Raw genomic sequence first — 56,076 nt, forward strand, 5'->3', positions numbered from 1 at the left:
GCTATCAAGCCAATAAACCGTCAATAGCACCATATGGTGCCCCGTCGCCTTATTGTTCGACGGTAGCATGCGAAGTGCGTGCCGGAAATTCGTGAAATTGGCGGCCTGTGCGGCAAGATCAAGCGCATAGGCGTGCTTGACTCCCCGCTCTTTCTTGATCTGGGTCGCGAGACGCTTGACCCCATCGAGAGTCGAGGGACGCAGGTTATCTTTCAACATAGCCGTTCTCCTGGCTTGATCTCATAGCGTCACTCGCCAACCACTACTCAAGCCCGAACGCTTGTTGAAAGGATCTCCTTAAATACAAGGCAGCGCTGTCAACAGCTTTGGAATGGCGAGTGCCAAGCTCCTGCCAAAAGCACCGTTATCATAAGGCGCATCAGAGAAAAGTTCAATCGAAAAACGAGACCTTATTCGAATAGATTGTGCGCACCCTCCCCTCGTTCGACCAAACGTGATACGCGCTATGCCTCAATTTCGTCCCCCGCCTCAATCTGCGTCAGCAGATCCCCGACCACCCGGCACAGCCGCGCCAGGTCCTGAGGTTCGGACAGTCGGTGATCGCCGTCCTTGACCAGCAACAGTTCCACATCGGTCGAGCGGATTTGTTCGGCGATGCGCAACGAGGTGGACCAGGGCACGTCGGGGTCCCGCTGACCATGGATCAGGCGCACCGGACAGGTCAACTCGATATCGTCGCGCAACAGCAGCATGTCGCGCCCGTCCTCCACCAGCTTGCGGGTGATCGGCGTTGGCTCGTCGGAATAGGGGCTGGGCAGATCGACCCGTCCGTCGCGCATCAATCTGGCCCATTGGTTGTCGGACAGCTCATCGGGCAAAAGGTCCTCGGTGAAATCCGGTGCCGCCGCCAGTCCGACCAGTCCGGCCACCCGTTCCGGGCGGGCCAGGGCGACCAACAGCATGATCCAGCCGCCCATGCTTGATCCGACCAGAATCTGAGGCCCCTCGGTCAGCGAATCGAGCACCGAAACGGCATCCCAGGCCCAGTCGCCGATACAACCGTCGACGAATTCGCCGGAGGATTGCCCATGACCGGTATAGTCGAAACGCACAAAGGCCTGCCCGCGCCGACGGCAAAAATCCTCCAATGCCAAGGCCTTGCTGCCCTGCATGTCGGACTTGAAGCCGGTCAGAAACACAACACCAGGTGTGTTGCCTGCCGTTCTGTGGTAGGCGATGGACGCGCCGTTGTCCCGTGATAGACTCTGCGGCGTGTCCCCCTGTGTGGGGGAGTCATCGTTCATAGCATTCCTCGTTCCGACCGGATCATGACCCAGAGTTTCGAAGATAACATTACCGATGTCGAGGTGGAACCGGTGGACCTGTCCATTGTTCACGCCGGACGCGGGGCGACCGTGTTGCAGGTTCTCCCCGCCATGGGACCGCAGGGCGGGGTCGAACGGGGCACTGTCGACGTGGCCGCCGCCATCGTCGAAGCCGGGGGGCGGGCCATTGTCGCCGCCGAGGAAGGGGTGCTGGCCTTCGAGCTGAAGCGCCATAACGCCGAATTCGTGCCGTTGCCCCTGGCCAGCAAGAATCCCTTGGTCATGTGGAAGAACATCACCCGGCTGGCCGACCTGATCCGGCAGGAGCAGGTGGATCTGGTCCATGCCCGCTCCCGCGCCCCGGCCTGGAGTGCCTATCGGGCGTGCCAAATCACCGGGACGCCTTTCGTCACCACCTTCCATGGCACCTACGGCCATACCAACTTTTTCAAGCGTTGGTACAATTCGGTGATGACTCGCGGCGAGCCGATCATCGCCATTTCCAAGTTCATCGCCGCCCATATCCATCGCATTTACGGCGTGCCGTCGCATCGGGTACGGGTGATCCACCGGGGCATCGACACCCGGCATTTCGATCCGGAAAATGTCAGCGCCGAGCGGGTCATCCAGTTGGCGCGCAAGTGGCGGCTGCCCGATGGCGCGCCGGTGATCACCCTGCCCGGACGTTTGACCCGCTGGAAGGGCCAGATGCAACTGGTCGAGGCCATTGCCCAATTGGGACGCAAAGATATCCACTGCCTGTTGATCGGCTCCGACCAGGGACGCAGCGCCTATCGTGCCGAACTGGAGGCCCACATCGTCGCCCAGGGGGTCGCCGGTCTGGTGCAGATCATCGACGATTGCCGCGACATGCCTGCCGCCTACAAACTCTCCGATGTGGTGGTTTCGGCCTCCATCGAGCCCGAGGCCTTCGGGCGCGTTGCCGCCGAGGCCCAGGCCATGCGTCGTCCGGTGATCGCCACCAATCACGGCGGGGCGCGGGAAACGGTGATCGAGGGCGAAACCGGCTGGCTGGTGCCGCCCAATGACCCGGCGGCCCTGGCCCGTGCCCTCGACAAGGCCCTCTCGCTTACCCCGCAGGCCCGTCAGGAACTGGCGCTGCGGGCCCGTGACCATGTGTGCCGCCATTTTTCTAAGGAAAGCATGACCGCCGCCACCCTGGCCGTCTACGACGAGGTGCTGCATCCGCAGCAGCGCGCAGGCCGATGACCGAGGCAACGGCGGCGCGGGTGCTGATCATCAAGCTTGGGGCGCTGGGCGACTTCGTCCAGGCGTTGGGGCCGATACAGGCAATTCGTGCCCATCACCCCACGGCCCATATCACCTTGCTGACCACCCGCCCTTATGTTGCCCTGGCCGAGGCCAGCGGTTGGGTCGATGAAGTCTGGATCGACCGCAAGCCGAAACTGTGGCAGATCGGCCCGTTGTGGGATCTCCGGCGACGACTGCGCGGGGGGAAATTCGACAGGGTTTATGACCTGCAAACCTCCGACCGCAGCGGTTCCTATTTCCGACTGATGGGCCGCCCCGAATGGTCGGGCATCGCCGCCGGTTGTGCCCTGCCCCATGCCAACCCCCGGCGCGATTTCATGCATACCCTCGACCGGCAGGCGGAACAGCTCCGTATGGCCGGGATTGAGCGGGTCCCCTTTCCCGATCTGTCCTGGGCCGGTATCGACGTCGATCCCGCGTCCTTCGGTCTGAAAGGCCCCTATGCCCTGCTGGTGCCCGGCGGGGCGGCTCATCGTCCGGCCAAACGCTGGCCCGCCGAACGCTATGGGGCCCTGGCTCAGGCGCTCCAGGAACGCGGCCTTACCCCCGTTGTGCTTGGCACCGAGGCCGAAAGGCAGGCGGAACAACAAATGCTGGCCCTGTGCCCGCAGGCCGTCTCGCTGCTCGGGCGCACCAATTTTTTGCAGCTCGCCGGACTGGCCCGCCGCGCCGCCCTTGCGGTGGGCAACGATTCCGGCCCCATGCATTTGATCGCCCTTGTGGGCACCCCGTCGTTGGTGCTCTATTCCCACGAGTCCGACCCGGAATTATGTGCCCAGCGCGGACCAAGGGTTGCGATCCTGCGCCGACCGGCGCTGACGGACTTGACTGTCGAAGACGTCCTGGAGGCCCTGCCATGACCTGTGAAATCTATATCTGCAAACCCGGCCAGGCGCTCAAGGAAGGGCGCATGGAAATGAACGCGGATATCTCCAGCAAGGAAGAAGCCATTTCCGACGCCGAGCGGCGGGTCAAGATGAGCCCCGGCATCGCCAAGATCGCCTATTACCTGCTTTCCGACTCCGGCTCCTTTCGCTGCATCTACACCCACACCAACGACGCCCCGGCCACCTCGAAACCGCCCCGGCGACACGGTGGCGGCGGCCCCTCCGGCCCGGTCAAGGTGGCGGCCAAGAAGAAAAAGCCCAAGGGGCTGATCGGCAAATTGAAAGATTGGGTGAACAGTTAGTGGAGACGCCCCATGAAAAAGCTGAACATCGCTCTCGCCCTTGGTCTCGCTCTTAGCCTGATCGCCAACGGTCTTCTTGTCTGGCGGGACAGGCAGGCCCCGACATTGACCGACAATACCCTTGCAGCTTTTACCGGCAACATTCTTCCCGCCGGTCAGATGTTGCAGATGCCGATATCGGCCTACTCCGACCGGGCGTCGTTCGAGGCCGACGTCTATGGCTCGCCCATTGCCTGGACTCCCTACGTGGAATATCCGGTTGTCGGGCGGGTCATCCCTTTGACCAGCGATACCGCCCGCGAGCTTATGGCTTCGGCTCCCGCTGTCCCGGCGACGGTGGAGGGAATCGTTCGTCTGCTCGACTGGTATGCCGCCTGCCAATGGAACAAGTGCCTGCAGGCGGTGCCCGGGATCGACACGCCGGAGGCCCGGCAATCGGTGAAGCTGTTCTGCAATGGTCTGGTCTCGGTTTTCCGTACCCTTCTGCTGTCCCAGGGCATTGTCTCCCGTCCCGTGGTCTTCGAGTTCAAGGACGTCTATGGCGGGGCCTCCCATACTTTCTTGGAGGTTTGGGCCACCGACCTGAAAAAATGGATCTATGTGGACCCCTTTTACAAAACCTATGCCCCCTTGAGCGTCGGCGAACTGGTCGCCGCTGGAAATACCGAGCGGATCGTTTTCCGGAATCTGGCTCCCGATGAACGGGCGGTGACCGATGATCAAAGCCGCCGCCGCGAAATCGCCCAGACCTTCCGCGAGGGCTGGCACCTTTGGAGCGTCTACAACGGACTCACAGGTACCCGTAGCGCCTATTTCTATCCCGAGACCTACGGTCCCGACGTCTCCAATCACCGTCCCGATAATTTCGGCCCATTTGACCAGGACATGCCCTATTGAGACCTCATCGGGAATCGCGGGTGATTCCTTGACAGATTCCCATATCCCCGTACAGTGCCGCCCCTCATTGTTGTGCTTTCAAGGACCCCGAAATGGTTGCCATTACCCTGCCCGACGGCAGCGTCCGTTCGTTCGATCATCCCGTTAGCGGTGCTGAGATCGCCGCTGATATCGGCCCCGGTCTGGCCAAGGCGGCGCTTGCCGTGACCGTCGATGGCAAGATGGTGGATCTGTCCACCGTCATCAAGACCGATGCCCATGTGGCGCTGATCACCGCCAAGGACGAACAGGCTTTGGAATTGCTGCGCCATGACGCGGCCCATGTGATGGCGCAGGCGGTGCAGGAATTATGGCCCGGCACCCAGGTGACCATCGGTCCGGCCATCGAGAACGGTTTCTATTACGATTTCGCCAAGGCCGAGCCTTTCGTGCCCGAGGACCTGGAGACCATCGAGCAGCGCATGAAGGAGATCGTCAAGCGCGACCTGCCATTCAGCCGCGAGGTCTGGGACCGGGACCGGGCCATGCAGACGTTTGCCGAGATCGGTGAAAAGTACAAGGTCGAGATCATTCGCGACATCATCCCCGAAGGCGAAGAGGTCTCCATCTACCATCAGGGCGACTGGTTCGACGTCTGTCGCGGGCCGCACCTGCCCTCCACCGGCAAGCTGGGCACCCATTTCAAGCTGATGAAACTGGCCGGGGCCTATTGGCGCGGCGATTCCCGCAATGCCATGCTGCAACGGATCTATGGCACCTGCTGGGCGACCAAGGAGCAATTGCGCGACCACTTGCATATGCTCGAAGAGGCGGAAAAGCGCGACCATCGCCGCCTGGGCCGCGAGATGGATCTGTTCCATCTTCAGGAAGAGGCCGCCGGATCGGTGTTCTGGCATCCGCACGGCTGGTCCATCTACCGCAATCTGCAAAACTACATGCGCGGCCGTCTGGAGGCCGAGGGCTATGTGGAGGTCAACACGCCGCAACTGGTCGACCGCAGCCTATGGGAACGCTCTGGTCATTGGGAAAAATTCGGCGACAACATGTTCACCTCGGAAGTCGAGGAAAAGACCCTCGCCATCAAGCCGATGAACTGCCCCTGCCATGTGCAGATTTTCAATCAGGGCATGAAGAGCTATCGCGACCTGCCGTTGCGCATGGCCGAGTTCGGGTCCTGTCACCGCAACGAGCCGTCGGGGGCCTTGCACGGCCTGATGCGGGTCCGGGCCTTCACCCAGGACGACGCCCATATTTTCTGCACCGAGGACCAGATCACCAGCGAAACGAAGATCTTTTGCGACCTGTTGCTGTCGATCTACAAGGACCTTGGGTTCGAGGACGTGATGGTAAAATTTTCCGACCGGCCGCCGGTGCGCGCCGGATCGGATGAAACCTGGGACAAGGCCGAGCACGCCCTGAAGGAAGCCACCGAGGCGGCGGGCCTCGACTGGACGCTGAATCCGGGCGAGGGGGCCTTCTATGGGCCGAAGCTGGAATTCGTGCTGCGCGATGCCATCGGCCGCGACTGGCAGTGCGGCACCTTGCAGGTGGACTTCGTGCTGCCCGAGCGTTTGGGCGCGGAATATGTGGGCGAGGACGGCGAAAAACACCGTCCGGTCATGCTGCACCGGGCGATTCTCGGATCGTTCGAGCGTTTCATCGGCATTCTGATCGAAAATTATACCGGCAAGTTTCCGTTGTGGCTGGCCCCGCTCCAGGTGGTGGTCGCGCCGATCACCAACGACATAGACGGCTATGCGACGGAGGTCACCGAGACCCTCAAACAGGCCGGTTTGCGCGCCAAAGCTGACCTGCGGCATGAAAAAATCAACTACAAGATTCGCGAACACAGCCATGCCAAGGTGCCGGTGATCCTGGTTGTTGGCGGTCGGGAGCGGGATCAGAAACAGGTCGCCTTGCGGCGTCTCGGCGGCAAGGATCAAGAAATCCTTGCGTTGGATGAGGCAGTCGCTAGACTTACCGACGAGGCTGCCAGCCCGCTTCACAAAAAGTGACGCGGGTGGTTGCGTTCAACGGAAACATCAACGGGGGCCCTGTTTTGCGGGAATCGGTCTTGGGGACAGATTGGCGAGCGGATGCCTCCACAGAAAATGGAGATTATTCATAGCCAGGTCGCCCAGCCAGACGCCGCCGTCCAAGGATGGTCCGCGCATCAACGAAGATATCAGTGTCCCGTCCGTTCGCCTTGTGGGTGCTGACGGTGAAATGTTAGGCGTCGTTTCCGTTCGGGAGGCCCTTGAAGTGGCTGCCGACGCGGGACTCGATCTGGTTGAGGTTTCTCCCAATGCCGACCCACCGGTCTGCAAGATTCTGGATTACGGAAAATTCAAGTACGAGAACCAGAAGAAAAAAGCCGAGGCGCGCAAAAAGCAGAAGGTCATTGAGGTCAAGGAAATCAAGATGCGTCCCGGCATCGACCAGCACGACTACGATGTCAAAATGCGCAAGGTCCGCGAATTCCTGGAAAACGGCGACAAGGTCAAGATGACCATGCGTTTCCGGGGTCGCGAGATGGCTCACCAGGAATTGGGCATGAAAGTGCTCATCAAGGCCCGCGAGGAAGTGACCGAGCAGGCCAAGGTGGAGATGGAGCCGCGCATGGAAGGTCGTCAGATGACCATGGTCCTGTCGCCGCGCTGAACTCCGTCGTCAAAAATCCGAGCGATTGCTGACCGCCGCTTCGTGGAAGGTCGCCATGCCGGTGTGGCATTCAACGGCGGCCCGGGCCAGGCCGACGGCGAGCACCGCGCCGGAGGCCTCGCCCAGGCGCATGCCCAGATCGAGCAGCGGTTTCTTGTCAATATGCTGCACCAGCCTCTGGTGACCCGGTTCGGCGGAGACATGGGCCACCGCGCAATGATCCAGCGTGCCGGGCTGGAAGACCTGCAACACGGCGGCGGCGGCGGTGCAGACGTAGCCGTCGAGCAGCACCGGAATACGCAGCAGACGGGCCGCCAGAATGGCTCCGACGATCGCCGCCAATTCCCGCCCGCCAAGACAGCGCAACACTTCCAGAGCATCGGTCATCAGCGGCGCATGGAGGGCCACCGATTGTTCGATGATTTCGGTTTTATGGGCCAGCGCCTCCCCCTCGACCCCGGTCCCCGGCCCGACCCAATGGGCCGCATGGCCGCCGAACATCGCCTGACAGAGAGCGGCGGCGGAAGAGGTGTTGCCGATTCCCATTTCACCCAGACACAACAGGTCGGCCTTGCGGTCGATGGCCTGCATGCCGAAACTCAGGGCATGGACCACTTCCTCCTCGTTCATGGCGGGCTGCTGGGAAAAATCGGCGGTGGGCCGGTCGAGCGCCATTTCATCGACCACCAGGGAGACATCGAAACAGCGGCACAACTGGTTGATGGCGGCTCCGCCAGCCAGGAAATTGGCCACCATCTGGCCGGTAACCTCGGGTGGAAAGGCCGACACGCCCTGTGCCGTGATGCCATGATTTCCAGCGAAAACGTGAGCGCAAACGTTATCCAGACGCGGCGGATGACGTCCCTGCCAGGCGGACAGCCATTTGCTCAAATCCTCCAATCGGCCGAGGGACCCTGCCGGTTTGGTCAATTGCGGCTCCAGGGAGACGGCCCGCTTGGCCGTATCGTCGTCGGGGCCGGGCAGATGACGCAGCAGCTCGCGGAGCTGATCGAGACTGTCAATTTCGGGCAACTGGGTCATGGTGCGCTTCCCCCTGGCGAATGACTACCTTTCTGACCTATAACCCATCCCAGTCTTGCTGCAAAAGGAAACCCCATGGAATCTCGGGATCATTCGACACCGACGGGGCGCGATCTACTGATTGCGGTCGGTTTTCTGACCCGGCTTCCGGTCCCGTTGCCTGATGACCGGACGCCGCAGGCGCTGGCACGCGCGGTCTGGGCCTTTCCCATTGTTGGGATGATCGTCGGCGGATTTGCGTCTCTGGTCTGGGTGCTGGCCGATCTGTCACGCCTGCCGCCCGAACTTTCCGCTTTGCTGGCATTGCTGACAACAGTGGTCTTGACCGGCGGCCTGCATGAGGATGGGCTGGCCGATCTGATGGACGGCCTGGGCGGCGGCTGGACAGCTCCGCAACGGCTGGAGATCATGCGCGATTCCAGGGTCGGGACGTTCGGCGTGCTGGCGATGATCTTTTCCATCGCCTTGCGGGTGGCCGTTTTGGCGGCGCTGGACGGCGCGGCGCCGGTGGTGACGCTGCTGCTGGCCAGCGAAACCCTGTCGCGGGGGATCGTGCCGCAGGTCATGCTGCGACTGCCCCCGGCGCGGGCCGATGGCCTGGGTCAAGGTGCTGGACGACCGGCGGAGGGGGTGGCCAATCTGGCGCTGCTGATCGCCGGGGGACTGGTCTTGCTGCTGCTCGGTTTCCAGGTTGGTGGCGGGGCCTTGCTGGCCGCCGGAGTGGCCGCCTGGGGCATGGCCGAACTGGCGCGGGCCAAACTCGGCGGACAGACCGGCGATGTGCTGGGCGCGGTCCAGCAGGCGGCGTCGATCGCTGCCCTGATTGGCGCCCTGGGCAGCGCCCGTTGGGGAGGCTGGGGATGAGCCACACGACCCGTTGGTGGTGGGTGCGTCATGCACCGGTCCCCTTCACCCTGCACGGCGGACGCATCTATGGCAGTCAGGACTTGTCCTGCGATTGTTCCAACCGGACCGCCTTCGAGGGATTGGCGCGGCAACTGCCGACCGGGGCGGTGCTGGTGACCAGTCCGCTCAAACGGACCTGGGAGACCGCAGCGGCGATCGCCGAGGCCGGACTTGCCCTGCCCGAAGCGGAACGGGAAACCGCCTTCATCGAACAGGATTTCGGCGCCTGGCACGGCACCACCTGGGATGCCCTGCGCGACGCCGATGATGGGGCCATGGCGGCTTTCTGGAAGGTTCCGGCGCTGACCCGGACCCCGGACGGCGAGAGTTTCGCCGATGTGATGATCCGCGTCGCTCCGGCCATGGAACGGTTGACCGAAATTCATGCCGGTCGGGATATCATCGTCGTCGCCCATGGCGGGTCGATCCGCGCCGCCCTGGGCCATGCCCTGGGACTGGCCCCCGGGCAGGCGCTGAGTTTTCGCATCGACAATCTGTCAATCACCCGCATTGATCATATTCCCACCGGCCATCTGGGCGGCTACGGTGGGGTCTGGCGGGTGGCGGCGGTCAACCGCTCCCCCGTTCCCGAAGCCACCGGAGACCCCGTTTGATGACCGAAGCCTTGTCCCTGCCCCCCCTGACCCTGATCCTCGGCGGCATTCGCTCGGGCAAGAGCGCCTATGGGGAAAGCCTGATCGAGGCGGCGGGCGGCGGGATTTATCTGGCCACCGCCGAGGCCCGCGACACGGAAATGCGGGCGCGTATTCAAAAACACCGGGAACGGCGCGGATCGCAATGGCAGACCATCGAGGCCCCGCTGGACCTGTTGTCGGCGATCCAGGCGGCCCGTCGTCCGGTGCTGGTGGACTGTCTGACCCTCTGGCTGTCCAATTTGGTCGAAGCCAAGGCCGATGTCACCTCCCAGGTGCGCCAGTTGAGTTCGGCCCTGCTCGCGCCGCCGGTGCCGGTGGTGCTGATCAGCAACGAGGTCGGTCTCGGAGGCATCGCCGCCCATCCCATGGCCCGCGGCTTCGCCGACCTGCAAGGGGCCACCAACCAGATTTTCGCCGAAGTGGCGCGGCGGGTGGTTCTCATCACCGCCGGACTTCCCCTGACCCTGAAGGACGCAACATCGCCATGACACCTCGTATTCCCGCCACCGTCATCACCGGCTTTCTCGGGGCCGGCAAAACCACCCTGATCCGCCATCTGATCGAGACCGCCAACGGGCGGCGTCTCGCCCTGATCATCAATGAATTCGGCGATCTGGGTGTGGACCGCGAGCTGCTCACAGGCTGCGGGATTGAGGGATGTCGCGACGAGGACGTAATCGAACTGTCCAACGGCTGTCTATGCTGCACGGTGGCCGATGAATTCCTGCCAACCATCCAGAAACTGCTCGATCAACCGCTGCCCCCTGATCATATCATTATCGAAACATCTGGTCTGGCTCTTCCCAAGCCCTTGATTAAGGCTTTTGATTGGCCGGAAGTCCGCTCCCGAGTCACCGTCGATGGGGTGATTGCGGTGATCGACGCCCCGGCTGTGGCCGAGGGTCGTTTCGCTTACGATCCGGCTGCCGTGGCGGCGGAAGCGGCGGCAGACGGGGCGCTGGCCCATGATGACGCCCTGGAAGAGTTGTTCGAGGATCAACTGGCCTGCGCCGATCTGGTGGTGCTCAACAAAACCGATCTGACTGACGCCAACGCTCTGGCCCGGGTTCTGGCGACCGTCACCGGGGGACTGCGCCCGAGGGTGCGGCTTTTGCAGGCCCAACAGGGCCGGGTGGATAGCCGGGTGGTGCTGGGGTTGCAGGCGGCGGCGGAGGACGATTTGGACGCCCGTCCGTCGCACCATGACGCCCCCCACGACGCCCATGACCATGACGACTTCGAGAGTTTCGTCGTCAATCTGGGGCCGGTGCCCGACCCGGCGGCGCTGGAGGATCGTCTGCGCTCGGCGACGCTGGCCCACGACATCCTGCGGGTCAAGGGGTTCCTGAATGTGCCCGGCAAGCCATTGCGTCATGTGCTGCAAGCCGTCGGACCGCGCATCGAACGCTATTTCGACCGTCCCTGGAGCACCGGGGAAGCGCGGGTTAGCCGTCTGGTGGTGATCGGTCATCAGGGCATGGATCGGGGTGAAATAACCGCGCTGCTAACAGGTTGAGCTTGGACAGGGACTCCTTATGAGAGTCCTTATGATTGAAATTTTTCCTTAAAAATCGTACCCTGTGTCCATAATAATGATATGCGCAGGGAGGTCGGAAATGGGGAGACTATTTTTCACGGTCTTGGCCGTGGCGTTTGTGGCCGCCTATGCGGCTCGGGCCGAGAACCCGGCCATGAACAGCGACGCCATTCAACAACTGGTCAATGGCAACACCGCCGTCGGCAAGGGAATCCTTGCTTTCTACGATACCGATGGCACGGTGCGGGCGCGCAATAACGAAGGCTATTATTCAGGTCGCTGGTGGGTCAGCCAGTCCGGCAAGCATTGTGTGCATTGGGAGGGCGACCCCCGCGAGTCCTGTCTCGGCATCCGCCAGGACTCGCCCAGTCGCTATATGGTTCTCGATGACGGCCAAGTGGTCGGCGATTTTTCCATAATCCCCGGAAATCCGCACGGCCTGTGAGACCCGTTGGACGAAATTGACTTGATTCTCAGGGCAGAGACGCTACCTATGCGGCCTCCCTGTTGCCCTGGAGTTTCTGAATGCATCTGCTTGCCGCCACCGCGGGCGAAATCACCGATGGGTCGGAAGCGGTCGATCTGGGGCAGACTCCCGGTGACATCCTGTTCCTGAGCGCGGCGGACACGGAACTGTCCAGTTTGGCGCGGGCCAACCGCCAAAGATTGGCGGACCGACCCCAGGCCCCGTCTCTGCGTCTGGCCTCGGTGCTGCATCTGGGGCACCCCCTGTCGGTGGATCTTTACGTGGAGACCATGGTCTCGCGGGCCAAATTGGTGATCGTGCGGCTGCTCGGCGGACGGAGCTATTGGCCCTATGGGGTCGAACAGGTGATTCAGAGTTGCCATCGACATGACATTGCCCTGGCCCTGCTGCCCGGCGACGATCATCCGGACCCGGAATTGCTCCAGGCGTCCACTTTAGACACCCCCGCCTGTCATCGTTTATGGCAATATATGGTATATGGTGGGGTAGATAACAGCTACCAGTTCCTAAACTACTGTGATTCCCTGCTGCAACCGGGCACCGACTGGCGCGAACCCGCGCCGTTACTCAAGGCCGGGCTTTATGGCGTGTCAACTTTGGACGAATGGCGGCGGGATTTACCCCGAACAGCCCCTGTAGCGGCTCTTGTTTTCTATCGGGCGCTGGTTCATTCGGGCAATGTTTCTGCTATTGATGCCTTGATAACACAATTAAAACAACGCGATATATCTGTTCTGCCCATTTTCGTCAGCAGCTTGAAGGACCCGGTGTCCGCTGCGACCCTTACCGACATATTTGAACAGGTAGTTCCAAACGTGATTCTCAACGCGACGGCCTTCGCGGTGGCCGCGCCGGGGGATAATTTGACCCTTTCGCCCCTGTCGGCCCCCGGATGTCCGGTGTTGCAGGTGGTCGCCTCGGGGGGCAGTGAGCAAAATTGGCGCGACGGCACCCGGGGCCTGTCGGCGCGGGACATCGCCATGAATGTGGCCTTACCGGAAGTGGACGGACGCATCCTGGCCGGGGTGCTCAGTTTCAAGGGACCGGCGGAACGGGACGAGGCCACCCAATGCGAACTGGTGCGCTATCGTCCGCTGGCCGACCGGGTGGCTTTCATCGCCGATCTGGCCGCCAACTGGGTTCGCCTTGGACAGACGCCGCCGCCCGAACGCAAGGTCGCCCTGATCCTGGCCAATTATCCGACCCGCGACGGGCGCATCGGCAACGGCGTCGGGCTGGACACGCCGGCCGCCGCCCTCACCATTTTGCGCGCCCTGGCAGTGGCAGGATATACGGTTGAGGGCACGCCCACCGACGGCGATGACTTGATCCGACAGCTCCTGGACGGTCCGACCAACCGGCACCACAAAACCCCTGTCAGCAACCTGCAAATCCGGGCCTCGCTCTCGCGCCGCGACTACGACAGCTGGTTCAACACCCTCCCCCTCACCACCCGCCGCCGGGTGCTGGCCCGCTGGGGGGCACCGGAAACCGATCCCCGGTATCGCAGCGACGGTTCGTTCAATATCGCAGTACTGCCCCTGGGCAATCTGGTGGTGGGCATCCAACCGGCGCGCGGCTACGACATCGACCCGCAAAGCAGCTACCACGACCCGGACCTGGTGCCGCCGCATGGCTACCTGGCTTTTTATGCCTGGCTGACCCGGGAATTCGGCACCCAGGCGATGATTCATTTGGGCAAGCACGGCAATCTGGAATGGCTGCCGGGCAAGTCCCTGGCGCTGTCCGAGGAATGCTTTCCGCAGGCCATTCTCGGCCCGCTGCCGCATCTTTATCCGTTTATCGTCAACGATCCGGGGGAGGGCACTCAGGCCAAGCGGCGCACCCAGGGGGTGATCATCGACCACCTCACGCCGCCGCTGACCCGGGCCGAGAGTTACGGTCCGCTGCGTGACCTGGAACGGCTGGTGGATGAATATTACGAAGCGGCCGGGGTCGATCCGCGCCGTCTGGTCCTGCTGCGCGACGAGATTCTGTCTCTCAGCCGGGTCACCGGTCTGGATGTGGATTGCGGCATTGCCGAGGGCGAGGCGGCCTCCGAGGCCCTGGGCAAGCTGGATAACTATCTGTGCGAATTGAAGGAATTGCAAATCCGCGACGGCCTGCATGTGTTTGGGGAGAGCCCCCGAGGCGATCTACTGACTCATATTCTGGTCGCCCTGGCCCGGGTGCCGCGGGGCGACGGACAGGGGCCGCGAGCCTCGTTGCTGCGCGCCCTGGCCGATGATCTGCAACTGGGGTTTGATCCCCTGGATTGTGTTCTGGGCGATCCCTGGCGCGGCTCCCGACCCGAATCCTTGGCCTCGTCCGATCCCTGGCGGACCCTTGGCGATACGGTGGAGCGGCTGGAAAATCTGGCTGCGGATCTGGTCGCAGGCAAACGGACGATGGACGCCTCCTGGTCCCGGACACAAGCCGTCATGGGGGCCATCGAAACCGAAATCCGCCCGGCGGTGGCGGCCTGCGGGACGGCGGAGATGGCGGCCCTGCTGCGCGGGCTGGATGGCAAATTCGTTGCCCCGGGACCGTCGGGCGCCCCGACCCGGGGACGCCCCGATGTGCTGCCCACCGGACGCAATTTCTATTCGGTGGATGTGCGCGCGGTGCCGACCCCGGCGGCCTGGACCCTGGGCTGGAAATCGGCCACTTTGCTTATTGAGCGCCATGCCCAGGAACAAGGCGATTGGCCGCGCCGACTGGCCCTGACTGCCTGGGGCACCTCGAACATGCGTACCGGCGGCGACGATATTTCCCAGGCCCTGGCCCTGCTCGGGGTCAAGCCGACCTGGGATCAAATCTCCGGTCGGGTGACGGGTTTCGAAATTCTGCCGGTCACGGTTTTGGGGCGTCCCCGGGTGGACGTAACCCTGCGCATTTCGGGCTTTTTCCGCGATGCCTTTCCGGGGTTGATCGACCTGTTCGATTCGGCGACCCGGGCGGTGGCGGGGCTCGACGAATCCCCCGAGGACAATCCCCTGGCCGCCCGGGTGCGCGAAGAAAAAACAACCAACATAACCGACGGACTGAGCCCCGCCGAGGCCGAACGGCGCGCCGCAACCCGGGTGTTCGGTTCCAAACCGGGGGCCTATGGGGCCGGATTGCAGGCCCTGATTGATGAGAAAGGCTGGGAGAGTGCCGACGATCTGGCGCGGGCCTATGTGGCCTGGGGCGGCTGGGCCTATGGGGCCGGGGCCCAGGGCGAGAAGGCCCATGGGCTGTTCGAACAGCGGCTCGGTCATGTGGAAGCGGTAATCCAGAACCAGGACAACCGCGAGCATGATATTCTCGATTCCGACGATTACTACCAGTTCGAGGGCGGCATGACCGCTGCCGTGCGGATGCTGTCGGGTCAGCAGCCGACGGTCTATCACCCCGACCACTCGCGCCCCGAATCGCCCCGAATCCGTACCCTTGACGAGGAAGTGGCCCGAGTGGTCCGGGCCCGCGCCGCCAACCCCAAATGGATCGCCGGAGTGATGCGTCATGGCTACAAGGGGGCGTTTGAGATGGCCGCCACGGTGGATTATCTGTTTGCCTTTGCCGCCACCGCCCGCTGCGTCCGCGACGCCCATTTCGATGCGGTCTTCGATGCCTATCTGGGCGATGAGACGGTGCGCCGGTTTATCGCCGATCATAATCCGGCGGCCCTTTCCGAGATGGCGGACCGCTTCCGCGAAGCCATCGACCGTCACCTGTGGACACCGCGCCGCAATTCGACCCCCGAGATTCTGGACCGTCTGACCATTCCCGAGAGGGAGACCTGAAATGCGCGAGACCTTCTATGCCCGGCCCTATCTGCTGTTGACCCTGGCGGTCAGTTTCTGGTCGATTAATTTTGTCGTCGGACGGGCCATCCATGCGGAGATCCCGCCGGTCGGGCTGGCCTGGTGGCGGTGGGCCGGGGCTTTGCTGCTGGTCACCCCATTGGCTTGGCGGCACCTGAGCGAGGATTGGCCCGCCTTGCGTCAGGGCTGGAAAGTGACCACGCTCTGTGCCCTGACCGGCATCACCTTGTTCAATACCCTGATTTATGCGGCGCTGCATCACACGGTGGCGATCAATGCCGCCTTGCTGCAATCGGCCATGCCGACGCTGATTGTGGTGCTGGCCTTTGTGTCGCGGGGTGATTCCTTTCGACCGGTGCAATTGCTGGGGCTGTTTGTTTCCACCTTTGGTGTGTTGACGGTCATCACCCGAGGAGATGTGGCTTCGCTGCTCAACCTCAGCTTCAACCGGGGCGATCTGTTGGTGGTCGGGGCGGTGATTTCCTACGCCGTCTATTCGGTAGCGGTCAAGCAGCGCCCGGCGGTGCATCCCATGAGTTTCCTGTGGGCGATTTTTGCCGTCGGCTTGGTCATATTGACGCCGGTTTACGTTTGGGAACATCTGTCCGGACAGGTGATGCCGCTCGATCAGCCCCTCGCCTGGGCCACGGTAGGCTATGTCGCGCTGTTTCCGTCGCTGCTGTCCTACCTGTTTTTTAATCGCGGGGTAGAGTTGGTCGGGCCGGGGCGGGCCGGGCTGTTCATTCATTTTCTGCCGGTTTTCACCAGCCTGCTGGCGGTGGCGGTATTGGGCGAAGCCTTCCTTTGGTACCATGGGGTTGGACTGGCCTTAATTCTCGGCGGTATTGCCCTGGCCAACCGCAAGTAATCCTTAAGACATTTCGGCTAGGCTCCGACCATCTAGGAGTCTGGACATGATCCGATTATCGCGCCGCCGTACCCATGAGATTCTGGAACTCGCCCGCCCCGGCGACCGCAAAAGCCGGCTGTTCGATATCCTCATGTTCACCCTGGTCAGCCTCAATGTTCTGGCAGTGATCTTGGAAAGCGTCGAAACCCTGGCCCAGATGTTCGGCCTGTTGTTTTATGTGTTTGATGCGCTTTCCGTCTTCATTTTTACCATCGAGTATGTGTTGCGCATCTGGTCGAGCACCGAAGACCCTGAATATGGCCGATCCGGTCCCATTTGGGGCCGCATCCGTCAGATTCTGTCACCCATGTGTTTGATCGACCTGATGGCCTTTCTGCCGTTTTATCTGCACTTCTTCATCCCCATTGATCTACGCTTCATGCGGGCGCTGCGGCTGTTCCGAATTTTTAAGCTGACCCGCTACAATCCGGTCATGTCGATGATGCTCAATGTGCTGCGCCAGGAAGCCCCGTCGGTGATGGCGGGCACCTATATTTTGGTGATTATGATCATCGTCGCGTCGAGCTTTATCCACCTGTTCGAACAAGAGGCACAGCCGGATAAATTCGGTTCCATTCCCCAGGCCATGTATTGGTCGGCGATTACGCTGACCACTGTCGGCTTCGGTGACGTCACCCCCATCACGCCGCTGGGCAAACTGTTTTCGGTGCTGGTGGCTATTCTCGGAGTCGGTATGGTGGCGCTGCCCACCGGCCTGCTGGCCTCGGCCTTTGCCTCGGAAATGCGTGGGCGTCGGGCGCGCTATCGGGACATGGTGGATACGGCCTTGCAGGACGGCATGATCGACGACAACGAATCCGCCCTGCTTCAAAGCATGCGCGAGGAGTTGGGATTGAGCGAACGGGAGGCACGGGAAATTGCCAAACAGGCCTATAAGATCATCCAGATGCCCAAGGCCTGTCCCAATTGTGGTCATGCGCTGCCCACCGGACAGCCACACACCCATTCAGACCATCACTGACGCGCATTGCGCCAGGCAGCGCCAATCAACAGCAGCCAGCCGCCCATGAGCAAAAAACCGCCGGTCGGGGCCAATCCGGGCAGGGGCAGTTGGCCGACCAGCGACATGTAATAGAGGGTGCCGCAGAACAGCACGATGCCCGCCTGAAAGGCCGCCCCGGCCAGACTGACCAGCCTTGACGCAGGCCACAGATGAGCCATCCAGGCGACTCCCAGCAGGGCCAGCCCGTGGGCCAACTGATAGCGCTCGCCGATCTGGAAAATGGGCAGATAGGAATTGCCGTCGCCCTGCATCATGTGCCAGCCATAGGCCCCGGCAATCACCGCGCACAGGGCGTTCACCGCCGCCAGGGTGATCCACAAACGCATGTCAGAGGCCGCACATGCCGCCGCCGCAACCGCCCATACCGCACATGCCGGGCATGGGTTTGGGGGCCGGGGCCGGGTCGGTATTCTTGGAACCCGCCACGTTGGGGGCCATGATCGCCTTGCTGATATCCGTATCGCCGCATTCACTACAGCTCAGCTTGTGAGAGGCTTTTTGGGCTTCGTAATCGGCGCTGCTCTTGAACCACTGTTCGAACTGATGCCCGTGGGCGCACTTCAGGTTATAGACCATCATTGTCAGGGACCCTCGTCTCAAGGCGTTACATCATTGCTGGCGCATATATAGCCTCGTCTCCGTCCGTCGCCAAGGGGCGCATTAACCGTTTGTTGAGGTGAAAGTGATTGATTCGGACTCGCAATCAATTGAGGAGAGAGGTCTCCCTTGACGGACAGTCCTTTCCATTGGGGTCGTGCCCAACACTTTCTCGCCACTTTGGCGCTGCCGCTGGCCTTGCTGCTCGGGGCCGCCTGGATGCATGTCCGCTTGGGCGGCATGGCCCCCTCCATGGCCCAACTGCTGGCCCTGACCCCCTATGGTCTGGCCCTGGCCGGGGCCTTGGTGGGCTGGCGCTTCAATTCCAGCCGCACGGTCTTTCTGATGGGCATGCTGGCCCTCGGCCACGGCCTTTTGCAAGGCCCCTTGGCCGGTGGCCCGTTCGGCAGTCCCATCAACGGCATCATCTTCACCGCCTTTGCCCTGTTGCTGCCGCTCAATACCTTGTACTTCGCGCTGACGCCGGAACGCGGATTGGCCACCGGCGGCGGTTTGGCCCGGTTGGGCGTGCTGTCGGCTCAGGTGGCGGCGGTGGCGGCGGTGATCTATGCCGCCCCGGCTGGAATCGAGCCGTCGGCCATTCAGGACTTTCAACAAGGCATCTGGTCCCTGTTGCGGACGCGGATTTTTCCCCCGGAGATGGATCGCTGGACGGCCCTGCCGCAACCGGCGCTGATCGCCTTCACGGTTTCCATTGGCGTTATTTTGGTACAGGGTTTGATCAAGGACCGCCCGGTGGATCTGGCCATGGCCGGGGCCTTGGCGGCGCTGTGGGCGGCGTTGCATGGGATCGGCAACGGCGCGGTTCCGGCCCTGTGGTTCACCGCCGCGGCGGTAATCGCCCTGGCCGGGGTGCTTCAGGATTCCTACCGCATGGCCTTCCTGGACGATCTGACCGGACTGCCCGGACGGCGGGCCCTGAACGCCGAGTGCGCCAAGCTGGGCCGCCGCTATGCGATTGCCATGCTGGACGTGGACCACTTCAAGAAATTCAACGACACCTACGGCCATGACGTGGGCGATCAGGTGCTGCGCATGGTCGCCGCGCGGATGATGCGGGTTTCCGGGGGCGGCAAGGTGTTCCGTTACGGCGGCGAGGAGTTCACCGTCTTGTTCCCGGGCAAGGAAGCCGAAGAAGCCCTGCCCCATCTCGACGCCCTGCGCGAGGATATCGCCCAATCGGGGTTCCTGTTGCGCGATGACCAGCGGCCCAAGGAAAAGCCCAAATCCCCGCGCCAACAGTCCCCCGAACCCCATCGGGTCTCGGTGACGGTCAGCATGGGGGTGGCCGATCATCTGGCCGCCGAGGGGCCGGATCAGGTCATCCTACTGGCCGATCAGGCGCTGTATGGGGCCAAGGAAGCGGGGCGCAATCGGGTCATGGCCTTTGCAGCATAGGCAGGACGGCGCGGCGGTTTTTCCACACCCGCCAGCCCAGCAGGCCAGCCAGGACGGCCCCGTGAATCAGCACCTCGGTCTCCCGGGCGCGGACCATCATGTAGAAATGAACGACCACCAGAATGGCCGCCGGATAGACCAGCCGGTGCAGCTTGCGCCAGCGCGCCCCGCCGAGCCGCTGGATCATCCCCTTGGTCGAGGTGACGGCCAGCGGAAGGAGCAGCAGCAAGGCCCCCATGCCGATGGTGATGTAGGTGCGCTTGAGCAGGTCGGCCCAGATGGCGGCCCAATCGAAGAACTGGTCGAGCACCACATAGCTGGTCACATGCAGGGTCGCGTAGAAAAAGGCATAGAGCCCCAACATGCGGCGGAAGCGCCCCACCTCGCCGCGTCCGCTGATCTGGCGTAGCGGCGTCACCGCCAGAGTCAGCAGCAGGAAACGCAGCGCCCAGTCGCCGAGGAAGCGGTTGGACGCCTCCGCCGGATTGGCGCCCAGGGTGCCGTCGGCCAATCCCCAGACCAGCCACCCCAAAGGCCCCAGACAGGCGACGAAAACCAGGATCTTTAAAGCCCTCAAAACAACCCCTTGGGATCCATCCCCTGATACAGGTGGGCCACCTCGTCGGCGTAACCGTTGAGCATCGGGGTTTCGACCTTGGAGCTGAACAGGCCGCCGCCGATGACCCGTTCCTTGGCCTGGCTCCAGCGCGGGTGCGTCACTTCCGGATTGACGTTGGCATAAAAGCCGTATTCCCGGGCGTTGGTCATGGCCCAGGTGGTGGCGGGCATTTTGTCGGTGAACTCGATGGAGACGATGGATTTGATGCTCTTGAAGCCGTATTTCCACGGCACGATCAGACGCAGCGGCGCGCCGTTCTGATTGGGCAGGGTCTCACCGTACATGCCGACCACCATCAGGGTCAGCGGGTGCATCGCCTCATCCATGCGCAGCCCTTCCCGATAGGGCCATTGCAGGGCGTTGGTCTTTTGCATCGGCATCTGCTCAGGGTCGAACAGGGTGCGGAAAGCCACATATTTGGCGTCTCCGGTGGGTTCGAAACGGTTCAGCATGTCGCCCAATGGAATACCGATCCAGGGCACCACCATGGACCAGGCCTCGACGCAGCGGAACCGATAGATCCGTTCCTCCAGCTTGTGCGGCTTGACCAAATCTTCGTAGGCATAGGTCCCCGGCTTGTGACAGGCCCCCGAGACGGTGACTGTCCAAGGCAGCGGCTTGAAGTCCCGGGCGGCCTCCGCCGGGCCGTCCTTGTCCAGGGCGAATTCATAGAAGTTATTGTAGGCCGTGGCATATTTCTTGTCGGTCGGAGTCAGGCCCTGACCATAATCGGTTTTGACGGACTCCAGCGGCGTCACTGCGGCCTCGGCTTCATCAAGCGGCAACAGGCCTGCGGCCAATGCCGCGCCGGCCCCGGCAATGAACTCGCGACGGCGCAGGTACAGGCCCCGGGGGGTGACCCGGGACTCGGCGATATGGGACGGCTTTTTGATACGGATCAGCATGGCAGGTCTCCTCTTTCAAAACAGAGTGACCCCCCGGGCCGTCTTTGCAAAGACACGATGTCGTCAAAAAGACGTGAGCATTGACGTTAAGCCGTGTAAATAGAGGATCATGCGCACGATTTATCACTTCTGGCTGTCTGCCCCCAGCCGCATGGTCCGGGTTGCCCTGGCCGAAAAGCAGCTCGATTTTCATCTGAAGATCGAGGAGACCTGGCTGCGTCGGCCCGCCTTCCTGGCCCTCAATCCGACCGGCGAGGTGCCGGTGATGGAGGAGGCGGACGGGGCCATTCTATCGGGGGCCCGGGTGATCTGCGAATACCTGGATGAAATCGTTCCCGAGCCGCCACTGCTCGGCGCGGCCCCCCTGGCCCGGGCCGAGGTGCGCCGCTTGGTGGATTGGTTCGAAACCAAATTCGGCCCCGAGGTCACCGACAACCTGATCGGCGAAAAAATCATGAAGCGGTTTTTACGCCTCGGCACCCCGGATAGCCGCGCCATCCGCGCCGGCAAGAGCAACGTGACCTACCACCTGGACTACATCGGCTTCCTGACCGAGCGCCGCAAATGGCTGGCCGGGGACTATTTCTCGCTGGCCGACATCACGGCGGCAGCCCATCTGTCCTGCGTCGATTACCTGGGAGACGTGCCCTGGGCCGAACACGAGGCGGCCAAGGACTGGTACGCGCGGATCAAGTCCCGCCCCAGTTTCCGCGCCCTGCTGTCGGACCATATCCCCGGTGTCTCGCCGCCCAAACATTATGCGGACCTGGATTTCTGAGAAATTTCGCTTAAACATAAAGCAAAACTTCTCAATCCATAAAAAACTATTATTTTCCCTTATATACGAAAAACGTTATCCTGTGCGTCAGAACTTGCCCGCCCATTCGCAAACAGGAAGCGTCCCATGACCGTCGATACCGCCCAGTACCTGATCAACGAGGAACCCTATTATCAGCCCCTCGGCAACGAAGTGGCCCTGTACGAGGCGGCTTACGCGGAACGGCTGCCGGTGATGGTCAAGGGGCCGACCGGTTGCGGCAAGTCGCGGTTCATCGAATACATGGCCTGGAAGCTGAAAAAGCCCCTGATCACTGTAGCCTGCAACGAGGACATGACGGCCTCGGATCTGGTTGGACGCTATCTGCTCGACGCCAACGGCACCCGCTGGCTGGATGGGCCGCTGACCGTTGCCGCGCGCATCGGGGCCATCTGCTATCTGGACGAAGTGGTCGAGGCGCGCCAGGACACCACCGTGGTCATTCACCCGCTGACCGATCACCGGCGCACGTTGCCGCTGGATAAGAAGGGCGAACTGGTGCACGCCCACGCGGATTTCCAATTGGTGATTTCCTACAATCCCGGCTACCAGAGCCTGATGAAGGATCTCAAGCAATCCACCAAGCAGCGCTTCTCCGGGCTCAATTTCGATTATGCCGATGGCAAGGTCGAGGTCGAAATCCTGACGAAGGAAACCGGCATCGACGCCGACACCGCCACCAGGCTGGTCAAGATTGGCGAGACCGCCCGCAACCTCAAGGGCCACGGGCTGGACGAAGGCATCTCTACCCGCCTGCTGGTCTACGCGGCGCGGATCATCAAGCAAGGCATCAAACCCAATGAAGCCTGCCGCATGGCGCTGGTCGCGCCGATCACCGACGATGCGGAAATCGCCGCTACCTTGAAGCATTCCATCGACGCCGTCTTCGGCTGAGGGGAGGAGTCGTCATGGCTCTGAGCCCGGACGAACTGCAAGACTTCCGCGCCCAGCTCAAATGCGGCTTCGAGCAACTCGACACCGCCTTTACGGGCATCATGGAGGACGCCACCCAGCGCCTCTCGCCGGAGGCCGTGCGCACCCTGCTCGACGGCGCGTCGCTGATCTGCATGATCGGGCGTGGCTATGAGCCGGTGCATGTGTATCTGGGCGAAATGCCAGTGATTGCCCAGCGGCTGGGCGAAGAGGTAATCGAAAAGATCAGCCAGGCCGTCTGGAAAATGTCGCGCACCCCCAACGGCAAATGCATCCTGCCGTTTCTACAGTCTCTGGGCGAGGCGTCGCGGCGGCTTGGTTCGGCAGAGTTGCTGGACCGCTGGATCGCCCTGCTGTTCGATTTCATGGAGTCGACTACCTCCTCCATCCATGGACATCACACCACCATTCCCAGTCCCGGCCTGCCGGAAATGCTCAATCAGATGCCCTATTTGCTCAATCAGCTCTCCCTGGAGGGACTGAAGAACTGGGTTGATTACGGCGAACGCCACTACAAGGACCATCCGGAGCGCCAGAAGGACTATTTCTGTCTGCAATCGGCGGATTCCAAGGCCATTTTGCAACGGGAACGGCACGGCACCCTGTTTGCCGACAACGAACGCAAGATGAGCCTCTACATGCGCGGCCTGTGGCAGGAAAAGGTGCATTTCGTGCCCTATTCCACCGGCTTCGACGAACTGCGCAAACCGCTGCCCTATTACGACGAGTTGGGAATCCGGGTGCCCGATGTCTATGACGATCTGGACGGCGGACGCGATGCGGGCGGCGTCGCCGGGACCGACCGCTACCGGGCGCTGCTGGCCCATATGGCGGCTCACCGGCGCTGGACCCGGGCCATTTTTGCCGACAACCTGAGCCCCTTCCAGCGGGTGGCGGTGGAAACGGTTGAGGATTGCCGGGTCGAAGCCCTGGCCATGCGCGAATATCCAGGCCTGCGGACCCTGCTCAAGAAGCTGCATCCCAAACCGGCCGAGGATGGCTGCAACCCGGAGGTGGAATCCTGCATCCGCCATCGGCTGGCGATGTTCTCCTATGCCGTGCTCGATGCGGAGCACCCCTATAAAAACAAGGACCTGTTGGAATTCGTCCGGCGCTTCCACGACATGCTGGCCGATGGCGAGGGCTCGACCGAAGAGGCCGCCGCCATTGCCGTGTCGTTCATCGCCCGCACCCGGCGGCAACAGGATCAGTCAGCCAATATGTATTTCACCGATACGGAAGTCGATTACCGCGACGACAACCGGCATATGTGGAAGTTCTATGAACTGGGCGACGAAGAGGAGATGTTCGACAAAAAGGACAAATCCAAATCCCAGCAAGAGGACGAGGAAAAGGGCCTGCCGCCCCGCCACTATCCGGAGTGGGACTATCAGAGCAAGACCTATCGCCCCGACTGGGTGAGCCTCTATGAAAGCCTGCACCGCCCTGGAGATTCGGCCAAGATCGACGGCCTGCTGGCCAAGCATTCCCTGTTGGCCAAGCGACTCAAACAGATGCTCGACCTGTTGAAGCCGCAACAGTACGTGCGCCAGCGCTACCAGGAAGATGGTTCGGAGCTGGATCTGGATGTGGCCATCCGCTCGTTGATTGATTTCCGCTCCGGGGCCACGCCGGACCCGCGCATCAATATGAGCCATCGCACCGACGGCCGAGATATCGCGGTTTCGTTGTTGATGGACCTGTCCCAATCGGTGGGTGATATCCCTGAGGGATGCAGCCAATCGGTGCTCGAACTGAGCCAGGAGGCGGTGTCGCTGCTCGGCTGGGCCATCGACCGGCTGGGCGATGAATTCGCCATCGCCGGGTTCTCTTCCAACACCCGCCACGAAGTCCGCTTTCAACATATCAAGGGCTTCACCGAGGGTTGGACCGATGAAGTCAAGGGACGTCTGGCCGCCATCGAAGCGGGCTATTCCACCCGCATGGGAGCCGCCCTGCGTCATGCCGGGGAACGGCTGGCGGCGCGCAAGGCCGACAAAAAGCTGTTGCTGGTGCTGACCGATGGCGAGCCCTCGGATATCGACGTCAACGACGGCCAGCACCTGACCAAGGATACCTACAAGGCGGTCCAGGAATTGAGTCAGAAGGGCATCTATACCTACTGCATCAACCTTGACCGCACCGCCGATCAATACGTTCGGGATATTTTCGGTAGCCAGTATACGGTGATCGACAATGTGGCGCGGCTGCCGGAAAAATTGCCACAGTTGTTCATGGCGCTGACAAAATAGGGTCGAAGAGTCATATTTTTTTACACTTTGGAATAGATCTGAAATAATTATCTTGAAATAACATTGTGTTGCAGTATGGCTCGTTTATTGCGTGTCCTTCTAGAAACACCTCGTATGTGCCTTGGAAGGAAACAACAATGAACAAGCTACTCCAGTCACTCGCCGTTGTGGTCCTGCTGCTGGGAGTCGAGACCACGGCCCAGGCCACCACCATCTCGTTCTCCCTGTCTGGGTCCGGCTACACTCAGGACACGCCCGTTCCCGGCGACCTGTTCGCCACCGATGGCTTGTTGTTGAGCAGCCCGAACGGCTTGGTCACGGCCTGTGGCGGAAACTGCCTTTCCGCTGGCGCCAACTCCTATTACGGAACGATCAATGGTCTGTTCGTTGAGGGGGCCAACAATCTCAGCTTTTCCCCGGTGATCGGAAATGCGGTGATCTCACTGTTCGATTTCAGCGACAACCTGATCCAGACTCTGACGGCGGGCAACTATCTGTACGGCGGCACGACGGCCGTCGGCTCCTTCTCGGCCTACATGGGCTACGACGGCCTCAACAGCATGTCGTTCGATTCGGCCGGACAACAGTGGGGGCAGGTGCCGGAGCCTTCGTCGCTGGCGTTGCTCGGTTTCAGCCTAGCCGGTCTCAGCGTTCTACGCCGCCGTCGGGCCGTCTGATCTCTCCTCACTGGGGCGGCAGGTCGGCCGGGTGCAGTTGGCGGGCCAGGATCTCGAACTGGTCCGCCGGGATCGGGCGCGAGGTCAGGAAGCCCTGCATTTCCTCGCAGGCATGGGGGATCAGGAAATCCATCTGGGCCTGGGTTTCCACCCCTTCCGCCGTCACCCCCAGCCCCAATTCATGGGCCATGGCGATGATGGCGGCGGAGATGGCTTGATCTTCCTGATCGTCGGGGATGTCCATGATGAAGGAGCGGTCGATTTTCACCCGCTCCACCGGCAGGCGCTTGAGATAGGAGAAGCTGGAATAGCCGGTGCCGAAATCGTCGATGGCCAGCCAGACCCCGAGATCGCGCAGCCGCTTCAGAGTCTCGATCCCGACTTCCGGATTTTCCATGACAAAACTCTCGGTCACTTCCAGTTCCAGTTGACTGGCCGGGAGGCCGCTGTCGGCCAGGGCCTGGGACACGGCCCCCACCATGTCGCCCTGGGAAATCTGACGATTGGAGACGTTGACGGCCATCCGCAGGGGCAGGCCGCGATCGGCCCAGGCCTTGGCCTGGAAACAGGCCTGGCGCAGCACCCATAACCCCAGCGAATGGATCAGCCCGGTTTCCTCGGCCAGTGGAATGAACCGTCCGGGCAGAATCAGCCCCTCGCCCGGATGATGCCAGCGCAGCAACGCCTCGGCCCCGACCAGCCGTTTGCTCTCCAGATGGATTTGCGGCTGGTAGTAGACCTCCATTTCGCCGTGGGCCACCGCGTTGCGCAATTGGCTTTCCAGATGAAACCGCTCCTCCGTCGCCTGACTCAGCTCCGGGGTGTAGTAAACGAAACAGTCGCGACCCTTGTCCTTGGCCCGATACATGGCGGTATCGGCATGTTTGACCAGTTCTTCCGCAGTCTCTCCATCGCGCGGATAAAGGCTGATGCCGATGCTCGCCCCGATGGCCGCCTCCTGGCCGTCCAGGTCCACCGGACGGCGAATTTCGTCAAGAATCTTTTGCGCCAAAAGCCCCACCTCTTCCGGGGCGTGCACATCTTCTATGATGACGGTGAACTCATCGCCACCCAATCGGGCCACCGTGTCGGCCTCGCGCAGGCAATTGTTCAAACGGACGGCCAGGGTTTGCAGCATCAAGTCGCCCATCTGGTGGCCCAGGGAATCGTTGACCATCTTGAAACGGTCCAGATCAATGAACAGCAGGGCCAGCAGACCACTGCCGCGCCGGGCCCGATCCAGGGCGTGGGCCAGCCGGTCCGAATAAAGCAGACGGTTCGGCAGATCGGTGAGCACATCGTAGTGGGCCAGACGCTGAATGCGCGTTTCGCTGTCCTTCTTTTCGGTGATGTCCGAGAAAATGCCGATGAACTGCTCCACTTGGCCCTTGGCATTGGTGACGGCGGTGATGTTCTGCCAGGCGGGAAAGACTTCACCATTTTTGCGCCGGTTCCAGATCTCCCCAGTCCAGTTGCCGCGCTGTTCGATTTCGGCCCACAGTTGGCTATAGAAATTTTTGTCATGGTGACCCGAGCTGATGAACTCCTCCGGGCGGCGCCCGATCACCTCGGATTCCGCATAGCCGGTGATGACGGAAAAGGCCCGGTTGACGCGCACAATGCGTCGCTCAGAATCGGTGATCAGGATGCCTTCCCGGGTCTTTTCGAACACTTCCGCAGCCTGCTTGAGCGCCGCCTGGGCGGCTTTGGCTTCGGTGATGTTGCGCCCGATATTGAAGCTCAGACCCGCCTCCAGATCAGGCGTCCCGCTCCACGACAGCCAGGCGGTTTTACCGTCCTTGGTCAACATGCGGTTTTCAAAGTTGCGTAGATTTTGTCCCGACTTCAAATGGTCAAGGGCCGCCTGGGAGCGCTCCCGGTCCCGGGGATCGACAAAATCCAGCATCGGACGGGATAGCAACTCATCGCGAGCAAAACCCAGATCCCGCTCGAAGGCCGAATTGAGGAGCCGGAACTCGCCGTCCAGGGTGGCCGAACAGACCAGATCCTGGGACAGTTCGATCAACTGGTCCCGTTCCCTCTGTGTCTGCTGCCGATCGGTGATATCAATGCCGGTGGCAATGACATAGGCCACGTCCCCCGCCTCGTCCAACAGCGCCGTGTTCGACCAGTCGATTTGATGCTCCCTGCCATACCGGTCCAGCCAGGGATTGATGTGGCGATTGGGAAAGTGGCCCGCTTTCAGGTTGACGAAAACCCGCTCCACCTCTTCCAGCCGTTCCGGCGGCAGCACCAGCGACCAGACCTTTTCGCCCAATACCTCTTCTGCCTTATATTGGGTCAGCCGCTCGCAGGCCTTGTTGAAACGCACAATCCGTCCCGTGCGATCCAGCACCACCACCAGAGAGCCGATGGTGGCCAGCACCGCGTCGGTGAAATCCCGTTCCAGGCGCAGATCCTGTTCCACCTTTTTGAGTTCGGTAATATCAAGGAAATAGCCGATCATTTCCTTTTGGCCGCTGCCGGATGTGATCACCGAGGTCACTTCGCGCACCCAGATCCAGCGCCCGTCCTTGTGCCGCAACCGGTATTCGGTCTCGTGGTCGCGGCTGCGCTGGGCCTCACTAATACAGTGATAGAGGGCCGAGGTGCGATCTTCTGGATGAATGCGCTCGGCCCAGGAGGGGATGTCGACCCAGCTTTCCAATGGATAGCCGAACAAGGATTCAATCTGCGTGCCCACATAAATGAACTTGCCGCTTTTCACATCCACCTGCCAGGGAACTGCGCGGGTGGTCTCGACCAGGGACCGGAACCGCGCCTCGCTGGCTCGTAGGTCGCTTTCCGCCTGTCGTGCCTCGGTGATGTCCTGCATCACCCCCTCCAGGCGCAAGGGTCCCCCCACACTGTCGACCGTCCGTTCCGCCAGATGGCGCACGATCCGCGTCGCCCCGTCGGGCCGCAGGATCTCATGCTCCAGAACCATGGCCGCCCGGTTGTCCCGACAGGCCCTCAGGGCCGCCTCCAGGTCGGCGCGGCAGGTCTGTTTGGTCATTTCAAGCAAGGCGGTGAAGCCCTCGCCATTATAATTGGGCGAGATCCCCAAAATCTGCTGCGCCTGGGGGGAAAGCCGCAACTGATTGGACTCGCCGTTCCAGTCCCAACTGCCGATGCCGGCCAACGACTGCGCCTTCTCCAATCGGGCCTGCATATTGCGCAGATAGTCACCCATCCCGCGCCGGTCGGTCAGGTCATTGAAGATGATGAAGGTCAAGCTGCCAGAGGTGGCCGCCATGAAGGAAATGACCCGGCGTCGCCCGTCCTTGCAGCGGACCACACCCTCAATGGGCTCGATGGCCGTCTGGGTCTGCTGCGCCTTTTCGACCCGCAACCGCCACTCCTGGCGGATGGCTTCCCGATAATCCTTGTCCGGATAGGCCAGCGGCCACCAGTGGGACACATCGGGAATATCCTCAAGAGTATAACCAAAGCTGCCGATGAAGCTCCGATTGAGAAACACCACCTCCTGCTCGGCCCCGACGATCACCGCAATGGGGGCCGGAGAAACCTCCAGCAAGGTCATCAGAGTACCGTCCACGCCATCGAACATTTTTTGTATTTTGTCCGGTTTGTGGCTCATGTTGGGTATTTCAATTCCATAAAAATTCGCTGGCCATGTAGTTTTTGACTTCTTTCGAGGCATTGCAATGAAAATCGCCCTGGGATGCCTTCCCCTAGGGGCATGAGTTGCTATAAACAGCGACAAGAGGAGCTGCAACGGATGATTCACGCCATGCCAAATGTGCGACGCGCCGGACTGCTATTCATGCTGCTGGGGTTCATCCTGGCGCTGATATCCATTTTCATGGCCAGCTATCCGTTTAATTTCGGCATCTGGTATCAATCGGAGCCGGTTGTTCTGGCGCTGCGCATCAGTTCGGGGCTTGCCGGAATCGGACTTGTTCTGGTGGCCCAGACCCATGCCGTCGCCCGCCGTGCCCTGATCCATCCCTTCGTGCTGGTCCCCGCCGCCCTGGCCCTGTGGAGCGCCCTGGTCTCTCCCTGGCAGGAATTGCCGCTTCAATCCTGGTTCGGCTCGCCGGAAATTGGCGAGGGGGTGCTGTGGTACATGGACATGGCGCTGCTGATCGCGGCGGCCCTGGTGCTCATTCGATATCCGTTGTACCGCCGCATTTTGTTGGTCGTGGCGGTCGTGGCGACCCTGATTGTCGCCATCTCCACCTGGATGTACATGAACGGCATTCCCAATCCTGTGGCCCCCTATTATTTCGCTGACTATATGGCCTTTCTGGGCATCGGCATCGGCGGGGCCGTCGCCACCCTGTGGAAGGCTCCGTTGTTGCCCCGCGCCTTGGTGGCGGCTCTGTTTTGTGTTGGCATCGTCGTTGTGTCGAGCAATAACGCCGCTATTGGCATGCTGATGCTGACCCCCCTGGCGCTGCTGGTTTATCGGTATTTCCCCCTGTCCGCCGGGAAAAAGCCTTGGCTGGCGCTGGCTGGTGTCATGGCCGCCCCGCTGCTGATCACCCTGCTGGTCAGTCTGTTCGAACTGGCGGACCTGTCCACCGGGACCAGCAGTCTGGCGGGTCTCGCCAATTCGGTGCGTTCCCGCCATCACCTGGCCCATGTGGTCTGGGAGGCTCTGGGCAGTCAGCCCCTTTCCTGGCTGACCGGTCTGGGCTGGGGCTCCTACGCCGATCAACTGGCCATCCACCTGCCGGTGAAATGGGCCATCCTGGTGGATGACCCGTTGAGCGTTTCCAAACTTACTACTCGGGATTGGTGGGATGCCATCCATCGGGTTGATTTCCACTCCCACAATTATGTGCTCGAAGCCCTGCTGGGGGGCGGCATTCCTGCTCTGCTGCTCACCCTTGGAGTCTATGCCATCCTGCCTCTGGGCAGTCGGAAGCGGTATGCCTATTTGGCATTCGGCATGGCCTTGAGTCTGGCCGCGGTGGCCGCCACCTGGTTCATATTCATTGGTATCCTGCCCATTCTGGCGCTGGCCGTGGCCGGTCTGGCCCGGCCCGTGAATGGACCGAAACGTCTGCCCCCCGTTGTGCCGCTGTTTTTTGTTGCCCTGTTCAGTCTGCTGTCCCTGGCGGCGGGCATCGAGTCGGCCCGATTCGTCCCCTATGCTTTCAAGTTTACGCCCCCGATGCAGGCCCCCTTGCCCGCCGACCCGACAGTCGGAACCTGCAAAGAGATCTATGAGGATCATGGTCGGGGGGGCATACATCTGGGCCATCGGCTGCGGACGCTGGTCAAGGTGGTGCAATCAACCGTTCAGCAACAGCAGCAGCCCAGTCCCGAGATGCTCTCCTACCTGCGCGGTCTGGCCTGCGCTTCCGAGCATTATCTCAGCCACGACGCCGGGATGAAGCTGCGTATCGCCACGATTCTCAGCCAATCGGATCTGGCCTTTCTGGCCGCCGACGGTGCGACGGCCGAACTGGTCGCGCGATATCTGCGGACCTGGGAACAGCGGGTGTTCGAGGTTCTCGACCGGGCCCCCGACCGCACCGATCTGGCCGCGCCCTATCTGTCTTATCTGTTGTCCCGTGGCGACAATGACCGCCTGCGAGACCTCACGTCGCGGCTTTATGCCCACAACCCGGACGATCCCATCGCCCTGTGGTTTTCCGGGCTGGCATTATTGAACAGCTCCGATCAAGGGGAAGCCGGGATCGCCCGAATGCAGCGCGCCCTCAATCTGGGTCTGGAACGCCTGATGCCCGTGGACGAAACGATCAAGGCCCAACTCACGGGAGTCCCTGCGCCAGCACCTGCAAACGCAATGTTCCGCAAGGGTCGCCTCGAAATTGAGACGGCAACGGGTCCGGCGTCATTCCAAGTGGAAATCGCCGAAACGCCAAGCTCCCGGGAGCAAGGCTTGCAATGGCGCACCAGTCTGGCGGCGGATCACGGTATGCTGCTGGTATCCGAGGAGGCGAAGCGTTGGCAAGTCTGGATGAAGGATACCTTCATCCCGCTTGACCTTTTGTTCCTGTCGGTGGAAGGACGGGTTACCGAAATCATCCCGGATACCCTTCCACGTTCAACTCAGGTCATGGAGCCCCAGACGGATGCCATCGCGGTGCTGGAACTCAACGGCGGCACCGCCCAACGGCTCGGAATCCGGGTCGGTGCCGCCATCAAGCTGCATCCCGCTCAGTAGCGGTAGGCCTCGCCCTTGAACGGGCCGTTGACCGGCACGCCGATGTAGTCAGCCTGCTTCTGGCTCAGTTTGGACAGCGCCACGCCGAGCTTGTCCAGATGCAGTTGCGCCACCTTTTCATCCAGATGCTTGGGCAGCACGTAGACCTTGTTGCCGTATTTGCCGTCGGCATTGTTGGCGAACAGTTCGATCTGGGCCAGGGTCTGATTGGTGAAGCTGGCCGACATGACGAAACTCGGATGGCCGGTGGCGCAGCCCAGATTCACCAGCCGCCCCTCGGCCAGCAGAATGATCCGATGACCATCGGGGAAGGTGATCTCGTCCACCTGCGGCTTGATGTTGGTCCATTTGTAGTTCTTCAGGCCCGCCACCTGGATTTCGTTATCGAAATGGCCGATGTTGCAGACGATGGCCCGGTCCTTCATGGCCGCCATGTGGTCGGTGGTTAGAATGTCTACGTTTCCGGTGGTGGTGACGAAAATATCGCCGCGCGGCGCGGCGTTTTCCATGGTCACCACCTCGAAGCCTTCCATGGCCGCCTGTAAGGCGCAGATGGGGTCGATCTCGGTGATCAGCACCCGGCACCCGGCGGAGCGCAGGCTCTCGGCGGAGCCCTTGCCCACGTCACCATAACCGGCCACCACGGCGACCTTGCCGGCCATCATCACGTCGGTGGCGCGGCGGATGCCGTCGACCAGCGATTCACGGCAGCCGTACTTGTTGTCGAACTTGGATTTGGTCACCGAATCGTTGACGTTGAAGGCCGGGAACGGCAGGGTTCCGGCACGCTCCATTTCATACAGCCGATGCACGCCGGTGGTGGTTTCCTCGGTGACGCCGCGGATGTTCTTCAGGATGTTGGAATACCAGCCGGGCTGCTCGCCAAGGCGTTTCTTGATCGCGGCGAACAGGATCTCTTCTTCCGTGCTGCCCGGATTGTCGAGCAGCGAAATATCCTTTTCGGCCCGCGCGCCCAGATGAATCAGCAAGGTGGCGTCACCGCCGTCGTCGAGAATCATGTTCGGGGTGCCGCCGTCGGCCCATTCGAAAATCCGGTGGGTGTAATCCCAATAGTCCACCAGCGTCTCGCCCTTGACCGCGAACACCGGTACGCCGGTGGCGGCGATGGCAGCGGCGGCATGGTCCTGGGTCGAATAGATGTTGCAGGAAGCCCAGCGCACTTCAGCCCCAAGCGCGGTCAGGGTTTCGATAAGCACCGCCGTCTGGATGGTCATATGCAGGGATCCGGCGATCCGTGCCCCCTTCAAGGGCTGCGACGGACCGAATTCCTCGCGTGTCGCCATCAGTCCCGGCATCTCGCTTTCCGCGATATCCAATTCCTTGCGGCCCCAATCGGCCAGGGTGATGTCGGCGACAATGTAGTCGGGGGTGCTCATGGCGGTCTCCTGAAATCCCAATAAAAAGGCTGGCAGGGGTGTAGCAGGCTGGAGTCGCCGGGGCAAGTCACCCGTCATGTGATCAATTTTGCATATTCAAATTGAAAAATGGGCCGAATCAATTCATGATGCAGTCAATCAATCAAATAATTACATTTTTATGCAGGGAAATCACATGAAGCGGAAAATTTTGGCCAGCTTGGCGCTGGCGGTCATCGTCTTGTTTTCGGCCCCCTCGAAGGCTGAAGACGCCATCTTGAAGCCGTTCATTCTCGCCGCTCTCAGCGACCTGGATCTGGCGGCGACCACCGCCGAGGTCAAGGGCAAGCTGACCGGAGCCGGTTTCGAGATCGTCGGCGAAGTCACCCCCTATGCCGGAACCCACATTCTGGTGATCACCAATGATGACCTGAAGGCCCTGGCCGCCAAGTCGGAACATGGCGGCTACGGTGCCGTGCACCGGGTATCGCTGGTCGAGGCCGGGGGCAAAGTACAGGTCTCCTACACCAACCCGCCCTACTGGGCCGCCGCCTACCGCATGGACGGCGATCAGGCCGACATGGCCGCCAAGCTGTCCGCCGTTCTGGGCATGCAGGAGCAGTTTGGGGCTACGGGTCTCAAGGCCGATAGCCTGCGCGACTACCACTACATGTTCGGCATGGAATATTTTGACGAGCCCAGTGAGCTGGCCGCGTACGACTCCTACGCCGATGCGGTGGCCGCAGTGGAAAAGGGTCTGGCTGAGGGCCGGGCCGGGATTACCAAGGTTTATCGGGTCGACATCCCGGGCAAGGAAGAGACTGTCTTCGGCGTCGCCATGGACGGCAGCAAGGGCGAAGGCAACATGCAGGACGACGCCTTTCTGATGAGCCAGATCGACTTCAAGGACATCAAATCGGCGGCCCACCTGCCCTATGAAATTCTGGTCAGCGGCGACGAGGTCTATGCCCTGTATGCCCGCTTCCGGATCGCCATCAGCTTCCCCGACCTGTCGATGATGGGCGCCAATAGCTTCATGAGCATCATGGAAAGCCCCAAGGCCATCGAGCGCGCCCTGACCCAGGCCGCAGGCGGCAAGGTCAAGAAAGCCTCGACGGGCATCAACAATTAGAATCTTCCTGACAATAAGCATCAACCTCTCTCAAACTCAAGGCCGCCTCCGGGCGGCCTTTTTTGTTTGAGGGCTCATGCCATGCCGTTGAAGTCGTCGAGCAGGGTGGCGATGCGGCCCGGGTCGGTCTGTTCGAGGATCAGGCTGGCGCGGCGGGTGGCGGCGGCCATGTCCAGTTCACGGATACGCCGTTTGACGCGCGGAATATTATGCGCCGACATACTCAGCTCGCGGATGCCCAGCCCCAGCAGCAGCGCCGTATAGCGCGGATCACCGGCCATTTCGCCACACAGGGAAACCGGGATACCGGCCCGCAGCGCCGCCTGGGCGGAGAATTGGATCAGCCGCAGCACCGCCGGATGCAGCGGGTCGTGCAGATAAGCCACTCGCTCGTCGGTGCGGTCGATGGCCAGGGCATACATGGTCAAATCATTGGACCCGATGGAGAAAAAATCGGCGACCCGGGCCAAGGCATCGGCGGCCAGGGCGGCCCCCGGCACCTCGATCATCACGCCGATGGGTGGCAACGGATCGGCAATGGGAACACCTTTCGAAATCAGTTCCTTGGCGCACTCATTGACCGCCTCGCGGACCCGGCGCACCTCCGACACGGTGGTCACCATGGGCAACAGAATGCGCACCGGCCCATGGGCTCCGGCGCGAAGAATGGCCCGCGCCTGATCCTGCAACAGACTGCGCTGACTGAGCGACAGGCGGATGCCGCGCAGACCGAGTACCGATTCGGCGCTGGTGCCCACTTCATCGACCAGGGTGGTGGCAATTTTCTCGCCCCCCACATCCAGGGTGCGGACGGTCATCGGCTGACCGCCCAGATCCATGATCATCGTCTTGAGCAGATGGTATTGCTCTTCCTCGGAGGGCAGATCCTCGCGGTTCATGAACATGAACTCGCTGCGCAGCAGCCCGATGCCGACGGCCCCCATCTGAATCATCTGATTCAATTCCACCGGCAATTCCAGATTGCCGCGCAACAGCACCGAAACGCCGTCGCTGGTGATCGCCGGACGTTTGCGCAGACGGGCCAGGGCACGCGCCTCGCGCACCAAATCCTCCATGCGCCGCTCGTAATAGCGCAGAGTGCTTTCCTCGGGATGGACGATGACCCGGCCCTGGGTGCCGTCGATGATCACCGGAGCCCCGTTTTCCACCCCGGCCATCAGACCCGACACCCCGAGCACCGCCGGGAGTCCAAGCGCCCGGGCCATGATCGCAGTATGCCCTTCGGCCCCGCCCAGGGCGGCGCACAGACCCATCACCCGTCGCGGATCCATTTGCGCCGTGTCGGCCGGGGTGATTTCGTCGGAAATGATGATGCTGCCCCGGGGAACGCGGGTGAAGCCCTTCTGCGGTTCGCCAATCAGGTTTTGCAGCACCCGGGTGCCGATGGCGCAAATGTCGTCGGCCCGTTTGGCCAGATAGCTGTCGTTGACCGACAGGAAGCTGGTGCTGATCTCCTGGATTTCCGTTTGCAGGGCGGCCTCGGCGTTGATGCGCTGCTCGGTTATGCGTTTCTCCACCCCGCGAATCAACCGAGAACCGGTGAGCATGTGCTGGTAGGCGTCAAGCAGATAGCCCAGTTCTTCCGCCGCCGCTTCGGGCAATCCGCGGGTCTTGGAGCGCAGGGTGCCGAGCTGGTTGCGGGATTTCTTGACCGCCGTGGCAAACCGCTGGCGTTCGGCCTTCACCCGGTTGGCGGCGATGCGATATTCCGGGATATTGACCGAGCCACAGTCGCGCACATGGGCCTCGCCGATGGCAATGCCCGGCGCCACGCCCAATCCTTTGAGGACCCGTTCTTCCCGGAAAATCTTCGGGACGACGGCCGTGATCTCGTCGTCATCCATGGACATGGAGGACGCCTCCCTGTTGGCAAACCTCAACCGAACCGTTTTCGTTCGTTATTCTTCTTCGAACTTGCCATTGACCAGAGCCGAGATGGCTTCTATGGCCACTTCGGCTTCCGGGCCGGCGGCATTGACCTGGATACTGGTTCCCGGTCCGGCCGCCAATAACATCAGACCCATAATCGACAGGCCGGACACGGTCTGATCGCCTCGGGTAACTTCCACCAAGGCATCGAACGCCCCCACCACCTTGACGAACTTCGAGGCGGCGCGGGCATGCAGCCCCCGCTGGTTGACAATAGTCAATTCCCGGCTGAAGCCGTCCGGGCCGTTGTCGTCACGCAAGACCTCAATCTCCCAGTAACTGCGAGGCGATATTGATATATTTGCGGCCCGCTTCCTGCGCCGCGTTGACCGCCTCGGCCAACTCCGTATCCCGACGCACGGTCGCCAGTTTGATCAGCATCGGCAGATTGACGCCAGCGATGACCTCGACCCGCGCCTTGTCCATGATGGAAATGGACAGATTGGACGGGGTGCCGCCGAACATGTCGGTCAGCAGAACGACGCCGCGACCGGTTTCCACATTGGCGACGCTGTCCAAAATCTCACGCCGACGGATTTCCATATCGTCCTCCGGACCGATACAGACGGTGCGCACCTGCGGCTGATGCCCCACCACATGTTCCATGGCATTGACAAGTTCCAGAGCCAGATTTCCGTGCGTCACAAGCACAAGGCCAATCATTCTATACCTACACCCCCCGGAGTCCCCTTCGGCACCATCATGACAGGCTTTCCCCCTTCCTGTCCATCCAGGTCACGATGCCGAATTTGCACCCGATGGCCCTGCGCCGTCAACCAATGCCCCAGACGTTCCGCCGTGTACACGGAACGGTGCCTGCCGCCTGTGCAGCCTAACGTAATGGTAAGGTAGCTTTTGCCCTCGGCGGCGTAACGCGGCAACAAAGGGGCGATGAGCCGGGTCAGATTATCGAAAAACGGCGCAAAGGCGGGATCGCTGCCGACGAAATCGGCTATCGGCGCATCCCGACCGTTCAGCGGCCGCAACGCCGGGTCGTAATGGGGATTGCGCAGGAACCGCACGTCGAACAGCAGGTCCGCGTCGCGTGGAATGCCGCGCTTAAAGCCGAAGGACATGACGAAAATACTCAGCTGCTGTCCGGCCTCGGCCATGAAATGCTGCCGCAGTTGCGCCTTCAGTTCGCCCAGCGGCAGGGCCGAGGTATCGAGCACCACGTCGGCCCGCCCGCGTAACGCACTCAACAGACGGCGCTCCTCGCGTACCCCATCGAGCACCGGACGATCCACGGCCAGGGGATGACGATGGCGGGTCTCCACATAGCGTCGATGCAGTTCCGCGTCATCGCAATCCAGGAACAGCACCTGCACCTCCACCTGTTCGACCCTGCGCAACCGGTCCAGTTCCTCGACCACGGCGGCGATGCCGAACCCCCGGGTCCGCACATCCATGCCGATGGCCAGCAACGGCACCTCCCGGTCCTGCTGCGGACTCAATCGGTTGCCCGCCACCAGCGCGCCCAGAAAGGTCAGGGGGATATTGTCCACCGTCTCGTAGCCCATGTCCTCCAACGCCTTGAGGGCCGAGGTCTTGCCCGCCCCGGACAGGCCGGTGACCAGCAGCACCGGGCGAGACGTCGGGCCGGGGGAAACAGGGGCGTCACTCATGGGGTCCAGGCTCCCGATTGGCAGAGGTTGGTATCGAACACCGCCCGCGCGGCCAGCCGCACCTTGGCCACGGCGGAAGACTCGAAGGGGGCCAGGACGATCCGGCTCACCTTGTGGTTCAATATGACCTCCCATTGCGGCTCGGGCAACCGGGGAACATTGGCCGGAGCGACCAGGTCGATCAACAGATGCAGCGCCGCCCCGGGGGCCGCCTCCAACCGCATCAGTCCCAGGCCCCGCACCTCCAGCATCCCGGACAGGGCGGGCGGTGAGCTGGCCCACAACTGGTCGTCGCGCAGGCCAAGCTCGGTCCGGTCATCGGCCACCAACTGCGCCCCGTCGACGATCAGCCGCAGGGCCAAATCCGATTTGCCGCTCCCCGACGGCCCGCGCAGCAGCACGCCACAGCCGCCAATCCGGACACAGGTCCCGTGAATTTGCTGTGTTTCCGTCATCGGGCACCCCCTCACATCTCGACCGGCAGGCGGACCACGAAACGGGCGCCCAGCACCTCGCCTTCCGGGGTCATGCGGTTGCTGGCGCGGATCATGCCGCCGTGCGCCTCGACGATCTGTCGGGAAATACTCAACCCGAGTCCGGAATGGGTGCCGAATTTCTCCCCGGCCGGGCGCTCGGAATAAAAGCGGTCGAAGATGGCCTCCTCCTTGCCCGGTTGCAGCCCCGGCCCGTCGTCGCAGACGGTGGCTTCCACCCAGCCCCCGTCACGGCGCAAAGTCAGCCGAATGGTTCCGTGCGACGGGCTGAAGCTGATGGCATTGCCGATCAGATTGCGGAACACCTGGACCAGTCGACTCTCAATTCCGGCAATCTTGAAATCATCGTTGGCGGTCTCCAGCATCACCCGGGGGCCATCGTCGGTGACCTGGTGTATTTCGGTCAGGGTGGCCAGCATGGCCCCCAGATCGACGGTCCCGTATTCGGCCCGCGACAGTTCCGCATCCAGGCGCGAGGCATCGGAAATATCGCTGATCAGCCGGTTGAGCCGCTGCACGTCGTCCTGGATGATCGTCATCAGCTTGCGTTGTTGCGCCGGGTCTTCGATGCGCGCCACGGTTTCCACGGCGCTGCGCAACGAGGTCAGGGGATTCTTGATCTCGTGGCTGACATCGGCGGCGAACCGCTCGATGGCGTCCATGCGCGCCCAGAGGGCCTCGGTCATGTCGCGCAGGGCATGGGACAAATCGCCGATTTCGTCCTGACGGCGGGTCAGGTCGGGAATGCTGCGATTGCGCGCCAGACTGGAGCGCACCCGCTCGGTGGCCAGGGACAACAGCCGTAGCGGCCGCGCAATACTGGCCGCCAGATAGAGCGACAGCAGGACGGTCACCGCGAAGGCCAGCCCCGAGACCTTGAGAATATCCAGCCGCACCTTCAACAGCGCCCGGTCCACCCGGCTGGTATCGGTGGTCACCATCAAGGCCCCCAGCACATGCTTGTAGCGTTGAATGGGCACCGCCACCGACAACACCGCCGCCGATCCGGGCAGCGCCCGCGCCGCCACGGCGGCATCCCCATGCAGCGCCATCACCACTTCCGCATAATCCGAGGCCCGCTGATCCTGATGTTCCTCGTAGGGTTCCAGCTCGACCCGCCCGGGCAGCCAGTCGAACAGCCAGCGGCTCAGATCCAGCGCCTGATCCTGCAACGGGTCATTGCTCACCGGCGGCGGCAGGGTCTCGATTTCGATGGACCCCTTGCCGCTGAGAAGGCGCTTGGAATCGGCCATCAGGTCGCCGTCAGGGGAAAACAGCCGGGCGCGGGTCGGGGTACTGCCAACCATGCTGCGCACCATCTGGCGGGCCATGGGGGGATAGATTTCCTGTTCGGTCGGGGTTCTCTGCACCGTCGCCCCTTCGCCCAGGGCGGCGGCGAACAGTTCCGCGTGAGTCCGCAAAACCGTCAATTCCGCCGAGATCAGCGCCCGGCGGTATTCGCCCAGATAGAGCATCCCGGCGACCAGAATCACCAATGCCAGCAGATTGACCGCGAGGATGCGTCGGGTAATCGGCGAAAACCGCCGCCGCGCCGCCGCTGTCCTGTGATCCCCCGCCGTCATGCCCCCTGGGTCCCTATTCCTTGTAGCGGTAGCCGATGCCGTACAGGGTCTCGATCTGCTCGAAACTGTCGTCCACCTGCCGGAACTTCTTGCGCAGCCGCTTGATATGACTGTCGATGGTGCGGTCGTCCACATAGATATTGTCGCCATAGGCGGCGTCGATCAATTGGTCGCGGTTTTTCACATGGCCGGGCCGCTGGGCCAGGGCTTGGACAATCAGAAACTCGGTCACCGTCAAGTTCAAAGGCTTGCCTTTCCAGGCGCAGAGGTGGCGCGCCGGATCGACCAGCAAATCACCCCGGGTCAGCACCTGGGCGGTCTCGGTTGAGGACTCCTCCTCCGGATGATCCTCCAGTTCCCGCCGCCGCAGCAGGGCCTGAATGCGGGCGATCAACAGGCGCTGGGAAAACGGTTTCTTGATGTAGTCGTCGGCGCCCATGCGCAGGCCCAGCAGTTCGTCCACCTCCTCGTCCTTGGAGGTCAGGAAGATCACCGGCATCTCGCTTTCCTTGCGCAGCCGGGACAGCAATTCCATGCCGTCCATGCGCGGCATCTTGATATCCAGCACCGCCAGATCCGTCGGCTTGTTGAGCAAACCGGTCAGCGCCTCGGCCCCATCCTTGTAGGTGGTGACCGTGAAGCCTTCCGCTTCCAGGGCCATGGAAACGGAGGTGAGAATGTTCTGATCGTCATCGACCAGGGCGATGGTTTGGGTCACGGGACTCTCCTGCGGCGGCTCAAAGGACTATCCGGTCGTTTCTGGGGCTGAATTCTGGCAGATTTATGCTTCCTTCGCGACCATATGAAGGCGAGTCCGCAAGCGATCCTGAAAATCCTCCTCGGCCAGGTGGTAATAGATCATGTAGTCGTCCTCCCGCCGGGCCAGCCGTCCACCCTGTTCGAGGCGGGCCAGTTCGGCCAATACCGGGGCCTCGGGACCACCCATCAGAGTCGCCAGATCGCATTCACAGAGTTCCCGGTCAATCAGCGCCAGCAGCAGTTTCGCCGCCAGGGGGGAGTCGATTCCTTCCCGCCCGGCCACGGCGGCGCAGACCTCGTCTGAGGCGAGCAGGATATCCGCCACTTCGGCGCAGGCCTTGCAGTCATAGGCGACCCGGACCGTGCCGCCGGGCCGCAACCGTTGCCGCGCGGCGGCCACATCCTCCGCTTCCAGACAGCGCACCGGGCAGCTCACCTGGGTTTTATCATTCATCGACCAGCTTCCTTTCGTCATCGCCGGGTTATTTTAGCGGCATCAAAGCGCCGCGTCCCCCTTGACGTTTTGACCATTCAAGGCCATGTCCCTGGCGGGGAAAACTTCAAGAGCAGGAAAAAGACAATGACCAATTTCAGCGCCCTTTTGTTCGACGTGGACGGCACGCTGGCCGAAACCGAGGAGCTGCATCGCACCGCCTTCAACGAGACCTTCGCCGAATTCGGACTCGATTGGGACTGGGACCGCCCGCTTTATAAAAAGCTGCTCAAGGTGGGCGGAGGCAAGGAGCGCATCAACCATTACGCCGAGGATTTCCTCAACACCTCCATCGACTGGGAATTGGTCAAAAAGATGCATCTGGCCAAAACCGAACGCTATCAGAATGGCGTCATCGAGGGCCGGTTGCCGTTCCGTCCCGGCATCGAGGCCCTGATTCGCGAGGCCCACGAGACCGGCATGCGTCAGGGAATCGTCACCACCACCTCGCGCGGCAACGTCTATTCGTTGCTCGAAGCCAATCTCGGCCCCGACGCCCACAACTGGTTCGAGGTCATTGTCACCGGCGAGGATGCGCCCTTGAAGAAACCCGATCCGGGCCTCTATCTGGTCGCCCTGGAACGGTTGGGTCTGCCCGGCGCGGCCTGTCTGGCGGTCGAGGATTCGGCCAACGGCGTGCTCTCGGCGCTGGCCGCCCAGATTCCGGTGATCGTCACCCGCACCCCCTGGACCGAGGGCGATACCTACGACGGGGCACTGAAAATTTTTGATGACCTGGAGGGCGTGACTCTCGATGCCTTGCAGGCCGCGTTCGGCCAACAGGGGTGACCCTGGCCGACCAGTTGGAACGTGCCACCGGGGCCGACCGGGCGCTGGACCGTGCCCTGCGCGACCATTTCCTGGGACCGCAAGAGGGCGACCCGCCGCCCCTGACCGGCTCGGTGGATCGTTGCCTGGAGCTGGTCCACCAAGTCCTGCCCGGCTGGCATTGGCATGTGGGCTGGGGCGCGTCTGGATTCCTGCCCTACGCCCTGCTGTCCCACCAGGGACATGAATACCATTCCGACGGCCCAACCGTGCCCCTCGCCCTGCTGCGGGCGTTGATGTTGGCTTGGGAGGCGACAACGGAATGATGCTGGGAACTGGTGCCGCCTGGGTGACTCGAACACCCGACCCTCGCATTACGAATGCGATGCTCTACCAACTGAGCTAAGGCGGCACTGGGGTGGAAAATACGTTGGCCGCGCGCGATTTGCAAGGTACAGCTTAGCCTCCTTGGTGACACTTTCGTTCGAGGCCTTTTTCCATGTTGACCCAGGCTCCCTTGCCCCGTTGGTCGGCCCTCGCCGCGCTGGGGGGCAACATTCCCGAAGCGGATGAACTGGCCACCCCCTGGCGACGCTCGGGGGATGGCGCCTTGTGGTTTTCGCGCGGGGCCTGGGCCTTGCGGGCGCTGGCCGATGGCTGGCGGCTGGCCAACGACACCAAGCCGGTAATCTGGCTGCCCGATTACTTCTGCAATCAGTCCACACGGCCGCTGCGCGATGCCGGGTACAAGCTGGTATTCTATCCGCTGCAACGGGACATGACCCCCCACTGGCAGGGCTGCCGGGTGCTGGCCACCGACCAGACACCGGATCTGTTCGTGCTGGTGCATTATTTCGGGCGCACCAACCCGGCAACCCACGAGGCCGCCGCCTTCTGCCGCCTGTTCAACGGCCTGCTGATCGAGGATGCGGCCCATGTGCTGCGTCCGGTGACCGGCATCGGCGAGGTCGGGCAGGCGGTGCTGTACAGCCCTCACAAGCTGCTCGCCCTGCCCGATGGGGCCTTGTTGACGGTCAAGGCCCCCATGTTGCCGGTCATCCTGCGGGCCCGCGACGCCCTGGCCGAGGCGGCACCGTCGCCCCGCTCCTGGCTGCTGCGGCGGTTGGTCCAGAAAACGCCTCTGGGCGCGCCGTTGGCCCGTCTGACCCGCAAGGAGACCGCCTACAATAGCGATCCGGCGACCACGGCCCTGCCCGAAACGCCGTTGATGAGCGCCCTGGCGCAGCGCCTGCTGCCGGGCGAGATCGCCCGCCTCGACGCCATCGCTGAAATCCGCCGCGCCCATGCCAAGCGGCTGACCGCCGCCATCGGCGAGCGGGCCGAGGTGCTGACCCATGCCAATGAATACGCGCCCTATCGGCTGGTGCTGCATGTGGACGAGGAACGGCGGGCGGGCAAAATCTTCCGGCAACTGCAACAGCGCGGGACACTGGTCGAGTCCTGGCCCGATCTGCCGCCCGAGGTGCGCGCATCCTACAACACCCACGGGGATGCCCTGCTGCTGCGCCACACGCTGATGTTCCTGCCGCTGCACCAGAGTCTGGACATGGACGACCTGTGCAAACGGCTCAAATAGGGATCATGCCATCCAGGCGGCGGCGCGCCTCGGCATAGCGGAAATCCAGCGCCCCTTCCAACGACAGATCCTGCCAGGCCTTAGAATCTCCGAGGTCGATCTGATCGGCGCGCAGGGCCAGGGGATGCGTTGCCGTGTTGTTGAAACCACGCACCCCGCTCCGGCAATATTTATACTGTTCTGCGATGATCGAAAGAGCCTCGGCGGAGATACTTCCGATGTCACCAAAGGCGTAGGCGGTCCAGTCCACCGGCTGCCCGAGGCGCGCCGCGAGCACTTCCCCCGCGCCGACGATTTCCTGTCGCAGCGCCTCGCCGCGCAAATCAGTGAGCCGTTGGTGGGTCAGACCATGCGCCCCGATGCGATGACCCTGTGCTGTGAGTTGTTGCAACTCCTCCCAGGTCATCAGACGTTGCTCGGCTGTCAGATCACTGGCCCGCTTGTGGCCGCGAAAAATCCGCGCCGCGATGGCGTCCCTTTGCGCCCCCGGCTCCAGGTCCATCAGCGTCGGGCAGACGAAAAACAACGCCGTGAGTCCCAAGGGGTCCAGCACCTCTTGAGCAATGCGGTGATTGGAAGCGAATCCGTCGTCGAAGCTCAATAAAAACGGCGGACGCTTTTCCGGTTGGGTGGGAAGCTGTCCGGCCAACTGGGCCTCCGCCTCGGCGACCCCGATCAGCCCGTGGCGTTCCCGCACCCGATGAATCAGGGCCCTGAACTCCGCCTGCCGATCCCGGGGCACATCATGCAGCAGCAACATGCGGAAGCTTCCCGCCCTCGCCGGGGGCCGCAACAGGCTGCCCATGCGCCAGGCGGCCAACCATCCGGGGGCGATCCCTTGGCGAATCACGGCGCGCCCCCCTCGGCGGCCCGGGCCCGGGTCACCTTGTGACGCACCAACCGCGCCGCCAGTCCGCGCAGCGGGCCGCCCGGCAGGGCTTCCATTTCTCCCGCCAGCCGATAGGCGGTGCCGCCCAGGCCCTGCTTGAATTTGAAAATCCCCGGCGGGGTGAGGCGTGCGTCCATGCCGCCCAGGTCGAGCCAGCGCGCCCCGTCGGCGCGGGCCAGGGTGGCGGCGGTCCATAGCAGCAATTGCCCGGCATTGAGCCGCCGTCCCTCATCGGTCTGGTTGCCCGCTAGGTATTCCCAGGTCGTCCCATAGCGGGCCATCAACGCCGCCCCGACCACCTGATTTTCCAGCCGCGCCAGCAGCGCCACCGGCTGCCGCCGTGGGGTCTCCAGGGTCCGCCAGACATCGAGAAAATCCGCGGTCACGCTGGTGTCAAACCCGCGATCCCCGAGAAACGCCACATGGGCGGCACGGAAATCCGCATAGGCCGCGTCGTCGGTGCCGTGAGTCACTTCAAGCCCCAGCTTCACCGCCTTGTTCAGCCCGTTGCGCCATTTTTGCTTGAGCCCCTGACGCAGGGTCGCCTCGTCGGGCGTCAGGTCGAGCCGCGCCGAGGCCCAGCCGGGAATGTCGGTGCCCGCAAACCCGGACGGAGGGGCAAAGTCTTCGCCCGCCGAAGGGGCAATGCGCAGATAGAAACCCCGATCATCGACGTAATGGGCGCGCAATGCCGCCAGCAAGGGGGCCGGGTCGCCGCCATCGCACATGGGACCGCGATTGATCCAGGCCAGACCGCCGGGCAGGCCGCCGGGCAAGGGGCGCAGCAGCACTTGCACCGCGCCCGGTGTGTGCTCGAACAGGCCGCGCTCGACCCGCCACGGACCGGTTTTCGCCTTGGCTTCCCCATAGGCCCAGGTCTGCAACAGATTGAGATCGGCGAGGCCGTCGATCCGGCGGGACCAGTCGTCGGCATCCGTGGACAGCGGGACGAAACGCGCCATGTCGCCGGTCAGGGGTTGGCCCGGGGCGCGGGCAGAGCCTCCAGGGGCCGGTCAGCATGGGCCAGCGCCGCCTTGGCCCGCGGCGGGGCCTGCCAGCGCAGACTGTCGAAGCCGCCGCATTTACCGCACAGCGCACTCCACGAGGATTGCACGTTGCCGCAGGTGTCGCAGACCCAGGCCGGGTCCCGCTCGCTGGTCGCGGCCAGGGACAACCAGGCCCGCACCTTGGCCATGTCGCCGTATTGGGATTCTTCCAATTCGGCCATCAGACGGCACACCCGGGCCGGGGGGTCCTCGCCGGCCACCGGGTCCAGGTAGCGCCGCGCCTCGCCCCAGAGCTGCGCCTCCAGGGCCGCCTCGGCGACCATGATGGCGCTGTCCAAATGCGTCGGATTATGCAAAGCCAACCCTTGCAGGATTTTCATCTTGGCCAGGGCGTCGGGGGGATTCTTGGAGGTCACATACAGCTCGACCAGTTCCGGATGCGGCATCTTGCCCCAGATCCGTTCGATCAGGCCGATGGCCTTGCGGGTCTTGCCGTCCTTGACCAGCAGCCGCGCCTGATGGATGGCCGCCGGACAGAGATCGGTTTCCAGATCGCAGGCCTGCTTCAGCATCCTCAGCGCGCCTTCCACATCGCCGCTGGCTTCGGCCCGTTCCGCCTGCTGGGTCAGGATCACCGCCTGACGGCGTTTGGCCTGAGTCTTGTCGAGCAGCTTCAGGCGTGCGGTTTCCTTCAGGGTCTCGGTGGCTCCGTCCCAGTAGCCCAGCGCCACCTGCAAATCGAACAGCGCATTGACCACCCATTCGGCATTCGGATGCAGTCGCCGGGCCCGGGCCGCCAGCTTCAGCGCCTCTTCCCGGTCGCCGCGTTTGGTCGCCTGATTGAACAGACCGCGCAGCCCGAGAAATTCCAGGTCCGAGGTTTCGGTCATGGTCTGGAAGAAGCGCGCCGCCGCCCGTTCGTCGCCATTGAGCTGCGCCGCCTGGGCCGACAGCAACAAGGTCAGCGGCGGCTCTTCGAGCATTTCTTCGGCCCGCTTGGCCTGCAATGCGGCCTCTTCCGGATCCCCGGCGGCGACCGCCACCATGCCCCGGTTGAGCGCCTCGTAGCCGCGCTGGCGTTTGCGTTCCTTGCGATTGCGGGCCAGGGCCACCGGGGCGTGACGCATCTCCACCCACAACCGATAGAGCACGGCCATGACCCCGCCGATGATCAGCACCGCCAGCACCGCCAGCCCCAGCGGCGGGTCTACCTGATAGCCCATCCATTCCAGATGGACCCGGCCCGGATGATCGGCCAGCCAGACGGTGGCCGCCACGGCAAGGCCGAGAATGATCAGGAAACGCAGGGAACGCCACATGGTCTTATCCCTCGCTCTTGGCGGTCAAGAGGGTGATGGCGTGCCCGTGCAGGGCCTGGAGCGCCGCATCGACGGTCAGCCGGGCCTCGGCCTGGGTCATCCAGGACTGCGCCGCTGCCGCCGCGCCGCCGTTCAGCCCGCGCAGCACGTCCACGGCGGCGATCAGGTCGCCACTGGCCAGCGCCGCCTCGGCACGGGCCACCCGGGCATCGGCCCCGGCGCCGGCCAGATTGTCCGCCGTGCGCCGGATCTTCACCACCGACAGTACCCGATCCAGGGTTTGATCCATCCAATCCCCGTCGGCGGCGACCATGCCCGCGCGGACGATATCGGCGGCCTGTTCGGCAAACTGGATGCGCAACGTCTCGACCGTCTGCACGCCAGCCGCAGCGAAGGGAGCCAGGGCATTGAGCTGGGCGACGATCTGCGTCTCCCCGGCGGCCATTCCGGCGACGGTTTCCAACTGCGGGGCAAAGGCGCTCGACCCCGCTGCCGCTGTGCGCAACTGCTCGATGGCCAGAATCAACGCCTGACCCTGGGCCGTTCCGAGCACCACCGGCGGCGCGGCAGGCCGGGACTCGATCCCGTCCAGGCGACTGGCGATTTGTTGCACCGTATCGCGCAGTTGGGCATTTTCACTGCTCAATTGGGCCGAGTCGGCCTGCGCGGTTTCCAGCTTCTCCAACCGGGCATTCAGCCCCTGAAGCGCCGCCTGCGCGGCCTCGCTCTCCCCGGGTCCGCTGCCGACGGTCGCCAGGGTCCCCTCAAGCGCGTTCATCCGACCGACCAGATTTTCCAGATCCTGGCGGGCGGCACCGAGAGTCTCCGTGGGCGGAGTCACCGCGCCGATCATGCCGCGCACGTCGGCCAGCGCCGTTTCCAATTCGCCAATGCGCGCCATCATGATTTCCATGTCGTCGCGCATCTTGTTCCGCTGGGCTTCAAGCTGGTCCAGCGGCAGGGGGGCCTCGGCCTCGGGGGCGGTCTCCTCGTTCTGGGACTGCGCCTCCAGCGCTCGCACCCGATCTTCCAGGGCCGCCCAGTCCTGGGCCTTTTGCAGGGGATCGCTGAGGAAGGGAACGTATTGAGTCATCAGCCGCCCGGCCTCCGGCGACCAGGACGGATAGGTATAATAAGCCGCTCCGCCGAAGATCACCAGAAACAGCAAGGTGGCCAGACAGCCGCCGCCGCCGGAACTTTTTTTCGCCGACGGGGGCGGGGCCGCGAATTTCTGCGCCGGTGGCTCGGTCGGGGACGCGGATTCGATGGGGCTGTCGGTCGGGGTGGATTCGGTCATCGGTCTCGCTCGGCTTGTTGGGTTTCGATGCAGGCGATGAGGGACGCCTGATCGGGATGCGCGGCCATCCGCACGTCTTTCCATGTCAGCGCCCGGGCCTGTTCGGCAACCGCCGCGCTGAGACAGAAAGCGGTCATCGCCGTCAGCGCCTCGTCCACGCCGGCGGTCGACGCCAGACTAGCAAAGGTTGCCGCTGTTCGGGGAGAGAAAAAAACGACACCGTCCAAATGACCCTCGCGCAGGGCATTCCGCGCCGCCTCGGACAGGGATTGCGCCCGCCGCGTGCTGTACAAAACCACCCGTCGGTAGGCGAAGCCCCCGGCCGCCAAAAGCGCCGACAGATCGCCCGCCACATGGCTTCCCGCCACATGCAGCAGTGCGCCATCGGCGGGTTTGAGGGCGGAGCGCACCAGCGCCGCCAGAGTCGTCACGTCGCCGCCCGCCGAGCGGACGTTTTCGAACCCGGCCTCGCGGGCTGCCCGGGCCGTGGCGTCGCCGACCGCCAGCACCGGCAGGTGCCGTCGCTCATCGGTGCGGGCGAAAGCGCGTACCCCGTTGGCGCTGGTCATCAGCAAGGCCTGCACCCTTTGCAGGTCGAGCGGCGGCCCGCCCAGCGGCACGATGGTCAGCAGCGGCTCCACCTGGACCTCATGGCCCCGCGCCTGAAGTTCGGCGGCCAGGGGCGCGGCGTCCTCCTCGGGTCGGGTAATGAGCAACCGCATGGCCGGTCAAATCCGCTGTCAGACGGTCGGCGCGGAGAAGAAATCCGGCCCCGCCCGTTGCTTCAGTTCCTCTCCGGCCTCGACTCCCAGCCGGTGGGCCTGGGTGACCGGGCCGCGGCGCGACGTTTCGAGGATTTCCGAACCGTCCGGGCGGGCCACCAGACCGCGCAACAGCATCTGACCGTCGGCCTCGATCTCGGCCAGGGCGGCGATGGGGGTGCGGCAGGAGCCGTCAAGAACTTCCAGCAACGCCCGCTCGGCGGTGATCCGTTCGGCGGTTTCCACATGATGCAGCGGGATCAGGCGCGCGGCGGTCACCGGGTCATCGGCCCGGCAGGTGATGCCCACCGCCCCTTGAGCCACGGCGGGCAACAGGTCGTCGGTTTCCAGAATCGCCGTCGCCACATCGGCCAGACCCAAACGGTTGAGTCCGGCCAAAGCGAGCAGGGTGGCATCGGCCTCGCCTTCGTTCAATTTGCGCAGCCGAGTTTGCACGTTGCCGCGAAACACCGCGACCTTCAGATGCGGATAACGGGCCAGAATCTGCGCCTGCCGACGCAATGACGAGGTGCCGACCACCGCCCCGGCCGACAGTTCGGCCAGACTTTTCGCCTGGGGGGAAATGAACACGTCGCGCACATCCTCGCGGCGCAGCACCGCTGACAGCAGCAACCCGTCGGGCAGCCAGGTCGGTACATCCTTCATGGAATGCACGGCGATATCCACCCGGCCATCCAGTTGCGCCTCGTCGATCTCTTTGGTGAACAGTCCCTTGCCGCCAACCTCGGACAGCGCCCGGTCGAGCACCATGTCGCCGGTGGTCTGGATGATGACGATCTCGATGGCCCCGTCGGGGTCAAGGTCGGCGTGGGCGGCGCGCAACAGGTCCCGGACCTCGTGGGCCTGGGCCAGGGCCAGGGGACTGCCCCGGGTGCCAATGCGAAGAAGCGGCGTATCAGACATGGGTTTGAATCTTTACCTTGCTGTGGCGTAGAGTGCGCGGCGAACACCGCTGAAGGCTTGTAACATGATCCTGCTTGGAATCGAAACCAGTTGCGACGAAACCGCCGCCGCCCTTGTCGATGACCACCGGCAGATTATCGGCCAATGCCTGTTGTCGCAACTGGAGGATCACGCGGCGTTCGGTGGCGTGGTGCCGGAAATCGCCGCCCGGGTGCATCTGGAACACCTGGATCGGCTGATTGCCAAGTTGCTCAAGGATACCGGCAGGACTCTGGGGCAGTTGGACGGCATCGCCGCCACCGCCGGGCCGGGGCTGATCGGTGGCGTGCTGGTCGGCGCGATGACCGCCAAGGCCATCGCCCTGGTCCATGACCTGCCGTTCCTGGCGGTCAATCATCTGGAAGCCCATGCACTGACCGCGCGATTGACCGACGACGTAGCGTTTCCCTATCTGCTGCTGCTGGTCTCCGGCGGCCATTGCCAATTGCTGGCGGTGGAGGGGGTCGGCACCTATCGCCGCCTCGGCACCACCATCGACGATGCCCTCGGCGAAGCCTTCGACAAGGTGGGCAAGATGCTCGGGCTGGGCTATCCGGGCGGCCCGGCGGTGGAACGGACGGCCCGTGCCGGAGACCCGACCCGGTTTCCACTGCCACGGCCCCTGCGCGGCAAACCGGGCTGTGATTTTTCCTTTTCCGGGCTCAAGACGGCGGTGCGCCAATGTATCGACAAACTCCCCCCCGGACCGGTCTCGGCGACCGACGCGGCGGACCTCTGCGCCGCTTTTCAGGTCGCCGCCGGAGATGTGCTGGCCGACCGTTGCGGCCATGCCCTCGACCGGTTCCGTGAGATCACCGGCAAGAACGGGCCGCTGGTGGTAGCTGGCGGCGTGGCGGCCAATGGCTATCTGCGCCAGCGGCTGGCCCAATTGGGCGTGCCGCTGATCGCGCCGCCGCTGGCTCTCTGCACCGACAACGCGGCCATGGTCGCCTGGGCCGGGCTGGAACGGCTGCGGCTGGGTCAGCGCGACGGACTGGATTTCCGCCCCCGCCCGCGCTGGCCGCTCGACCCGGACGCCCCGCCCGCCGTCGGCGGTGGCGTTAAGGCATAAGTCCGCTTCGGGGGCTCGCATCAAATGTCGGGATGTCCTATATGGAAGACCCTGAATGAGGAGGTGGCATGAAACGACTCGGCGTGGTCGGAGCCGGGGCCTGGGGCACCGCTCTGGCCCATACGGCCTGCAAAAGCGGTCTTGAGGTCTGCCTTTGGTCCTATGAGGCCGAAACGGCGGAGTCGATCAATCAACGGCACGAAAACGCGGCTTTTCTGCCCGGTATTGCGCTCGACCCGTCATTGCGCGCCACCGGCGACCTGAGCGAAGTCTGTGATGCCGACGCCCTGCTGCTGGTCACCCCGGCCCAGCGATTGCGCCAAGTCTGCCAAAACCTGGCCCCCCATTGGGCAAAGGATCGTCCAGTGGTTATCTGCGCCAAGGGTATCGAGACCGCCAGCGGGGCCATGATGAGCGATGTGGTGGCAGAGACCCTGCCCCAAGCCCCCCTTGCCGTGTTGTCCGGGCCGTCCTTCGCCAAGGAGGTGGCGCGCGAACTGCCGACCGCCGTGACCCTGGCCTGCGCCGACGAGACCCTCGGTCAAACCTTGGCCGAAGCGCTGGGCAATCTGCGCTTCCGCATCTACTGGAGCACCGATGTGATCGGGGCCGAGTTGGGCGGCTCAGTGAAAAACGTGCTGGCCATCGCCTGCGGCATCGTCGAGGGGCGGGGTCTCGGCGACAACGCCCGCGCCGCCCTGGTCACCCGGGGGCTGGCCGAGATGAGCCGCCTCGCCGTGGCCCTCGGCGGCCGCCCCGAAACCATGATGGGACTGTCCGGGCTCGGCGATCTGGTGCTGACCGCCAACGCCATGCAATCGCGCAATTTTTCCTTCGGAGTCGAACTGGGCCAGGGGTCCAGCATGGCCGAGATTCTGGCCCGCCGCACCGCCGTGACCGAGGGGGTCCATACGGCATCCGCCGTCGCCACCCTGGCCGACCAGTTGAACCTGGACCTGCCCATCTGTCAGGCCACCGACGCCGTGCTCAACCGGGGGGCCGATCTGGAGGCCACCATCCACGGGCTGCTGGCCCGCCCGCTGACCAAGGAGTAACCGAACATGCTGTTCGCCATCATCTGTAAAGACAAACCACAGTCGCTGGATCTGCGCATGGCCAACCGGGAGGCCCATCTGGCCTATGCCGCCGACTGGAACAGTAAGATGCTCATCGGCGGCCCGTTGTTGGCCGAGGACGGCACGACCATGATCGGTTCCATGCTGGTCCTTGACGTGGACAGCCGCGACGACGCACAGCGCTTTGTCGACGGCGACCCCTATGGACAGGCCGGGCTTTTCCAGAGCGTTGAAATTCACGGCTACAAGAAGGTGTTTCCGCGATGAACTATTGGCTGATCAAGTCGGAGCCCGGTGCCTGGTCCTGGGACGATCATGTGAAGGTCGGCACCGAGCCCTGGAACGGCGTGCGCAACTATCAGGCCTGCAACAATATGAAAGCCATGCGCCTGGGCGACCGGGTGTTTTTCTATCATTCGGTCAACGAGAAAAAAATCGTCGGCGTGGTCGAAGTGGCCAAGGAATATTACCCCGACCCGACCGATGAGTCGGGCCGCTTCGGCATGTGCGATTTCAAGGCGCTGTTCCCTTTCGCCACCCCGGTGACCCTGGCCGAGATCAAGGCCGACGGCCGCTTCGACGAACTGGCACTGATCAAACAGTCCCGCTTGTCGGTGATGCCCATCGACGCCAACTCCTGGAAAGCGTTGTGTGATATGGGCGGTGTTGAGGCGTGAATCTTCAGAACACCGCAATAAAACATATATCCCCCCACAATATACATAATGATTTTGCAGATAAAATCACAGGATTAATTTTGTATATTTATGATATAACGTATTTTATACACTAGTATTATATAAATTTATGTTTTCATAATATCACTATAGTGTATATCATGTGGAGATCAACATATCCTATCGGAGGAAGCACAGCCATTATAGCTGTGTTCTTATATTCAACTGGGGAAACCACATGAAAACAATAATGACTATGGTTATCGGTTTTGTATTGGGGCTCATCGTCACAGGGGCTGTGGGTTGGAATATGATGCCGGGAATGATGCTGCACGAAAACCTCAGTCCCTATGGGACCGAAGAAACGGTGAACAAGATCAAGGAAAATGCCCTCAAAAGAGGCTGGGTCGTTCCGGACATCAAGCCGCTGCATAAATCAATCGCCAAGCATGGAGGCGGCACCCTGCCAGCCGTGATGCTGGTCAATCTCTGCCAAGCCAATCATGCCTTTAATATTTTGGAAGACGATGAAAACAGGAAGATTTCTGTTTTCATGCCTTGCACGATTTCGGTTTATGAAAAAGCGGATGGCAAAACGTATATTGGGACAATGAATGCCGGACTTTTGGGGAAAATGTTTGGCGGCACGGTCGCGACGGTGATGAAAGACGTTGCCGCCGATCAACAGAGCTTTATTGAGTTCGCAACCCAATAAATAACTGAACATGCTGCACCCATGGACACGCTGGTTCGTGCGCCATAGGTGCAGCATTTTTATGTTTGCATTAGATCCAAAGTCCCGGCTCAATTTGAGTGTGGACCGGTCCAGCAGGGGGGCTCGGTTCGACAGAACCCCAGCCAAAACCAAAGAGCAATTTTGCATCCACCGCCACGATGCGTTATTTCCTGCTCTGGTACTTGCTCTGTATCTAGTCGGAATCCCGATCCATGCCCCACGTTCTCTGCGTCCTCGATAACATCTCCAGTCCCGGCAGTATCGCCGCCGTGGCGATGCTGGAAAACGGGCCGACAGCCATCATGATCATTCGGCAGGGCCCTCGTGTTCATGGCTACGTCAACAAATGCCCGCATATCGGCGCACCGCTGGATTTGCAGGAAGGGCAGTTCCTCAGTCTCGATAACACGCGCATTCTGTGTAGCACCCACGGAGCGCACTTCCGCATTGCCGACGGAGCCTGCCTGAGCGGTCCCTGTCAGGGACGGGGCCTGATCCCGGTGCCGCTCAAGGTCGTCGATGGGGCGGTTTATCTCGACTTTTAGGGTGCGCTGCACTGCCCCAAAAATCACCAGAAAATCATGGGATTTGGAGTCATTTTCCTTTTCATGGGCAAAAGTTGGCCTTGGCCTCTTGTGCTGCACTGCACATTTTTGCCATAATCCGCCGACACGGGAAGAGTCCCCCAAGAGACTCGCCTGAACAGAGGATTTCACTCACTTTTTCCGTCCTGGGAGGACCTTATGACCGACGCTTCCGTTTTCCCCGTTCCCGAAGGCATGGCCGAGAGCGCCTGGGCTGACAACGATAAATATCTTGCCATGTACAAGCAGTCCATCGACGACCCGGAGGGGTTCTGGGGCGAGCACGGCAAGCGCATCGACTGGTTCAAGCCCTATACCAAGGTCAAGGACGTTTCCTTCGATCCCCATGACGTGCATATCCGCTGGTTCGCCGACGGAGAGACCAATGTGTCCTACAACTGCATCGACCGCCATCTGGCGACCCGGGGCGATCAGGTGGCGATCATCTGGGAAGGCGACGACCCCAGCGTCGATGCCAAGATCACCTATAACGAACTCTCCCAGAAGGTGAACAAACTGGCCAATGCCATGCGCGATCTGGGCGTCGGCAAGGGGGATCGGGTGGTGCTCTATCTGCCGATGGTCCCCGAGGCCGCCTATGCCATGCTCGCCTGCACCCGCATCGGGGCGGTCCATTCCATCGTCTTCGGCGGCTTTTCCCCCGACGCCCTGGCCGACCGCATCATCAATTCCGGGGCCAAGCTGCTGATCACCGCCGACGAGGGTCTGCGCGGCGGGCGTCCGGTGCCGTTGAAGGCCAATGCCGACAAGGCGGCCAAACGGGCCACCTGCCTGGAAAAGATGATCGTCGTCAAACGCACCGGTGGCGCGGTGACCATGCAGGACGGGCGCGACGTCTGGTACGATGATGTCACCGGCAAGGCTTCGACCACCTGTGAGCCGGAGCCCATGAACGCTGAGGACCCGCTGTTCATCCTCTATACCTCCGGCTCCACCGGCATGCCCAAGGGCGTTTTGCATACCACCGGCGGCTATCTGGTCTATGCCTCCATGACCCATCAGTATGTGTTCGATTATCATGATGGCGACATCTACTGGTGCACCGCCGACGTGGGCTGGGTGACCGGCCATTCCTATATCGTCTATGGACCGTTGGCCAACGGGGCCACCACCTTGATGTTCGAGGGCGTGCCTTCCTATCCCGATGCCTCGCGGTTCTGGCAGGTGGTCGACAAGCATCAGGTCAATATCTTCTACACCGCGCCGACCGCCATCCGCGCCCTGATGCGCGAAGGCGAAGCGCCGGTGAAAAAGACCTCGCGCAAGAGTCTGCGCATTCTCGGATCGGTCGGCGAGCCGATCAACCCGGAAGCCTGGATGTGGTATCACCGGGTGGTCGGAGACGAACGCTGTCCGATCGTCGATACCTGGTGGCAGACCGAGACCGGCGGCATTCTGATCACCCCGCTGCCCGGCGCGACGGCGCTCAAGCCCGGCTCCGCCACCCGGCCGTTCTTCGGCGTGCTGCCGACCATCGTCGATGCGGAAGGCAAGGTCCTGGAGGGGGCCACCGAGGGCAATCTGTGTCTGGCCGATGCCTGGCCGGGCATGATGCGCACCGTCTATGGCGACCACGAACGGTTTGTGCAGACCTATTTCTCCACCTATATCGGCTATTACTTCACCGGCGACGGCTGTCGCCGCGATGAGGACGGCTACTATTGGATCACCGGTCGCGTCGATGACGTGATCAACGTGTCCGGTCATCGCATGGGCACGGCAGAAGTGGAATCGGCTTTGGTTTCCCATCCCAAGGTTGCCGAGGCCGCCGTGGTCGGCGCGCCGCACGACATCAAGGGCCAGGGCATCTATGTCTACGTGA

At 62.5% G+C, this 56,076-nt stretch carries 54 protein-coding genes and 1 tRNA gene (2 of these 55 cut by a window edge); 31 read left to right on the top strand and 24 right to left on the bottom strand.

Features of this window, described 5'->3' with window-relative positions; genetic code table 11:
- Nucleotides 1-219: the 5' portion of a DUF5623 domain-containing protein gene (locus ACYQ1P_RS05225; protein WP_460019288.1), read on the bottom strand. Its footprint begins 1,080 nt before the window's first position; 219 of the gene's 1,299 nt are visible here — the first part of the coding sequence; the start codon lies at nucleotides 217-219; the stop codon falls past the left edge of the window.
- A 245-nt stretch (nucleotides 220-464) separates the two neighbouring features.
- Nucleotides 465-1,265 (bottom strand): alpha/beta hydrolase, encoded by an 801-nt coding sequence (locus tag ACYQ1P_RS05230; RefSeq protein ID WP_460019289.1) that lies wholly within the window; start codon nucleotides 1,263-1,265, stop codon nucleotides 465-467.
- Nucleotides 1,266-1,289: 24 nt separating this feature from the next.
- Here ACYQ1P_RS05230 and ACYQ1P_RS05235 point away from each other — a divergent pair, with 24 nt between their 5' ends.
- The 6 genes from ACYQ1P_RS05235 to infC all read left to right on the top strand — a co-directional run bounded on the left by ACYQ1P_RS05235 (nucleotide 1,290) and on the right by infC (nucleotide 7,326).
- Nucleotides 1,290-2,516, top strand: a complete 1,227-nt coding sequence (locus tag ACYQ1P_RS05235; RefSeq protein WP_460019290.1) for a glycosyltransferase family 4 protein — start codon at nucleotides 1,290-1,292, stop codon at nucleotides 2,514-2,516.
- Nucleotides 2,513-3,439, top strand: a complete 927-nt coding sequence (locus tag ACYQ1P_RS05240) for a glycosyltransferase family 9 protein (protein WP_460019291.1) — start codon at nucleotides 2,513-2,515, stop codon at nucleotides 3,437-3,439. The genes ACYQ1P_RS05235 and ACYQ1P_RS05240 overlap by 4 nt, the downstream gene beginning before the upstream one ends.
- Complete coding sequence (locus ACYQ1P_RS05245) at nucleotides 3,436-3,768, top strand: hypothetical protein (RefSeq protein ID WP_460019292.1); 333 nt, start codon at nucleotides 3,436-3,438, stop codon at nucleotides 3,766-3,768. The genes ACYQ1P_RS05240 and ACYQ1P_RS05245 overlap by 4 nt, the downstream gene beginning before the upstream one ends.
- A gap of 12 nt (nucleotides 3,769-3,780) precedes the next feature.
- Nucleotides 3,781-4,665, top strand: a complete 885-nt coding sequence (locus ACYQ1P_RS05250) for a transglutaminase-like domain-containing protein (RefSeq protein WP_460019293.1) — start codon at nucleotides 3,781-3,783, stop codon at nucleotides 4,663-4,665.
- A 92-nt stretch (nucleotides 4,666-4,757) separates the two neighbouring features.
- Nucleotides 4,758-6,680 (top strand): threonine--tRNA ligase, encoded by a 1,923-nt coding sequence (gene thrS / locus ACYQ1P_RS05255; protein ID WP_460019294.1) that lies wholly within the window; start codon nucleotides 4,758-4,760, stop codon nucleotides 6,678-6,680.
- Nucleotides 6,681-6,789: 109 nt separating this feature from the next.
- Entirely contained in the window at nucleotides 6,790-7,326 is a 537-nt protein-coding gene (gene infC / locus ACYQ1P_RS05260) for a translation initiation factor IF-3 (RefSeq protein WP_460020134.1), read from the top strand.
- Nucleotides 7,327-7,335: 9 nt separating this feature from the next.
- Here the strand turns inward: infC and cobT are convergent, their stop codons facing one another.
- On the bottom strand, nucleotides 7,336-8,367 hold the full coding sequence (cobT, locus tag ACYQ1P_RS05265; RefSeq protein WP_460019295.1) for a nicotinate-nucleotide--dimethylbenzimidazole phosphoribosyltransferase: 1,032 nt from the start codon (nucleotides 8,365-8,367) through the stop codon (nucleotides 7,336-7,338).
- 75 nt (nucleotides 8,368-8,442) lie between these two features.
- Between cobT and cobS the strand changes: the two genes are divergently transcribed.
- The 8 genes from cobS (at nucleotide 8,443) to ACYQ1P_RS05305 (ending at nucleotide 17,651) form a co-directional block, all read left to right on the top strand.
- Nucleotides 8,443-9,231, top strand: coding sequence for an adenosylcobinamide-GDP ribazoletransferase (gene cobS / locus ACYQ1P_RS05270; RefSeq protein WP_460019296.1), 789 nt, complete (start codon nucleotides 8,443-8,445; stop codon nucleotides 9,229-9,231).
- Nucleotides 9,228-9,887, top strand: coding sequence for a histidine phosphatase family protein (locus tag ACYQ1P_RS05275; protein WP_460019297.1), 660 nt, complete (start codon nucleotides 9,228-9,230; stop codon nucleotides 9,885-9,887). Before cobS ends, ACYQ1P_RS05275 begins: the two co-directional genes overlap by 4 nt.
- A complete protein-coding gene (gene cobU / locus ACYQ1P_RS05280) occupies nucleotides 9,887-10,417 on the top strand; it encodes a bifunctional adenosylcobinamide kinase/adenosylcobinamide-phosphate guanylyltransferase (protein ID WP_460019298.1) in 531 nt (176 codons plus the stop codon). The genes ACYQ1P_RS05275 and cobU overlap by 1 nt, the downstream gene beginning before the upstream one ends.
- Nucleotides 10,414-11,445, top strand: coding sequence for a cobalamin biosynthesis protein CobW (gene cobW, locus ACYQ1P_RS05285; RefSeq protein WP_460019299.1), 1,032 nt, complete (start codon nucleotides 10,414-10,416; stop codon nucleotides 11,443-11,445). Before cobU ends, cobW begins: the two co-directional genes overlap by 4 nt.
- Nucleotides 11,446-11,545: 100 nt before the next feature.
- Nucleotides 11,546-11,911: a hypothetical protein gene (locus tag ACYQ1P_RS05290; protein WP_460019300.1), complete on the top strand. Its 366-nt coding sequence runs from the start codon at nucleotides 11,546-11,548 to the stop codon at nucleotides 11,909-11,911.
- A gap of 80 nt (nucleotides 11,912-11,991) precedes the next feature.
- The gene (gene cobN, locus ACYQ1P_RS05295; RefSeq protein ID WP_460019301.1) at nucleotides 11,992-15,738 is read left to right on the top strand and encodes a cobaltochelatase subunit CobN; all 3,747 of its coding nucleotides are present in this window, start codon (nucleotides 11,992-11,994) and stop codon (nucleotides 15,736-15,738) included.
- A gap of 1 nt (nucleotide 15,739) precedes the next feature.
- Nucleotides 15,740-16,627, top strand: a complete 888-nt coding sequence (locus ACYQ1P_RS05300) for a DMT family transporter (RefSeq protein ID WP_460019302.1) — start codon at nucleotides 15,740-15,742, stop codon at nucleotides 16,625-16,627.
- A 46-nt stretch (nucleotides 16,628-16,673) separates the two neighbouring features.
- A complete protein-coding gene (locus ACYQ1P_RS05305; protein WP_460019303.1) occupies nucleotides 16,674-17,651 on the top strand; it encodes an ion transporter in 978 nt (325 codons plus the stop codon).
- On the opposite strand, the gene ACYQ1P_RS05310 is transcribed toward ACYQ1P_RS05305, so the two are convergent.
- Together ACYQ1P_RS05310 and ACYQ1P_RS05315 are read right to left on the bottom strand one after the other, a co-directional pair.
- Nucleotides 17,645-18,019 (bottom strand): DUF423 domain-containing protein, encoded by a 375-nt coding sequence (locus ACYQ1P_RS05310; RefSeq protein WP_460019304.1) that lies wholly within the window; start codon nucleotides 18,017-18,019, stop codon nucleotides 17,645-17,647. The two genes, ACYQ1P_RS05305 and ACYQ1P_RS05310, sit on opposite strands and share 7 nt — an antisense overlap.
- Before the next feature lies 1 nt (nucleotide 18,020).
- Nucleotides 18,021-18,272, bottom strand: a complete 252-nt coding sequence (locus ACYQ1P_RS05315) for a DUF1178 family protein (RefSeq protein ID WP_460019305.1) — start codon at nucleotides 18,270-18,272, stop codon at nucleotides 18,021-18,023.
- Between the two features lie 147 nt (nucleotides 18,273-18,419).
- Between ACYQ1P_RS05315 and ACYQ1P_RS05320 the strand changes: the two genes are divergently transcribed.
- Nucleotides 18,420-19,709 (top strand): GGDEF domain-containing protein, encoded by a 1,290-nt coding sequence (locus tag ACYQ1P_RS05320; protein ID WP_460019306.1) that lies wholly within the window; start codon nucleotides 18,420-18,422, stop codon nucleotides 19,707-19,709.
- Here the strand turns inward: ACYQ1P_RS05320 and ACYQ1P_RS05325 are convergent.
- Entirely contained in the window at nucleotides 19,690-20,286 is a 597-nt protein-coding gene (locus ACYQ1P_RS05325) for a protein-methionine-sulfoxide reductase heme-binding subunit MsrQ (protein ID WP_460019307.1), read from the bottom strand. The two genes, ACYQ1P_RS05320 and ACYQ1P_RS05325, sit on opposite strands and share 20 nt — an antisense overlap.
- Nucleotides 20,283-21,233 (bottom strand): protein-methionine-sulfoxide reductase catalytic subunit MsrP, encoded by a 951-nt coding sequence (gene msrP / locus ACYQ1P_RS05330; RefSeq protein ID WP_460019308.1) that lies wholly within the window; start codon nucleotides 21,231-21,233, stop codon nucleotides 20,283-20,285. Before msrP ends, ACYQ1P_RS05325 begins: the two co-directional genes overlap by 4 nt.
- A gap of 109 nt (nucleotides 21,234-21,342) precedes the next feature.
- Here msrP and ACYQ1P_RS05335 point away from each other — a divergent pair, with 109 nt between their 5' ends.
- The 4 genes from ACYQ1P_RS05335 (at nucleotide 21,343) to ACYQ1P_RS05350 (ending at nucleotide 25,912) form a co-directional block, all read left to right on the top strand.
- Nucleotides 21,343-22,011, top strand: coding sequence for a glutathione S-transferase family protein (locus tag ACYQ1P_RS05335; RefSeq protein WP_460019309.1), 669 nt, complete (start codon nucleotides 21,343-21,345; stop codon nucleotides 22,009-22,011).
- A 126-nt stretch (nucleotides 22,012-22,137) separates the two neighbouring features.
- Nucleotides 22,138-22,944: a CbbQ/NirQ/NorQ/GpvN family protein gene (locus ACYQ1P_RS05340; protein ID WP_460019310.1), complete on the top strand. Its 807-nt coding sequence runs from the start codon at nucleotides 22,138-22,140 to the stop codon at nucleotides 22,942-22,944.
- A gap of 14 nt (nucleotides 22,945-22,958) precedes the next feature.
- On the top strand, nucleotides 22,959-25,235 hold the full coding sequence (locus ACYQ1P_RS05345) for a nitric oxide reductase activation protein NorD (RefSeq protein WP_460019311.1): 2,277 nt from the start codon (nucleotides 22,959-22,961) through the stop codon (nucleotides 25,233-25,235).
- Nucleotides 25,236-25,372: 137 nt separating this feature from the next.
- A complete protein-coding gene (locus tag ACYQ1P_RS05350) occupies nucleotides 25,373-25,912 on the top strand; it encodes a PEP-CTERM sorting domain-containing protein (protein ID WP_460019312.1) in 540 nt (179 codons plus the stop codon).
- Between the two features lie 7 nt (nucleotides 25,913-25,919).
- Here ACYQ1P_RS05350 and ACYQ1P_RS05355 read toward each other — a convergent pair whose 3' ends face one another.
- Nucleotides 25,920-29,513 carry a PAS domain S-box protein gene (locus tag ACYQ1P_RS05355; protein WP_460019313.1) on the bottom strand — a complete coding sequence of 1,198 codons (3,594 nt, stop codon included), beginning with the start codon at nucleotides 29,511-29,513 and terminating at the stop codon, nucleotides 25,920-25,922.
- A 141-nt stretch (nucleotides 29,514-29,654) separates the two neighbouring features.
- Here ACYQ1P_RS05355 and ACYQ1P_RS05360 point away from each other — a divergent pair, with 141 nt between their 5' ends.
- Complete coding sequence (locus tag ACYQ1P_RS05360) at nucleotides 29,655-32,075, top strand: DUF192 domain-containing protein (protein ID WP_460019314.1); 2,421 nt, start codon at nucleotides 29,655-29,657, stop codon at nucleotides 32,073-32,075.
- On the opposite strand, the gene ahcY is transcribed toward ACYQ1P_RS05360, so the two are convergent.
- Nucleotides 32,069-33,472, bottom strand: coding sequence for an adenosylhomocysteinase (gene ahcY, locus ACYQ1P_RS05365; RefSeq protein WP_460019315.1), 1,404 nt, complete (start codon nucleotides 33,470-33,472; stop codon nucleotides 32,069-32,071). The genes ACYQ1P_RS05360 and ahcY overlap by 7 nt on opposite strands.
- Before the next feature lie 175 nt (nucleotides 33,473-33,647).
- Between ahcY and ACYQ1P_RS05370 the strand changes: the two genes are divergently transcribed.
- On the top strand, nucleotides 33,648-34,583 hold the full coding sequence (locus tag ACYQ1P_RS05370; protein WP_460019316.1) for a hypothetical protein: 936 nt from the start codon (nucleotides 33,648-33,650) through the stop codon (nucleotides 34,581-34,583).
- Nucleotides 34,584-34,657: 74 nt separating this feature from the next.
- Here ACYQ1P_RS05370 and ptsP read toward each other — a convergent pair whose 3' ends face one another.
- The 8 genes from ptsP to ACYQ1P_RS05410 all read right to left on the bottom strand — a co-directional run bounded on the left by ptsP (nucleotide 34,658) and on the right by ACYQ1P_RS05410 (nucleotide 41,448).
- Nucleotides 34,658-36,454 carry a phosphoenolpyruvate--protein phosphotransferase gene (ptsP, locus tag ACYQ1P_RS05375; RefSeq protein ID WP_460019317.1) on the bottom strand — a complete coding sequence of 599 codons (1,797 nt, stop codon included), beginning with the start codon at nucleotides 36,452-36,454 and terminating at the stop codon, nucleotides 34,658-34,660.
- A 48-nt stretch (nucleotides 36,455-36,502) separates the two neighbouring features.
- Nucleotides 36,503-36,793: an HPr family phosphocarrier protein gene (locus tag ACYQ1P_RS05380; protein WP_460019318.1), complete on the bottom strand. Its 291-nt coding sequence runs from the start codon at nucleotides 36,791-36,793 to the stop codon at nucleotides 36,503-36,505.
- Nucleotides 36,794-36,797: 4 nt separating this feature from the next.
- Complete coding sequence (locus ACYQ1P_RS05385) at nucleotides 36,798-37,196, bottom strand: PTS sugar transporter subunit IIA (protein WP_460019319.1); 399 nt, start codon at nucleotides 37,194-37,196, stop codon at nucleotides 36,798-36,800.
- Nucleotides 37,193-38,158 (bottom strand): RNase adapter RapZ, encoded by a 966-nt coding sequence (rapZ, locus tag ACYQ1P_RS05390; protein WP_460019320.1) that lies wholly within the window; start codon nucleotides 38,156-38,158, stop codon nucleotides 37,193-37,195. Before rapZ ends, ACYQ1P_RS05385 begins: the two co-directional genes overlap by 4 nt.
- On the bottom strand, nucleotides 38,155-38,613 hold the full coding sequence (locus ACYQ1P_RS05395; RefSeq protein WP_460019321.1) for an HPr kinase/phosphorylase: 459 nt from the start codon (nucleotides 38,611-38,613) through the stop codon (nucleotides 38,155-38,157). Before ACYQ1P_RS05395 ends, rapZ begins: the two co-directional genes overlap by 4 nt.
- Before the next feature lie 11 nt (nucleotides 38,614-38,624).
- Nucleotides 38,625-40,235 carry a stimulus-sensing domain-containing protein gene (locus tag ACYQ1P_RS05400; RefSeq protein WP_460019322.1) on the bottom strand — a complete coding sequence of 537 codons (1,611 nt, stop codon included), beginning with the start codon at nucleotides 40,233-40,235 and terminating at the stop codon, nucleotides 38,625-38,627.
- A 13-nt stretch (nucleotides 40,236-40,248) separates the two neighbouring features.
- Nucleotides 40,249-40,953 carry a response regulator transcription factor gene (locus tag ACYQ1P_RS05405; protein ID WP_460019323.1) on the bottom strand — a complete coding sequence of 235 codons (705 nt, stop codon included), beginning with the start codon at nucleotides 40,951-40,953 and terminating at the stop codon, nucleotides 40,249-40,251.
- Nucleotides 40,954-41,016: 63 nt separating this feature from the next.
- Nucleotides 41,017-41,448, bottom strand: coding sequence for a hypothetical protein (locus ACYQ1P_RS05410; RefSeq protein WP_460019324.1), 432 nt, complete (start codon nucleotides 41,446-41,448; stop codon nucleotides 41,017-41,019).
- Between the two features lie 126 nt (nucleotides 41,449-41,574).
- Here ACYQ1P_RS05410 and ACYQ1P_RS05415 point away from each other — a divergent pair, with 126 nt between their 5' ends.
- Nucleotides 41,575-42,276, top strand: coding sequence for an HAD-IA family hydrolase (locus ACYQ1P_RS05415; RefSeq protein ID WP_460019325.1), 702 nt, complete (start codon nucleotides 41,575-41,577; stop codon nucleotides 42,274-42,276).
- On the top strand, nucleotides 42,273-42,581 hold the full coding sequence (locus ACYQ1P_RS05420) for a hypothetical protein (RefSeq protein WP_460019326.1): 309 nt from the start codon (nucleotides 42,273-42,275) through the stop codon (nucleotides 42,579-42,581). Before ACYQ1P_RS05415 ends, ACYQ1P_RS05420 begins: the two co-directional genes overlap by 4 nt.
- 10 nt (nucleotides 42,582-42,591) lie before the next feature.
- On the opposite strand, the gene ACYQ1P_RS05425 is transcribed toward ACYQ1P_RS05420, so the two are convergent.
- A tRNA-Thr gene (locus tag ACYQ1P_RS05425) sits at nucleotides 42,592-42,667 on the bottom strand.
- An 87-nt stretch (nucleotides 42,668-42,754) separates the two neighbouring features.
- On the opposite strand from ACYQ1P_RS05425, the gene ACYQ1P_RS05430 reads away from it, so the two are divergent.
- Nucleotides 42,755-43,852, top strand: coding sequence for a hypothetical protein (locus ACYQ1P_RS05430; protein WP_460019327.1), 1,098 nt, complete (start codon nucleotides 42,755-42,757; stop codon nucleotides 43,850-43,852).
- Here the strand turns inward: ACYQ1P_RS05430 and ACYQ1P_RS05435 are convergent.
- Genes ACYQ1P_RS05435 through hemC form a run of 6 tightly spaced genes read right to left on the bottom strand, consistent with a single transcriptional unit; the run spans nucleotide 43,845 to nucleotide 50,049 of the window.
- Entirely contained in the window at nucleotides 43,845-44,702 is an 858-nt protein-coding gene (locus ACYQ1P_RS05435) for a polysaccharide deacetylase family protein (protein ID WP_460019328.1), read from the bottom strand. The two genes, ACYQ1P_RS05430 and ACYQ1P_RS05435, sit on opposite strands and share 8 nt — an antisense overlap.
- A complete protein-coding gene (locus ACYQ1P_RS05440; RefSeq protein ID WP_460019329.1) occupies nucleotides 44,699-45,703 on the bottom strand; it encodes a lipid II:glycine glycyltransferase FemX in 1,005 nt (334 codons plus the stop codon). Before ACYQ1P_RS05440 ends, ACYQ1P_RS05435 begins: the two co-directional genes overlap by 4 nt.
- Before the next feature lie 8 nt (nucleotides 45,704-45,711).
- On the bottom strand, nucleotides 45,712-47,067 hold the full coding sequence (locus tag ACYQ1P_RS05445) for a heme biosynthesis protein HemY (protein ID WP_460019330.1): 1,356 nt from the start codon (nucleotides 47,065-47,067) through the stop codon (nucleotides 45,712-45,714).
- A gap of 4 nt (nucleotides 47,068-47,071) precedes the next feature.
- A complete protein-coding gene (locus ACYQ1P_RS05450) occupies nucleotides 47,072-48,364 on the bottom strand; it encodes a COG4223 family protein (RefSeq protein ID WP_460019331.1) in 1,293 nt (430 codons plus the stop codon).
- Complete coding sequence (locus ACYQ1P_RS05455; RefSeq protein WP_460019332.1) at nucleotides 48,361-49,086, bottom strand: uroporphyrinogen-III synthase; 726 nt, start codon at nucleotides 49,084-49,086, stop codon at nucleotides 48,361-48,363. Before ACYQ1P_RS05455 ends, ACYQ1P_RS05450 begins: the two co-directional genes overlap by 4 nt.
- A gap of 18 nt (nucleotides 49,087-49,104) precedes the next feature.
- A complete protein-coding gene (hemC, locus tag ACYQ1P_RS05460; protein WP_460019333.1) occupies nucleotides 49,105-50,049 on the bottom strand; it encodes a hydroxymethylbilane synthase in 945 nt (314 codons plus the stop codon).
- A gap of 64 nt (nucleotides 50,050-50,113) precedes the next feature.
- Here hemC and tsaD point away from each other — a divergent pair, with 64 nt between their 5' ends.
- From tsaD to acs, 7 genes are all read left to right on the top strand, one after another.
- Nucleotides 50,114-51,160, top strand: coding sequence for a tRNA (adenosine(37)-N6)-threonylcarbamoyltransferase complex transferase subunit TsaD (gene tsaD, locus ACYQ1P_RS05465; RefSeq protein ID WP_460019334.1), 1,047 nt, complete (start codon nucleotides 50,114-50,116; stop codon nucleotides 51,158-51,160).
- Nucleotides 51,161-51,228: 68 nt separating this feature from the next.
- Nucleotides 51,229-52,215, top strand: a complete 987-nt coding sequence (locus ACYQ1P_RS05470; RefSeq protein WP_460019335.1) for an NAD(P)H-dependent glycerol-3-phosphate dehydrogenase — start codon at nucleotides 51,229-51,231, stop codon at nucleotides 52,213-52,215.
- A 6-nt stretch (nucleotides 52,216-52,221) separates the two neighbouring features.
- Nucleotides 52,222-52,503 (top strand): YciI family protein, encoded by a 282-nt coding sequence (locus tag ACYQ1P_RS05475; protein ID WP_460019336.1) that lies wholly within the window; start codon nucleotides 52,222-52,224, stop codon nucleotides 52,501-52,503.
- Nucleotides 52,500-52,913, top strand: coding sequence for an EVE domain-containing protein (locus ACYQ1P_RS05480; protein WP_460019337.1), 414 nt, complete (start codon nucleotides 52,500-52,502; stop codon nucleotides 52,911-52,913). The genes ACYQ1P_RS05475 and ACYQ1P_RS05480 overlap by 4 nt, the downstream gene beginning before the upstream one ends.
- 238 nt (nucleotides 52,914-53,151) lie before the next feature.
- Nucleotides 53,152-53,628 carry a DUF302 domain-containing protein gene (locus tag ACYQ1P_RS05485; RefSeq protein ID WP_460019338.1) on the top strand — a complete coding sequence of 159 codons (477 nt, stop codon included), beginning with the start codon at nucleotides 53,152-53,154 and terminating at the stop codon, nucleotides 53,626-53,628.
- 233 nt (nucleotides 53,629-53,861) lie between these two features.
- Entirely contained in the window at nucleotides 53,862-54,194 is a 333-nt protein-coding gene (locus ACYQ1P_RS05490; RefSeq protein WP_460019339.1) for a Rieske (2Fe-2S) protein, read from the top strand.
- 198 nt (nucleotides 54,195-54,392) lie between these two features.
- Nucleotides 54,393-56,076 carry the 5' portion of an acetate--CoA ligase gene (gene acs, locus ACYQ1P_RS05495; RefSeq protein WP_460019340.1) on the top strand. 263 nt of this gene lie beyond the right edge of the window, so only the first 1,684 of its 1,947 coding nucleotides appear in the window; it begins with the start codon at nucleotides 54,393-54,395; its stop codon lies beyond the right edge, outside the window.

This window comes from Magnetospira thiophila (assembly GCF_054657015.1).

Coding starts and splice junctions, on each gene's coding strand:
- ACYQ1P_RS05455 (WP_460019332.1), bottom strand. CDS start 49,086: ATGCGGTTGCTCATTACCCGACCCGAGGAGGACGCCGCGCCCCTGGCC.
- tsaD (WP_460019334.1), top strand. CDS start 50,114: ATGATCCTGCTTGGAATCGAAACCAGTTGCGACGAAACCGCCGCCGCC.
- ACYQ1P_RS05475 (WP_460019336.1), top strand. CDS start 52,222: ATGCTGTTCGCCATCATCTGTAAAGACAAACCACAGTCGCTGGATCTG.
- ACYQ1P_RS05470 (WP_460019335.1), top strand. CDS start 51,229: ATGAAACGACTCGGCGTGGTCGGAGCCGGGGCCTGGGGCACCGCTCTG.
- ACYQ1P_RS05350 (WP_460019312.1), top strand. CDS start 25,373: ATGAACAAGCTACTCCAGTCACTCGCCGTTGTGGTCCTGCTGCTGGGA.
- msrP (WP_460019308.1), bottom strand. CDS start 21,233: ATGCTGATCCGTATCAAAAAGCCGTCCCATATCGCCGAGTCCCGGGTC.
- ACYQ1P_RS05340 (WP_460019310.1), top strand. CDS start 22,138: ATGACCGTCGATACCGCCCAGTACCTGATCAACGAGGAACCCTATTAT.
- cobU (WP_460019298.1), top strand. CDS start 9,887: ATGACCGAAGCCTTGTCCCTGCCCCCCCTGACCCTGATCCTCGGCGGC.
- cobS (WP_460019296.1), top strand. CDS start 8,443: ATGGAATCTCGGGATCATTCGACACCGACGGGGCGCGATCTACTGATT.
- cobT (WP_460019295.1), bottom strand. CDS start 8,367: ATGACCCAGTTGCCCGAAATTGACAGTCTCGATCAGCTCCGCGAGCTG.
- ACYQ1P_RS05400 (WP_460019322.1), bottom strand. CDS start 40,235: ATGACGGCGGGGGATCACAGGACAGCGGCGGCGCGGCGGCGGTTTTCG.
- ACYQ1P_RS05345 (WP_460019311.1), top strand. CDS start 22,959: ATGGCTCTGAGCCCGGACGAACTGCAAGACTTCCGCGCCCAGCTCAAA.
- ACYQ1P_RS05450 (WP_460019331.1), bottom strand. CDS start 48,364: ATGACCGAATCCACCCCGACCGACAGCCCCATCGAATCCGCGTCCCCG.
- ACYQ1P_RS05315 (WP_460019305.1), bottom strand. CDS start 18,272: ATGATGGTCTATAACCTGAAGTGCGCCCACGGGCATCAGTTCGAACAG.
- ACYQ1P_RS05240 (WP_460019291.1), top strand. CDS start 2,513: ATGACCGAGGCAACGGCGGCGCGGGTGCTGATCATCAAGCTTGGGGCG.
- ACYQ1P_RS05355 (WP_460019313.1), bottom strand. CDS start 29,513: ATGAGCCACAAACCGGACAAAATACAAAAAATGTTCGATGGCGTGGAC.
- ACYQ1P_RS05300 (WP_460019302.1), top strand. CDS start 15,740: ATGCGCGAGACCTTCTATGCCCGGCCCTATCTGCTGTTGACCCTGGCG.
- ACYQ1P_RS05275 (WP_460019297.1), top strand. CDS start 9,228: ATGAGCCACACGACCCGTTGGTGGTGGGTGCGTCATGCACCGGTCCCC.
- ACYQ1P_RS05385 (WP_460019319.1), bottom strand. CDS start 37,196: ATGATTGGCCTTGTGCTTGTGACGCACGGAAATCTGGCTCTGGAACTT.
- ACYQ1P_RS05230 (WP_460019289.1), bottom strand. CDS start 1,265: ATGAACGATGACTCCCCCACACAGGGGGACACGCCGCAGAGTCTATCA.
- ACYQ1P_RS05395 (WP_460019321.1), bottom strand. CDS start 38,613: ATGACGGAAACACAGCAAATTCACGGGACCTGTGTCCGGATTGGCGGC.
- ACYQ1P_RS05430 (WP_460019327.1), top strand. CDS start 42,755: ATGTTGACCCAGGCTCCCTTGCCCCGTTGGTCGGCCCTCGCCGCGCTG.
- ACYQ1P_RS05310 (WP_460019304.1), bottom strand. CDS start 18,019: ATGCGTTTGTGGATCACCCTGGCGGCGGTGAACGCCCTGTGCGCGGTG.
- ACYQ1P_RS05445 (WP_460019330.1), bottom strand. CDS start 47,067: ATGTGGCGTTCCCTGCGTTTCCTGATCATTCTCGGCCTTGCCGTGGCG.
- ACYQ1P_RS05490 (WP_460019339.1), top strand. CDS start 53,862: ATGCCCCACGTTCTCTGCGTCCTCGATAACATCTCCAGTCCCGGCAGT.
- ptsP (WP_460019317.1), bottom strand. CDS start 36,454: ATGTCCATGGATGACGACGAGATCACGGCCGTCGTCCCGAAGATTTTC.
- ACYQ1P_RS05440 (WP_460019329.1), bottom strand. CDS start 45,703: ATGGCGCGTTTCGTCCCGCTGTCCACGGATGCCGACGACTGGTCCCGC.
- cobN (WP_460019301.1), top strand. CDS start 11,992: ATGCATCTGCTTGCCGCCACCGCGGGCGAAATCACCGATGGGTCGGAA.
- rapZ (WP_460019320.1), bottom strand. CDS start 38,158: ATGAGTGACGCCCCTGTTTCCCCCGGCCCGACGTCTCGCCCGGTGCTG.
- ACYQ1P_RS05305 (WP_460019303.1), top strand. CDS start 16,674: ATGATCCGATTATCGCGCCGCCGTACCCATGAGATTCTGGAACTCGCC.
- ACYQ1P_RS05370 (WP_460019316.1), top strand. CDS start 33,648: ATGAAGCGGAAAATTTTGGCCAGCTTGGCGCTGGCGGTCATCGTCTTG.
- ACYQ1P_RS05410 (WP_460019324.1), bottom strand. CDS start 41,448: ATGAATGATAAAACCCAGGTGAGCTGCCCGGTGCGCTGTCTGGAAGCG.
- thrS (WP_460019294.1), top strand. CDS start 4,758: ATGGTTGCCATTACCCTGCCCGACGGCAGCGTCCGTTCGTTCGATCAT.
- ACYQ1P_RS05415 (WP_460019325.1), top strand. CDS start 41,575: ATGACCAATTTCAGCGCCCTTTTGTTCGACGTGGACGGCACGCTGGCC.
- cobW (WP_460019299.1), top strand. CDS start 10,414: ATGACACCTCGTATTCCCGCCACCGTCATCACCGGCTTTCTCGGGGCC.
- ACYQ1P_RS05235 (WP_460019290.1), top strand. CDS start 1,290: ATGACCCAGAGTTTCGAAGATAACATTACCGATGTCGAGGTGGAACCG.
- ACYQ1P_RS05485 (WP_460019338.1), top strand. CDS start 53,152: ATGAAAACAATAATGACTATGGTTATCGGTTTTGTATTGGGGCTCATC.
- ahcY (WP_460019315.1), bottom strand. CDS start 33,472: ATGAGCACCCCCGACTACATTGTCGCCGACATCACCCTGGCCGATTGG.
- ACYQ1P_RS05335 (WP_460019309.1), top strand. CDS start 21,343: ATGCGCACGATTTATCACTTCTGGCTGTCTGCCCCCAGCCGCATGGTC.
- ACYQ1P_RS05245 (WP_460019292.1), top strand. CDS start 3,436: ATGACCTGTGAAATCTATATCTGCAAACCCGGCCAGGCGCTCAAGGAA.
- ACYQ1P_RS05250 (WP_460019293.1), top strand. CDS start 3,781: ATGAAAAAGCTGAACATCGCTCTCGCCCTTGGTCTCGCTCTTAGCCTG.
- ACYQ1P_RS05360 (WP_460019314.1), top strand. CDS start 29,655: ATGATTCACGCCATGCCAAATGTGCGACGCGCCGGACTGCTATTCATG.
- hemC (WP_460019333.1), bottom strand. CDS start 50,049: ATGTCTGATACGCCGCTTCTTCGCATTGGCACCCGGGGCAGTCCCCTG.
- ACYQ1P_RS05290 (WP_460019300.1), top strand. CDS start 11,546: ATGGGGAGACTATTTTTCACGGTCTTGGCCGTGGCGTTTGTGGCCGCC.
- ACYQ1P_RS05480 (WP_460019337.1), top strand. CDS start 52,500: ATGAACTATTGGCTGATCAAGTCGGAGCCCGGTGCCTGGTCCTGGGAC.